Annotated in this window: 51 protein-coding genes (2 of these 51 cut by a window edge); 31 read left to right on the top strand and 20 right to left on the bottom strand. The window is 70.2% G+C overall.

Going from position 1 to position 57,671, the window contains the following annotated elements:
* The 7 genes from ACYVF3_RS15175 to ACYVF3_RS15145 form a co-directional block, all read right to left on the bottom strand.
* Positions 1-386: the beginning of an ESX secretion-associated protein EspG gene (locus tag ACYVF3_RS15175; protein WP_461154864.1), read on the bottom strand. It extends 439 nt beyond the left edge of the window; the window shows 386 of its 825 coding nt (coding positions 1-386); it begins with the start codon at positions 384-386; its stop codon lies beyond the left edge, outside the window.
* 3 nt (positions 387-389) lie between these two features.
* A complete protein-coding gene (locus ACYVF3_RS15170; protein ID WP_461154863.1) occupies positions 390-1,601 on the bottom strand; it encodes a hypothetical protein in 1,212 nt (403 codons plus the stop codon).
* Positions 1,602-1,620: 19 nt separating this feature from the next.
* A complete protein-coding gene (locus tag ACYVF3_RS15165; protein ID WP_461154862.1) occupies positions 1,621-2,193 on the bottom strand; it encodes a DUF3558 domain-containing protein in 573 nt (190 codons plus the stop codon).
* 40 nt (positions 2,194-2,233) lie between these two features.
* The gene (locus tag ACYVF3_RS15160; RefSeq protein ID WP_461154861.1) at positions 2,234-2,554 is read right to left on the bottom strand and encodes a hypothetical protein; all 321 of its coding nucleotides are present in this window, start codon (positions 2,552-2,554) and stop codon (positions 2,234-2,236) included.
* Between the two features lie 447 nt (positions 2,555-3,001).
* On the bottom strand, positions 3,002-4,537 hold the full coding sequence (locus ACYVF3_RS15155; RefSeq protein WP_461154860.1) for an acyl-CoA synthetase: 1,536 nt from the start codon (positions 4,535-4,537) through the stop codon (positions 3,002-3,004).
* Between the two features lie 58 nt (positions 4,538-4,595).
* Positions 4,596-5,723, bottom strand: a complete 1,128-nt coding sequence (locus ACYVF3_RS15150) for a DUF5938 domain-containing protein (protein ID WP_461154859.1) — start codon at positions 5,721-5,723, stop codon at positions 4,596-4,598.
* A gap of 30 nt (positions 5,724-5,753) precedes the next feature.
* On the bottom strand, positions 5,754-6,557 hold the full coding sequence (locus ACYVF3_RS15145) for an SDR family NAD(P)-dependent oxidoreductase (protein WP_461154858.1): 804 nt from the start codon (positions 6,555-6,557) through the stop codon (positions 5,754-5,756).
* 181 nt (positions 6,558-6,738) lie between these two features.
* Here ACYVF3_RS15145 and ACYVF3_RS15140 point away from each other — a divergent pair, with 181 nt between their 5' ends.
* On the top strand, positions 6,739-7,371 hold the full coding sequence (locus ACYVF3_RS15140) for a TetR/AcrR family transcriptional regulator (RefSeq protein ID WP_461154857.1): 633 nt from the start codon (positions 6,739-6,741) through the stop codon (positions 7,369-7,371).
* Between the two features lie 138 nt (positions 7,372-7,509).
* Here ACYVF3_RS15140 and ACYVF3_RS15135 read toward each other — a convergent pair whose 3' ends face one another.
* Both ACYVF3_RS15135 and ACYVF3_RS15130 read right to left on the bottom strand, forming a co-directional pair.
* Positions 7,510-9,087 carry an alpha/beta hydrolase gene (locus ACYVF3_RS15135; protein WP_461154856.1) on the bottom strand — a complete coding sequence of 526 codons (1,578 nt, stop codon included), beginning with the start codon at positions 9,085-9,087 and terminating at the stop codon, positions 7,510-7,512.
* Between the two features lie 125 nt (positions 9,088-9,212).
* On the bottom strand, positions 9,213-9,959 hold the full coding sequence (locus ACYVF3_RS15130) for a lysophospholipid acyltransferase family protein (RefSeq protein ID WP_461155000.1): 747 nt from the start codon (positions 9,957-9,959) through the stop codon (positions 9,213-9,215).
* Positions 9,960-10,142: 183 nt separating this feature from the next.
* Here ACYVF3_RS15130 and ACYVF3_RS15125 point away from each other — a divergent pair, with 183 nt between their 5' ends.
* The gene (locus ACYVF3_RS15125; RefSeq protein WP_461154855.1) at positions 10,143-12,680 is read left to right on the top strand and encodes an FtsK/SpoIIIE family DNA translocase; all 2,538 of its coding nucleotides are present in this window, start codon (positions 10,143-10,145) and stop codon (positions 12,678-12,680) included.
* A 218-nt stretch (positions 12,681-12,898) separates the two neighbouring features.
* On the top strand, positions 12,899-14,188 hold the full coding sequence (locus tag ACYVF3_RS15120) for a sialidase family protein (protein WP_461154854.1): 1,290 nt from the start codon (positions 12,899-12,901) through the stop codon (positions 14,186-14,188).
* A 93-nt stretch (positions 14,189-14,281) separates the two neighbouring features.
* Here ACYVF3_RS15120 and ACYVF3_RS15115 read toward each other — a convergent pair whose 3' ends face one another.
* The 3 genes from ACYVF3_RS15115 to ACYVF3_RS15105 form a co-directional block, all read right to left on the bottom strand.
* Positions 14,282-14,788, bottom strand: a complete 507-nt coding sequence (locus ACYVF3_RS15115) for a phospholipase (protein ID WP_461154853.1) — start codon at positions 14,786-14,788, stop codon at positions 14,282-14,284.
* Positions 14,789-14,954: 166 nt separating this feature from the next.
* Positions 14,955-15,473, bottom strand: a complete 519-nt coding sequence (locus ACYVF3_RS15110) for an amino-acid N-acetyltransferase (protein WP_461154852.1) — start codon at positions 15,471-15,473, stop codon at positions 14,955-14,957.
* 43 nt (positions 15,474-15,516) lie between these two features.
* On the bottom strand, positions 15,517-16,017 hold the full coding sequence (locus ACYVF3_RS15105) for an amino-acid N-acetyltransferase (RefSeq protein ID WP_461154851.1): 501 nt from the start codon (positions 16,015-16,017) through the stop codon (positions 15,517-15,519).
* A 132-nt stretch (positions 16,018-16,149) separates the two neighbouring features.
* Here ACYVF3_RS15105 and rimO point away from each other — a divergent pair, with 132 nt between their 5' ends.
* The 7 genes from rimO (at position 16,150) to ACYVF3_RS15070 (ending at position 22,670) form a co-directional block, all read left to right on the top strand.
* Positions 16,150-17,568, top strand: a complete 1,419-nt coding sequence (gene rimO / locus ACYVF3_RS15100) for a 30S ribosomal protein S12 methylthiotransferase RimO (protein ID WP_461154850.1) — start codon at positions 16,150-16,152, stop codon at positions 17,566-17,568.
* Positions 17,565-18,155, top strand: a complete 591-nt coding sequence (gene pgsA, locus ACYVF3_RS15095; protein WP_461154849.1) for a CDP-diacylglycerol--glycerol-3-phosphate 3-phosphatidyltransferase — start codon at positions 17,565-17,567, stop codon at positions 18,153-18,155. Before rimO ends, pgsA begins: the two co-directional genes overlap by 4 nt.
* Complete coding sequence (locus tag ACYVF3_RS15090) at positions 18,152-18,643, top strand: CinA family protein (RefSeq protein WP_461154848.1); 492 nt, start codon at positions 18,152-18,154, stop codon at positions 18,641-18,643. The genes pgsA and ACYVF3_RS15090 overlap by 4 nt, the downstream gene beginning before the upstream one ends.
* Before the next feature lie 205 nt (positions 18,644-18,848).
* Positions 18,849-19,271, top strand: coding sequence for a helix-turn-helix domain-containing protein (locus ACYVF3_RS15085; protein WP_461154847.1), 423 nt, complete (start codon positions 18,849-18,851; stop codon positions 19,269-19,271).
* 312 nt (positions 19,272-19,583) lie between these two features.
* The gene (locus ACYVF3_RS15080; protein ID WP_461154846.1) at positions 19,584-20,411 is read left to right on the top strand and encodes a PspA/IM30 family protein; all 828 of its coding nucleotides are present in this window, start codon (positions 19,584-19,586) and stop codon (positions 20,409-20,411) included.
* A gap of 17 nt (positions 20,412-20,428) precedes the next feature.
* Positions 20,429-21,241: a phage shock envelope stress response protein PspM gene (pspM, locus tag ACYVF3_RS15075; protein WP_461154845.1), complete on the top strand. Its 813-nt coding sequence runs from the start codon at positions 20,429-20,431 to the stop codon at positions 21,239-21,241.
* A gap of 160 nt (positions 21,242-21,401) precedes the next feature.
* On the top strand, positions 21,402-22,670 hold the full coding sequence (locus ACYVF3_RS15070; protein WP_461154844.1) for a uracil-xanthine permease family protein: 1,269 nt from the start codon (positions 21,402-21,404) through the stop codon (positions 22,668-22,670).
* Between the two features lie 109 nt (positions 22,671-22,779).
* On the opposite strand, the gene ACYVF3_RS15065 is transcribed toward ACYVF3_RS15070, so the two are convergent.
* Entirely contained in the window at positions 22,780-23,559 is a 780-nt protein-coding gene (locus ACYVF3_RS15065) for an Fpg/Nei family DNA glycosylase (protein ID WP_461154843.1), read from the bottom strand.
* A gap of 4 nt (positions 23,560-23,563) precedes the next feature.
* Entirely contained in the window at positions 23,564-24,415 is an 852-nt protein-coding gene (locus tag ACYVF3_RS15060; protein ID WP_461154842.1) for a ParA family protein, read from the bottom strand.
* A 116-nt stretch (positions 24,416-24,531) separates the two neighbouring features.
* Here ACYVF3_RS15060 and ACYVF3_RS15055 point away from each other — a divergent pair, with 116 nt between their 5' ends.
* Both ACYVF3_RS15055 and ACYVF3_RS15050 read left to right on the top strand, forming a co-directional pair.
* A complete protein-coding gene (locus ACYVF3_RS15055) occupies positions 24,532-25,260 on the top strand; it encodes a class I SAM-dependent methyltransferase (RefSeq protein WP_461154841.1) in 729 nt (242 codons plus the stop codon).
* A gap of 292 nt (positions 25,261-25,552) precedes the next feature.
* A complete protein-coding gene (locus ACYVF3_RS15050) occupies positions 25,553-25,966 on the top strand; it encodes a DUF3040 domain-containing protein (protein ID WP_461154840.1) in 414 nt (137 codons plus the stop codon).
* Between the two features lie 241 nt (positions 25,967-26,207).
* Here ACYVF3_RS15050 and ACYVF3_RS15045 read toward each other — a convergent pair whose 3' ends face one another.
* Genes ACYVF3_RS15045 through ACYVF3_RS15035 form a run of 3 tightly spaced genes read right to left on the bottom strand, consistent with a single transcriptional unit; the run spans position 26,208 to position 30,734 of the window.
* Positions 26,208-28,460, bottom strand: coding sequence for a transglutaminase TgpA family protein (locus ACYVF3_RS15045; RefSeq protein ID WP_461154839.1), 2,253 nt, complete (start codon positions 28,458-28,460; stop codon positions 26,208-26,210).
* A complete protein-coding gene (locus tag ACYVF3_RS15040) occupies positions 28,457-29,704 on the bottom strand; it encodes a DUF58 domain-containing protein (protein WP_461154838.1) in 1,248 nt (415 codons plus the stop codon). The genes ACYVF3_RS15045 and ACYVF3_RS15040 overlap by 4 nt, the downstream gene beginning before the upstream one ends.
* 1 nt (position 29,705) lies before the next feature.
* Positions 29,706-30,734 carry an AAA family ATPase gene (locus ACYVF3_RS15035; protein WP_461154837.1) on the bottom strand — a complete coding sequence of 343 codons (1,029 nt, stop codon included), beginning with the start codon at positions 30,732-30,734 and terminating at the stop codon, positions 29,706-29,708.
* Positions 30,735-31,244: 510 nt separating this feature from the next.
* Between ACYVF3_RS15035 and mraZ the strand changes: the two genes are divergently transcribed.
* From mraZ to ACYVF3_RS15015, 4 genes are all read left to right on the top strand, one after another.
* Positions 31,245-31,676, top strand: a complete 432-nt coding sequence (mraZ, locus tag ACYVF3_RS15030) for a division/cell wall cluster transcriptional repressor MraZ (protein ID WP_461154836.1) — start codon at positions 31,245-31,247, stop codon at positions 31,674-31,676.
* A gap of 189 nt (positions 31,677-31,865) precedes the next feature.
* Complete coding sequence (gene rsmH, locus ACYVF3_RS15025; protein WP_461154835.1) at positions 31,866-32,885, top strand: 16S rRNA (cytosine(1402)-N(4))-methyltransferase RsmH; 1,020 nt, start codon at positions 31,866-31,868, stop codon at positions 32,883-32,885.
* Entirely contained in the window at positions 32,882-33,619 is a 738-nt protein-coding gene (locus ACYVF3_RS15020; protein WP_461154834.1) for a hypothetical protein, read from the top strand. The genes rsmH and ACYVF3_RS15020 overlap by 4 nt, the downstream gene beginning before the upstream one ends.
* Entirely contained in the window at positions 33,619-35,460 is a 1,842-nt protein-coding gene (locus ACYVF3_RS15015) for a peptidoglycan D,D-transpeptidase FtsI family protein (RefSeq protein WP_461154833.1), read from the top strand. The genes ACYVF3_RS15020 and ACYVF3_RS15015 overlap by 1 nt, the downstream gene beginning before the upstream one ends.
* A gap of 135 nt (positions 35,461-35,595) precedes the next feature.
* Here the strand turns inward: ACYVF3_RS15015 and ACYVF3_RS15010 are convergent, their stop codons facing one another.
* Complete coding sequence (locus ACYVF3_RS15010) at positions 35,596-36,984, bottom strand: MFS transporter (protein ID WP_461154832.1); 1,389 nt, start codon at positions 36,982-36,984, stop codon at positions 35,596-35,598.
* Between the two features lie 200 nt (positions 36,985-37,184).
* On the opposite strand from ACYVF3_RS15010, the gene ACYVF3_RS15005 reads away from it, so the two are divergent.
* On the top strand, positions 37,185-38,903 hold the full coding sequence (locus ACYVF3_RS15005; RefSeq protein WP_461154831.1) for an IlvD/Edd family dehydratase: 1,719 nt from the start codon (positions 37,185-37,187) through the stop codon (positions 38,901-38,903).
* A 62-nt stretch (positions 38,904-38,965) separates the two neighbouring features.
* On the opposite strand, the gene ACYVF3_RS15000 is transcribed toward ACYVF3_RS15005, so the two are convergent.
* Positions 38,966-39,469 (bottom strand): CHAP domain-containing protein, encoded by a 504-nt coding sequence (locus tag ACYVF3_RS15000; RefSeq protein WP_461154830.1) that lies wholly within the window; start codon positions 39,467-39,469, stop codon positions 38,966-38,968.
* Between the two features lie 477 nt (positions 39,470-39,946).
* On the opposite strand from ACYVF3_RS15000, the gene ACYVF3_RS14995 reads away from it, so the two are divergent.
* The 13 genes from ACYVF3_RS14995 (at position 39,947) to ACYVF3_RS14935 (ending at position 56,107) form a co-directional block, all read left to right on the top strand.
* Positions 39,947-41,506 (top strand): UDP-N-acetylmuramoyl-L-alanyl-D-glutamate--2,6-diaminopimelate ligase, encoded by a 1,560-nt coding sequence (locus ACYVF3_RS14995; protein WP_461154829.1) that lies wholly within the window; start codon positions 39,947-39,949, stop codon positions 41,504-41,506.
* A gap of 93 nt (positions 41,507-41,599) precedes the next feature.
* Positions 41,600-43,072, top strand: a complete 1,473-nt coding sequence (locus tag ACYVF3_RS14990; RefSeq protein WP_461154828.1) for a UDP-N-acetylmuramoyl-tripeptide--D-alanyl-D-alanine ligase — start codon at positions 41,600-41,602, stop codon at positions 43,070-43,072.
* Positions 43,069-44,136, top strand: coding sequence for a phospho-N-acetylmuramoyl-pentapeptide-transferase (gene mraY / locus ACYVF3_RS14985; RefSeq protein ID WP_461154827.1), 1,068 nt, complete (start codon positions 43,069-43,071; stop codon positions 44,134-44,136). The genes ACYVF3_RS14990 and mraY overlap by 4 nt, the downstream gene beginning before the upstream one ends.
* Before the next feature lie 169 nt (positions 44,137-44,305).
* On the top strand, positions 44,306-45,709 hold the full coding sequence (gene murD, locus ACYVF3_RS14980) for a UDP-N-acetylmuramoyl-L-alanine--D-glutamate ligase (protein ID WP_461154826.1): 1,404 nt from the start codon (positions 44,306-44,308) through the stop codon (positions 45,707-45,709).
* 61 nt (positions 45,710-45,770) lie between these two features.
* The gene (ftsW, locus tag ACYVF3_RS14975) at positions 45,771-47,132 is read left to right on the top strand and encodes a putative lipid II flippase FtsW (protein ID WP_461154999.1); all 1,362 of its coding nucleotides are present in this window, start codon (positions 45,771-45,773) and stop codon (positions 47,130-47,132) included.
* A gap of 53 nt (positions 47,133-47,185) precedes the next feature.
* Positions 47,186-48,277: an undecaprenyldiphospho-muramoylpentapeptide beta-N-acetylglucosaminyltransferase gene (gene murG, locus ACYVF3_RS14970; protein ID WP_461154998.1), complete on the top strand. Its 1,092-nt coding sequence runs from the start codon at positions 47,186-47,188 to the stop codon at positions 48,275-48,277.
* Positions 48,274-49,731, top strand: a complete 1,458-nt coding sequence (gene murC / locus ACYVF3_RS14965; protein WP_461154825.1) for a UDP-N-acetylmuramate--L-alanine ligase — start codon at positions 48,274-48,276, stop codon at positions 49,729-49,731. Before murG ends, murC begins: the two co-directional genes overlap by 4 nt.
* On the top strand, positions 49,728-50,453 hold the full coding sequence (locus ACYVF3_RS14960; RefSeq protein WP_461154824.1) for a cell division protein FtsQ/DivIB: 726 nt from the start codon (positions 49,728-49,730) through the stop codon (positions 50,451-50,453). Before murC ends, ACYVF3_RS14960 begins: the two co-directional genes overlap by 4 nt.
* A gap of 58 nt (positions 50,454-50,511) precedes the next feature.
* A complete protein-coding gene (locus tag ACYVF3_RS14955) occupies positions 50,512-51,750 on the top strand; it encodes a nitric oxide synthase oxygenase (protein WP_461154823.1) in 1,239 nt (412 codons plus the stop codon).
* Positions 51,751-52,131: 381 nt separating this feature from the next.
* On the top strand, positions 52,132-53,451 hold the full coding sequence (locus ACYVF3_RS14950) for an ABC transporter substrate-binding protein (protein WP_461154822.1): 1,320 nt from the start codon (positions 52,132-52,134) through the stop codon (positions 53,449-53,451).
* Entirely contained in the window at positions 53,448-54,326 is an 879-nt protein-coding gene (locus ACYVF3_RS14945) for a carbohydrate ABC transporter permease (RefSeq protein ID WP_461154821.1), read from the top strand. Before ACYVF3_RS14950 ends, ACYVF3_RS14945 begins: the two co-directional genes overlap by 4 nt.
* Positions 54,319-55,113: a carbohydrate ABC transporter permease gene (locus tag ACYVF3_RS14940; RefSeq protein WP_461154820.1), complete on the top strand. Its 795-nt coding sequence runs from the start codon at positions 54,319-54,321 to the stop codon at positions 55,111-55,113. The genes ACYVF3_RS14945 and ACYVF3_RS14940 overlap by 8 nt, the downstream gene beginning before the upstream one ends.
* 31 nt (positions 55,114-55,144) lie before the next feature.
* On the top strand, positions 55,145-56,107 hold the full coding sequence (locus ACYVF3_RS14935; protein WP_461154819.1) for a helix-turn-helix transcriptional regulator: 963 nt from the start codon (positions 55,145-55,147) through the stop codon (positions 56,105-56,107).
* Here the strand turns inward: ACYVF3_RS14935 and ACYVF3_RS14930 are convergent.
* Positions 56,098-57,015, bottom strand: a complete 918-nt coding sequence (locus ACYVF3_RS14930; RefSeq protein ID WP_461154818.1) for an SDR family oxidoreductase — start codon at positions 57,013-57,015, stop codon at positions 56,098-56,100. The two genes, ACYVF3_RS14935 and ACYVF3_RS14930, sit on opposite strands and share 10 nt — an antisense overlap.
* Positions 57,016-57,502: 487 nt before the next feature.
* On the opposite strand from ACYVF3_RS14930, the gene ftsZ reads away from it, so the two are divergent.
* Positions 57,503-57,671, top strand: partial view of a cell division protein FtsZ gene (ftsZ, locus tag ACYVF3_RS14925; protein ID WP_461154817.1) — the 5' portion only. Its footprint extends 1,310 nt past the window's final position; the window shows 169 of its 1,479 coding nt (coding positions 1-169); the start codon lies at positions 57,503-57,505; the stop codon falls past the right edge of the window.

Genomic DNA, 57,671 nt, shown 5'->3' with positions numbered 1-57,671 from the left:
TGCTCGTGCCGCTTGACGCGGATGTCCCGCAGGTCGTCGGGGGTGTCGCCGTCGGCCTGGTAGGCCTGGACGGTGCTGCGCCCGTACTCGACGAGCACGGCGTTGAAGTTCTCACCGTCCCGCGCGTTGACCGCGAGCCCGATCGCCAGCGGCGGCCGGGCCAGCAGGTGGACCGCCTCCTCGACGAACGGGTGCAGCTCGTCGCCGTCGAACAGGCTCTGCTGGACGAGCTGGCGCCGACCGAGCTCAGCCGCCTCGCGGCGTTGAGACTCGGTGGCGTCCAGCGGAAGCCAGCCCACCCGCAGCAGCGGGTGGAGTTGCAGGTCGAACCGGGTGCAGAGGTAGTTCGCGGCAGCGGGAGGCAAGCTCAGCTCACGCCTGGCCACGAATCACCGGCCTCGGTCGGCGTCACCGAAGACCGCTGGCGCGGTGCGCTGCATGTCGTTGGTGAACACGTCGTCCTGCTCGACCAACCAGCCGGGACGCTCGTGCTCCTGCTCCTCGGACTCGCCCTGCTTGCCGCGCCCGGCACCGACGCCCGCTCCGGGCGCACCGGCCTGGCCGCCGCGACCAGCGGCACCACCTGCGGCGTTCGCCCCGCCGGCACCACCGAGACCGCCCATTCCGGCCCGGCCACCGGCGCCGCGCCCCACGGGCGCTCCGGCGCCTTCGGCACCGCGACGTCCACCGGGGCCGCCGTTGGGGGAGGGCGCCCAGCGACCGTTGTGGGGGTTCTGCCGTTCCCACGCACCGGTCTGCGGGTTCTGCCGGAACAACGTGCCGTCGGGACCGCGCACGACACCTGGCGGAAGCCCGGGCGCCGTCGGGCTCGGCGAGGCCCAGGACGGGTTCGACGCCGCGGGCGGCGCGGACGGCGCGTGCACCGCGGGCGCGGAGCTCGGAGCCGAAGCCCAGGCCGACGACGTGCTCGACGGAGCGGAGTAGGCGCCAGCCGAGTACGAGGAACCGCTGTCACCAGCGGAATACGTGCCCGAAGTCGGGTACGACGAGGCGGGCGGAGCCGCGGGCGGCGGCTGGTCGACGGGCTGGAACTCCGGCAACCGCGCGATCACGCCCTCGGTCTGCTGGCTGTAGCGCTCCATGACCTGGTTGGCCTGCTGGTTGGTGTCCACGTAGGCCTGCTGCCGCTCTTCGTAGTCCGACATCCACCCGGTCACCGGGTTCGAGTCGAGACTCCAGTCCTCGACCCACCCCTTCTCCGGCGGGTCCAGCAGAGCCCCCTGCCCGCTCGGCAGCGGGTCGTCCTTGACGGGAAGAGCCTGAAAAGCCTCCCGCTGGTAGGTGTTCTGCTCCTCCAGCGCTGTCCTGACCCCGCGCGAGGTCTCGGCCGCCGACCGAGCGAGCGGCTGGATCTCAGCGATCGAAGCGTTGGCGGATTCGGCGGCACGACCCGTGTGCGCGGCCTCCGCATCGCGCAGCGCTGCGGCGATGTCCTCGACCATCTGGTCAAACGCCTTCGCAGCGTTGTCCCAGCGCTTCACGCCCTCGTCAGTGGGCGCGGGCAGGCTGGCAGCGTCCGGGGACCCGCCCATCTGCTTGCGGTATTCCTTAGCGCTACTCGCGTAGCACATGTCGAGCATGTGTCTTATCCCCCAATGACTACTTCGAAGCAGGAAGGGTTGGAACGCCGGCTTCGAGCGCCTTCTGCGCGATGCCGCAGGCGTCTTGGCTCGTGTCCATCACATGGGCTTGTGCGGACAAGATCTGCCCTTCCTTCGTGGCGAGGAAGATGTCGCAGGTGCCGTCCTGCTTCGGGTCGCCCTGGTTGGCCCGCACCGACGGGTGCCCTGCGATCGACAGTTCCTGGAAATCGACGTACTTCGACTTGTTGTCGTAGTACGCCTGGATCGAGCGGCCATCGAGCGGGGTCAGCGACAGGCGGTTCTTGCCGTCCTCGGAGTTCCAGACGCACGGCGCGGGAGCCTCCGGATCCAGCGGATCTGACTGCTCCTTGCCCTGCGGGGCGAGGCCGATCCCGCTCGCGGCGTCGGCGGGCAGGAGGCTGCATCGGTCCGCCGCCATAGCGTCCTTCGGCGCGCTGATCGTGACACCGCTTGGCTGCTGCGTCTCCGGTGCGGGGGAGCCTTCGGTGTCACCGCCACCGCCGCAGGCGGTAAGGGCGCTGCAGACGAAGGCTGCGCCTGCCCAGAGGATCGCGCTGCGCTTGACCACTTCACTCCTCGTCGTCACAGTTCGGAACACGCCGCGAAGATTAGCTTGCGACATGGCGCTGGACGTCACTTCCGTGCTCGTCCGCAGCCTGGTACTCGGCGAGGACCGCGTTGTAGGCGTCGATCTTCTCTTGAAGCTTCTTGGTCAGATCGTGCGCCGTCATCCGCAACGAGCCCGTTTCGCCCGCTGCGCGCTCGGTGATCGCCAGACGCGCCTTGTTCGTGTAGGTGTCCTTGGCCGTCAGCTCGCCGGGCTCGACACGTGCTGCACTGTCGACCATGGCGAGGGCGTCGTCCCGGATCTTCTCCAAGCGTTTGATCGCACTCTGCAGTCCCGCTGGATCGACTACGAACCCGGCCACGGCGGTGTTCCCCCTACTTCGAATGACGCGTCTGGCTTGGGTCCATCTTCGGCGATCACCTGTGATGATCACAGCGTTTTGGACCGGCGCACATTATGAACGCGATCACCCTACCGAGTGATGGGGTTCAGAGACCGCGTCACTCGGATGTCGCAACCCGCGCGGTACTCGCCCCAGCGGCCTCGGCTGCTGCGGGTCTTGGCGAGCTCGAACATCCACTGCATCGCGTCGGGGCCGACCTCGTAGAACAAGACCTCGCCCTGAGCCCCCTCGCCCCGCGCCTGTTCACCCGGGTGGCTCTCAAATTCGCGCGAATTTGAGAGCCACCCGGGTGAGGCGTCGCAAGCCCGTTTCGACGTCGAATGCCCCCGACCGGCGTCGAAACCGAATGGGCCGGCCGGCGCGTCCCCTCCTCGCGTGTCGGCCGGCCCCCTCACCTGAACTCGCTCAGTCGCCCAGGATCTGCTTCCGGATCTCGGGCTTGAGGACCTTGCCGATCTTCGATCTGGGCAGGTCGGGCCAGATTTTCAGCTGCTTGGGCGTTTTCACGCTGCCCAACCGCTCCTTGACGAACGCCGCGAGCTCGTCGGGCTCGGTCGTCCGGCCGGCGCGGAGCTGGACGACCGCGGTGACGCGCTCGCCCCACTTCTCGTCCGGGAGGCCGAGCACAGCGCAGTCCTGCACCGATTCGTGCTCGCGCAGCGCCTGCTCGACTTCGGCGGAGTACACGTTGAAACCACCGGTGATGATCATGTCCTTGGCGCGGTCGACGATGAACAGGAAGCCGTCCTCGTCGAGGTAACCGATGTCGCCGGTGTGGTGCCACCCGTGCCTGCTGACCTCGGCCGTGGCGGAGGGGTTCTCGTGATATCCGTCCATGACGAGCGGTCCGCGCACCACGATCTCGCCGCGCTCACCGCCGGGCAGCAGCGCGCCGGACTCGTCCATGATGCCCACCCGCGTCAGCGGGCTCGGCCGCCCAGCTGACGAGAGTCGTTCCACCGCAATCGATCCGTCCGCCCGGAAGTGGTCGGTGGGGGCCATCGTGGCGATCATGTTCGGCGCCTCGGTCTGGCCGAAGAGCTGGCCGAGGACCGGGCCGATCCGCTCCAGCGCCTCCTGCAACCGGGTCGGCGACATCGGTGCGGCGCCGTACCAGAGGCAGCGCAGCGAGCTCAGGTCCGTGGAGTCGAGATCGGGGTGGTCGAGCAGCCCGTAGATCACGGTCGGCGGCAGGAACGCGTGCGTGATGCGATGCCGTTCGACGAGCCGCAGGAACTCGCCCAGATCTGGCTCGGGCATGATGACGATCTCGCCGCCCAGCGACATGATCGGCCAGGTCAGCACGCCCGCGGAGTGGGTGAGCGGGGCCAGCGCCAGGTATCTCGGCCGGTCGCCGAACGGGTAGCTCATCAGCGTCAGCGCGGTCGCCGTGGCCATGTTGGTCCCGGTCAGCCGCACGCCCTTCGGTTCGCCCGTCGTGCCACCGGTTCCGGCGAGCATGCACAGCTCGTCACCGGCGACCGCCGGGCCGGCGCGGTCGGGGTCGCCGAGCTCGATCCAGTCGGCGAAGGTCAGCGCGCCGTCGACCTCGCCGTCGAGGCAGACGAGCGTGGTCAGCTCCGGCAGTTCCGCCCGGATGCGCTGCACCAGCGGAGCGAAGCGCTCCTGGAACAGCAGGCACCGGCAGCCGAACATCGCCAGCAGCTGCCGGTTCTCCGAGGCCTCGTTGCGCGGGTTCACCGGGCACCACACCGCTCCCGCGCGGGAGATCCCGAAAACGCTGGTCAGCGCGGTGGGATCGTTCGCGGACAGCACTGCTACGCGGTCCCCGGGCCGGATCCCGCAGGCCATCAGGGCCTGGGCCGTCCGCCACGACGCGTCCTGCACCTCGGCGTAGGAGAGGGATTCGCCCCTCGTGGTCAGACAGGGCCGGTCGCCTCCGAGGGAGGCTCCCTTGTCCAGGTATTCGGCCAGCTGCACGGCAACCTCGCTGGGTCGGGCGTGCCGGTCGCCGACGATCGGCGACCGGCACGGCGGATCACTGGTGGACTTGCACGATCGGGTCGATCACGAGCCCGAAAGCGCGCAGCGTGCCGAGGAGTTCGCGGTGCCCGAACGCCTGGCAGCCGGAGGCGAAACCCGCCCTCCTCGGCCTGTCCTGCAGCAGGTGCGCGGCGGCGTGCACGTTGAGCAGCGCGGTCTGCTTGTAGTTGCAGTTGCCGTGGATGACGCAGTGCACCCGGCCGAGCGGTCCGGACGCGTGCACCGAGTCGAGCGAGGTGTTGATCCTCGGGTTCTCCCTCGGCGGCATCTCGCTGCGGACCTGCGCCGAGGTCGCGTCGATGATCTCGTACTTCTCCTGCTCGGACTTGCCCTCCATCTGCTGGAGCGCGCCGGCGACGATCTGCGGAACCGCCTGCATCAGCTCGCGGTTGAACACCCCGCCGAGCGCGCGGGCGTTGGCCACCCGCGGATCGTTCTTGAACCACACGGGGTGGGAGGTGCCGCCCCACGGCAGTGCGAGTCCGAGCTCGTGCTGGCCCGGGACCACCACGTCGTGCAGACCCCCGTCGGCGGGCCAGGTCTGGTACTCGTTCTGCTCCAGGTAGTGGGCGTCGGCGAACGCCGCGTTGGTCAGGATCGTGTTGGTGGAGGCGACCGTCGGGTAGCCCTTCCAGAACACCTGGATGTCGAGGGTGTCGAGCCCGGGCGTCTCCAGGCAGACGTTGGCCGCGATCTCGCCGATCGTGTACATCTGCGCGATCCCGGGCGACAGCAGCAGGTTCCGGGTGTCGAAGTCGGCGCCGTAGCGCTGCTCGACGTCGATCATCCAGTTCTGCTCGCCGTTGGTATCGGTGTAGTGCGCACCGATGTCCAGGCAGGCCTGCACGACCTCGTGCCCGTAGCGGGCGAACGGGCCGACGGTGTTGAGCACGACCTTCGCGCCGCGGAACTGCTCCGCCAGCGCCGACGCGGTGTGCTCCACCTCGACGATCTCGTGCGGCACGGTCTCCACGCCGGGAACCGCGTCGACGGCTTCCTTGACGCGCTGGTGATCGCGCCCGGCGGCCAGGAACGGGATGTTGTACTCGCGCAGGTATTCGCAGATCAGTCGTCCGGTGTAGCCGGAGGCACCGTAGACGACGACAGGCTTGTCAGTGCTCACGAACTCGTCCTTTCGCAGTGGAGAAGCAGGTCAGCTGCCCATGCCGCCGTCGACCGCGAGGCCGGCGCCGGTGATGTACTTGGCGGCCCCGGATGCCAGGAACACGACCGCGTCGGCCATGTCGTCGACCTGTCCGAGGCGGCCCTGGGGCGTCAGGTCCACGACCGCCTTGGCGGCTTCCTCGGGGGAGGGGAACAGCCCGATCTCCGCGCAGTCCGCGGCGAGCTGGTTGCCCATCGTGGTCGGAGTGAGACCGGGGTAGATGCAGTTGACGCGAACGCCGTAGCCGAGCTTCCCGGACTCCGCGGCCGCGACCCTGGTCAGCCGGTCGATCGCGGACTTCGTGGCGGAGTAGATCGAGATCCCGGGGAAGGCGATGGTGGCCGCGACGGACGCGATGTTGACCACCGCGCCGCCGTTGCCGGCCGGACCGTCCGGGCGCATGGCGCGGAAGGCGTGCTTGAGGCCCAGGGCCGTGCCGAGCACGTTGACGTCGAGCATCTTGCGGATGTCGGCGGGGTCGAGATCGGCGACGAGACTCGTGATCTCGACACCGGCGTTGTTGACCAGCAGGTCGAACCCGCCGAGCGAGGAGATGACCTCCGGGACCGCTGAGGCCCAGCTGTCCTCGTCGGTGATGTCGAGGTTGACGTACTCCGCGGTGAAGCCCTTCTCGCGCAGCGATGCGGCGGTCTTCTTCCCGTCGTCTTCGAGCACGTCTCCTACGGCGACCGAGGCGCCCGCGGCGGCCAGCGCCTCGGCCATCCCGGCGCCGAGGCCGCGTGCACCCCCTGTGACCAGGGCTCTTCTGCCGGACAAGTCGTAACTGGTCATGCGAGATCTCCTCCTTGAGACGGCATGTATGCGCGACCCGGGCCCGGGTGTGCGAGGTGGGTCACACCATAAGAGCAAATTTTGACAGTCGTCAAGAATTTCTTTGACGAGTGTCAAGGAAACGCGCTGCCGATAGACTGGAGCGAGACGAAGCACAGGACCCAGCCGACAGGACGAGCCCGTGACCGAGGTCGCCGAAACCAAGCAGCAGCGGATCGCCCGCCGCCAGGTCGACAAGTTCGAGACCCGGCGGAGGGAGCTCGCGGTCGCGACGCTGCAGACGCTCGCGGATCTGGGGTACGCGCGCACGAGCCTGCGGGAGATCGCGCAGAACTCCGAGTTCTCGCACGGCGTCCTGCACTACTACTTCGAGGACAAGCGGGACCTGATCATCCAAGCGGTCCGGCAGTACGAAGAGGTCTGCGTGACCCGCTACGACGACGTCGTGGCGAATGCGGGCACGGCCGACGAACTCCGGAACGGCTTCGTCGACATGTTCTTCGGGACCCTCAAGGCCGACGCCCACCTGCACAGGCTCTGGTACGACCTGCGCAACCAGAGCCTGTTCGACGAGTCCTTCCGCGCCGACGTCCTCGACATCGACGGCCGCAGGCGGGAGATGATCTGGCGCGTTCTCAGCCGCTACGCCGAGCTCTCCGGCACCGAACCGGCCACGTCGCAGGCGGCCGCCTACGCGACCCTCGACGGCGTCTTCCAGGCAGCGCTGCTCCACCAGCTGTCCGGAATGGACGAACAGGTATCAGCCCTGGAAGCCGAACTCGCCCGCCTCATGGACCTGCTGGTCGCGAAATAAGGCCCAGTACGAGATTTCCCGGTCTTTCCAGGGTCACGCAAAACGGTCCGGTCTTCGTGAGTGGGGAAGTTTTCATGAAAACTTCCCCCGAAGACCGGACCGTTGTCGTGCGGTGGCTCAGCGTGTCGTGCGGTCGGCTCAGCGGTGGTTGGACTGCAGGGCTTCCTGCAGGACCGCCGGTTGGCCGTGGGTGGACTGGGCGCCGACCTGCTCGGGAGTCGGCTGCGGCAGGGGCTCGCACGTGGTGTCCGGGCCCTCGCCGGGCTGGCGGGCGGGGAGCTTGCCCGTCAGCAGGTAGTCGGCGATCTGGTCGTCCTCGCAGGCGTTCCCGCTCAGCGAGCTGGAGTGCGTCGTGCCGCCGGGGAGGCTGATGAGGCTGGCGCTCGGGAAGCGCTCGCGGGCTTCCAGGGCTCCCGGGAACGGGGTCGCCGCGTCCAGCTCCTCGCTGATCAGCAGCGCGCTCTCGACCTTGCTGCCGTCGACCTCGACGGGCTTGCCCGCCTTGGCGGGCCAGGTCAGGCACGGCGCGTTGTACCAGGCGTTGCCCCAGGTCTCGAAGGGCGCCTTGGCGTGGGTCTCCCAGTTGTCCTTGCGCCACTGCTCCCAGCTGGTCGGCCACTGGATGTCGGTGCACTGCACACCCGTGTAGACCGCGTAGCCGTTGTCGTCGCCCGGCGTGTTGGTGTCGTCGTAGAGCGCCTTGGCCGGGGCCCAGTCGCCGTTGTTGACCCACGCGGCGAACGCCTGCGCGCGCTCCGGCCACACCGAGGTCGAGTAGCCGGCCTGCAGGAACAGGTCGGTCCACTCCGCCGAACCGATGACATCACCGGCCGGCTTCTGGTCGAGTGCTGCCAGCTGCTCGTAATAGCGCTTCTCGACATCGGCCGCGGTGCTGCCCAGGTGGTAGGTCGCGTCGTGGCGGGCGACCCAGTCGAAGAAGACCTTGATGTTGCGGTCGAAGGCGACGTCCTGGTTCAGGTTCGCCTGGTACCAGATGTCCTCGACGTTGACCACGCCGTCCATCACCAGCCGCCGCATCCGCTCCGGGTGCAGCGTGCTGAAGACCTGGCCGAGGTAGGTGCCGTAGGAGAAGCCGTAGTAGTTGATCTGCTCCTGGCCCAGCGCCTTGCGGATGCTCTCCATGTCCTCGACCGAATCGGTGGTCTTGAGGTGGTCGAGCAGCTTGCCCGCGTTGCCGCAGGCCTTCGCGTAGCCCTCGGAGCGCTCCAGCCAGGTCTTCTCCAGCTGCGCGTCGGGGACGTAGTGCGGCCGGTCGTAGGAGAAGTAGTTCGGGTCGCAGGACAGGGCGGGCTCGCTGCTGCCCACACCGCGGGGGTCGAAGCCGATCCAGTCGTAGGCGGCACCGGCGTTCTTCGGCACGGCCGAACCGAGCACGCTCAAGTTCAGCCCGGAACCGCCCGGTCCGCCCGGGTTGACCAGCATGACGCCCTGGTACTGGTCCTCCGGGACGGTGTGCTTGACGCGCGAGACGGCGAGCTTGATCTGCTCACCGGCCGGGTCGGCGTAGTCCATCGGCACGGAGACGGTGCCGCATTCGGCACCGGCCTTCTGCAGGGACTCGCTCTCGCACGGACCCCACTGGATCGGTGCCGGGTCGAATACGGGCGCGGGCGGCGCGGCTGCTGCCGAGCCGGCCGTCGGCGATAAGCCGATCAGCAGCCCGAGCGCCAGCGCGGTGGTGGCGGCTTTTCTCACGATCGTCCTCGTCTGTCCGGGTTTTCGCCGGTGATGGCGATGCGGTGTGGACAGTTAACGAGATCGAATCGGTTCAGGGGTCGCGATTGGCGAAAAATGGTCGGACCGGCCGCGTTCCCGGTCGGTCAGCGGCTCAGCCAGGGGGAGGGCTTGTCGGTGACCGGGCGCGTCGGGTCCTGGTGCAGCGGCACCTCGGGCTCGTCGACGCGCAGCGGGATCAGGCCCTGGGTGATGGCGCGCATGATGCGGTCGCGGGCGCGCGCGGCGTCGCCGACGCGATCCGCGGCCAGGTCGGAGAGGTCCACGGGCGCGCCGAAGTGGACCCGCATCGTCGGTCGGCGCACGATCGCCCGCAGCCAGGACGAGAAGAGGATCCACAGGTCACGGGCGCTTTCGACGCGGACCATGCCGTAGCACATGGCCTCGTGCGCACCCCACTGGCTGATCGGGATCACCGGGGTTCCCGCCGCCAGCGCCATGCGCGCCACACCGGTCTTGCCCCGCTCGGGCCACATGTTCGGCTCCAGGGTGAGCCGCCCCTCCGGGTAGACCAGAACCGGATTCGCGTCCTCGGTGAGGGCGGTGACCACCTTGCCGAGCGCTTCAGCAGCGCTCGCCTTGCCCCGGTCGGCGCGTACGTGCCGTCCGGCGCGCATGATCGAACCGATCACCGGGGCGTCGAACAGGCCGCCCGTGGCCACGAAGCGCGGCGAGATCCTGCGCTCCCGGCAGGCCGCGATCAGCACCAACGGGTCCAGGTTGCCGATGTGGTTGGCCGCCATCAGCAGCGGCTGCCCGCGCAGCTCGTCCGGTACGTCGCCGGTGATGACCAGCCGCCCGGTCAGCGCGATCACCGCGCGGTCGACGCGCATCAGCGCGCGCCACAGCCTCGGCGTCGCGCGGAACAGCTTCTCGCGGTCGCTTCGGTGTGTCGGCTCGGGGCCGCTCGGCAGGGCAACCATGATGGGCAAGGATCTCATGGCCTGGGCGCCGAGAGGGCGCGAACCCCTGTGGTTGTTGTGACGGGAGAGGCGGGTGCCGATACCGTGTGGGGCATGGCGAGCCGGACAACTAACGGGGGGCGGGGCTCGTCGCGCGGCAAAGCGGCGACGCAGCGTAGCGGCACCGCCGCCAAGCGTGGCAGCTCCAGCACCACGTCCAAGAGCACTGGGTCGAAGGCCGGGTCGAAGAGCACCGGGTCCAAGGCCGGGGCTTCCAAGGGGCAGAGCAAGCCTCGCCCCTCCTCGACGCACGCGCCCCGCAGGGCGCCCGCGAAGCGCAGCCCCGCCAAGAGCAGCAGGAACCAGGGCGGCGGACTCGGCGGTGTGGTCCGCGCGGTCGGCAGGACCCGCGACCTCGACCCCGCTCACCGCCGCGACGGAGTCGCGCTGATCTACCTCGCGCTGGCCGTGGTCGTGGCCGCCGGGGTCTGGTGGAAGGCGGGCGGGCCGGTCGGCCACTGGTTCGACTGGGCGCTGCGCTCGGTCATCGGCATCGGCGCGATCGCGCTGCCACTCGTGCTGCTGGTCACCGCGGTCATCCTGATGCGCACCGAGACGAGCCCCGAAGCGCGGCCGCGCGTGGTCATCGGTTCGGTGCTGCTGATGTTCGCGACGCTGGGAACCATCCACGTCCTGTCGGGTTCCCCGCTGGAGTCCGAAGCATGGCCCACGGCGGGAGGTGCGCTCGGATTCGTCGCCGGTGGCGCGCTCGCCTACGGGCTGACCGGCTACGTGGCCGTCCCGGTGCTCATCCTCGCCGGCCTGTTCGGGCTGCTCGTGCTCACCGGGTCCTCGGTGCGCGACGTGCTCGCCCGGATGCGCGGCGAGCACTACGACGACGAGGACGGTTTCGAGCCAGCGCCCAGCAAGGCCGAGCTCGAAGGCGACCCGTCCTCGGTCAAGCTGCGCCGCCCGTCCCGGCGCAGGCAGGCGACGTCCTCCGCTTCCGCCGAGGACGAGCAGCTCTCGCTCGACGACGTGCCGGAAGAACCGGCCAAGCCGGCCAAGCCCAAGGCCGCCGAGGTCCCCGCGGCCAAGCCGGAGAAGCCCGAGAAGCCGCCGAAGAAGAGCGACAAGCCGCAGATCAGCCGAGACGTCGAAGGCGACTACCAGCTGCCGCCGCTGGACGTGCTCACCGACGGTGAACCGCCGAAGAGCCGCAGCAAGGCCAACGACTCGATGATCGAGGCCATCACCGCGGTCCTGGAGCAGTTCAACATCGACGCGCAGGTCACCGGGTTCACCCGGGGGCCGACCGTCACGCGCTACGAGGTCGAGCTCGGGCCGGGCGTGAAGGTCGAGAAGATCACCGCGCTGACCAAGAACATCGCCTACGCCGCCGCCACCGACAACGTGCGGCTGCTGGCGCCCATCCCGGGCAAGTCCGCGGTCGGCATCGAGGTCCCCAACAGCGACCGCGAGATGGTCCGGCTCGGCGACGTGCTGCGCTCCTCCGAGGCCGCGAAGGACTCGCACCCGCTGGTCATGGGGCTGGGCAAGGACATCGAAGGCCACATGGTCACCGCGAACCTCTCGAAGATGCCGCACCTGCTGTGCGCGGGTTCGACCGGTTCCGGCAAGTCGAGCTTCGTCAACTCGATGCTGGTGTCGTTGCTGGCGCGGGCCACCCCGCAGGAGGTCAGGATGATCCTGATCGACCCGAAGATGGTGGAGCTCACCCCCTACGAGGGCATCCCGCACCTGATCACGCCCATCATCACCCAGCCGAAGAAGGCCGCCGCCGCGCTGGCCTGGCTGGTGGAGGAGATGGAGCAGCGCTACCAGGACATGCAGGCCAACCGGGTCCGGCACATCGACGACTTCAACGCCAAGGTGCGCTCCGGTGAGATCACCGCGCCGCTGGGCAGCGAGCGCGAGTACAAGCCCTATCCGTACATCCTGGCGATCGTCGACGAGCTCGCCGACCTGATGATGACCGCGCCGCGCGACGTCGAGGACGCGATCGTGCGGATCACCCAGAAGGCCCGCGCCGCCGGGATCCACCTGGTGCTGGCCACGCAGCGGCCGTCGGTCGACGTGGTCACCGGTCTGATCAAGACCAACGTGCCGTCGCGGCTGGCGTTCGCCACGTCGTCGCTGACCGACTCGCGGGTCATCCTCGACCAGCCCGGCGCCGAGAAGCTGATCGGCATGGGTGACGCGCTCTACCTGCCGATGGGTGCGTCGCGCCCGGCGCGCGTGCAGGGCTCGTTCGTCGCGGACGACGAGATCCACCGCATCGTCGCCTACACCAAGGACCAGGCGGAACCGGACTACACGGACGGGGTCACCGCGGCCACCAAGTCCGGGGACAAGAAGGAGATCGACTCCGACATCGGGGACGACCTCGACGTCCTGCTGCAGGCCACCGAGCTCGTGGTGACCAGCCAGTTCGGTTCGACCTCGATGCTGCAGCGCAAGCTGCGGGTCGGGTTCGCCAAGGCCGGCCGGCTGATGGACCTGCTCGAATCGCGCGGCGTCGTCGGCCCCTCGGAGGGGTCCAAGGCGCGCGACGTGCTGGTCAAGCCCGAGGAGCTGGAGAACGCGCTCTACTCGATCCGCGGCGGGCCCTCACCGGACGAGGACGAGTGAGCAGGGGCCCGCGGCTGAGGACAAGCCGCGGGCCCCTTTCGTTTTCCTCGCTTTTCACGGTTGTTCATCTCCATTTGTTTCGCATTGTTTCCACTGCTCCGTTTGCGCCCGCTCGATTGCTCTGAACGGCATTTTCACAGGGCTCGATTCAGAACTTTTCTGCGATAGCCTCTCCGCCGCTGACGGTTGGACCGCCTGCGGTGTGAAGGGTATTGAGCATGGTCGTTCGAAAAGTTCGCGCTTTGCTGGTCGTGCTGTTCTCGGTCGCATTGGTGGCCGCCGGATTCCAGCAACTGGCGTTATCCGCCCCCGCCCCTGCTCCCGAACCCGGGGGTGTCGGGACCCAGGACGTGGACGAGGGCGAGCTGCTGCGCGTCGGCGGGTCCAGCTATCCGAGGCTCGTGCGCCTGGAGCACTCGGGCGACGCCAACGGCCGCGTGCTCTCCAGCATGACGACCTACCGGGACAACGCCGGGTTCGCGGCGATCTCCGAGAGCCGGGACGACGGCAAGACGTTCCAGCCGCTCGCCGAGATCCGCGATCCCGCAGGTGAGAACACCAAGGGGATGTGCTGCTCCACGCTCTACGAGCTGCCGCAGCAGGTCGGTGACATGCCGGCCGGGACGCTGCTGTGGGCCGGGACCGCAGGTATCGGCGCCGACGAGGAGGAGCGCCAGGCCAGCATCCGCGTGTGGCGCAGCGATGATCACGGCAAGACCTGGAGCCACCTCTCCGACATGGTGCAGGCCCCGGTCGGGCCCGGCGTGTGGGAGCCGGAGTTCACCGTTTCCGAGGAGGGCGACCTCGTCGGGTTCTATTCCGATGACGGTGACGCGAAGCACGATCAGAAACTGATGCAGGTGCGTTCTTCGGACGGTCGGAATTGGACCGATGCGAAGGAGATGCTGAAGAACGACGAGTTCAGCGTGCGCCCAGGAATGTCGGGAGTTCGAAAACTGCCCGACGGCACTTACGTGATGTCCTACGAGGTCTGCAATTACGACCCGGTGCACACCTGCACGATCTGGATCCGCAAATCCTCCGACGGCTGGGACTGGGGCGACCCCTACGACCTAGGCACGGAGATCGTCTCGGACACCGGTGGCCAGCCCCTCGGAACCCCGACCATCGCGCTGGCACCCGGTCCGAATCCCAACGGGCGGCTGCTGCTGGCCTACCAGATGCTCGGCGGCGACAACGGCGGTTGGGCGCCGGGCAACGGCAAGACCGTCATGGTCAACGACGACCCAGATGACCTCGACGGGCCGTGGAAGGAGGTCCCGTCCCCGGTGCAGATCAGCTACAACCAGGGCAGCGTCTGCCGGAACTTCAGCCCGAGCCTGCTGCCGACCGCCGACGGCAAGTCCATGATCCACGTGACCACGGACTTCGAGCACTACATCGGCGGCCCCTGCGAGGCCTTCTACGCCGTGGGTCCGATCGGTGACGACGCCGCCGCGGCGGCGAAGTCCGCGCCCCGTCCGATGGACGCCCGGCCCGGCCGCTGACGCGGTGGCGAGAGAACGGCCCTCACCCGGCGAGGCGGTCCTCCCGCCGGGTGAGGGCTTCTCGAACGTCGCGCGAAATTCGAATCTCGCTGGTCAGCCCTGGGCCTTGGCCTTCTCGGGGAGCTGGGCCATATCGACGGCCTCGGCGATCGACGACGCCGAACCGCCGAACTTGCGGACGGCCTCGTAGTAGAGGTCGGCGGTCGCCTCGCACGCGCCTTCCCCATCGCACACGGAGTACATGTCGTCGTGGAAGTTGTCGTCGATCTGCAGCCGGTTGTCGTCGGTGAACCGGTCCTGGAGCTTGTAGTTGCGGTAGCCGAAGTCGTGCCGGTCGCAGCTCTCCAGGAACTCGTAGCCGAACGGCGCGTCGGGGGAGTACGAGCAGCCGTCGGAGGACCAGTCGAGCTGGCCGGCGTGGGGCTGCTCGGAGCGGGTCTGGGTGAACTCGTCGAGCGAGTACTCGAAGAGGTAGCTGTCGGTGGTCTTCCGCAGCTCTTCGGGCGTGAGATCGGCGGCGATCGCGGTTCCGCCGGTCAGCAGCAGGGCTCCGGCGGCGGCCACGGTGGTGATCAGGCCACGGCGACTATTGCGTTCCAAGGTGGTCTCCTCTGGGTGGAACGAATGATCACCGGTGTTTATAACCGGTCCCAGAGGGGTTGGTGGGGAAGTTGCGCACTTGCGAACGCCAACGGGGGATGAACGCCTGGTGCCTCGCGCGGCGGCGTGGGTTCGCCGGTGGCGGCGAGATGCTGAAAGGCGCTGGTCAGGAAGGTAGTTCCAGCAGCATCCGGGTGTTGCCCAGGGTGTTGGGCTTGACGTTGGCCAGGTCCAGGAACTCCGCCACGCCCGCGTCGACCGAGCGTCGCATCTCCTCGAAGACCTCGGGGCTGACCGGGGCGCCGTCGATGGTGCGAAAGCCGTGCCGCCCGAAGAACTCCGTCTCGAAGGTCAGCACGAAGACCCGCGTCAGGCCCAGTTCGGTGGCCAGCCCGATGAGCCGCTGCACGATCCGGTGCCCGATGCCGCGGCCCTTGACCACCGGATCGATCGCCACCGTGCGGATCTCGGCGAGGTCCTCCCACAGCACGTGCAGCGCGCCGCAGCCCACGACGCGGCCGCCCTCGTGGGCCACCCAGAACTCCTGGATGTCCTCGTAGAGCGTGACGAGCTCCTTCTCCAGGAGAACTTCGCCCGCGTAGGTGTCGACCAGCGCCTTGATCGTCGGGACGTCGGCGATCCGAGCCCGTCGAATCACTATCTCCGACGGCGCATAACCATTCATGCGCCTCATCGTAACGCCGCGCCCCTCGCGCGGCGCGTGACCATTAGGCCAGCTGCAGCAGCATCCGGGTGTTGCCCAAGGTGTTCGGCTTGACGTGCGCGAGATCCAGGAACTGGGCGACGCCTTCGTCCGGCGAGTGGCGGATCTCGTCGTAGATCTCCGGCGGGACCGGCGTGTCGGCGATCGGGCGGAAGCCGTGGCGGCCGAAGAACTCCGTCTCGAAGGTCAGCACGAAGATCCGGGACAGGCCCAGGTCGGCCGCGTGCTCGATCAGCCGGTCCACCACGAGATGCCCGACGCCGCGCCCCTTCTCCATCGGGTCGACGGCCACGGTGCGGATCTCGGCGAGGTCCTCCCACAGCACGTGCAGCGCGCCGCAGCCGACGATCCGGCCGTCGTCCTCGGCCACCTGGAACTCCTGGATGTCCTCGTAGAGGGCGACGAGCTCCTTGCCGAGGACCACCTTGCCCGCGTAGTGGTCGATCAACGACTTGATCGCTCGCGCGTCGCGGACGCGGGCCGGGCGCACCTCGATGGCATTCACGTTAGGTAAGCCTAACCATCACAACGGGACGATGGTCGTCCGGACGGCCGTAATCTCGGCCACCACTCGGAGTCAATCCGCGGTGCCAGGCTCGTTGCGGAGCGTCGACAGCAGGGACGTTAGGCTCGACCCATGTCAACCGAGCAGCAACACCACCGAGTCGCCATGGTCACGCTCGGTTGCGCCCGCAACGAGGTCGACTCCGAAGAGCTGGCGGGCAACCTCCACGGCAGGGGCTGGGACCTCGTCGACGCCGACGAGGCCGAGGTCGTCGTGGTCAACACCTGCGGCTTCGTCGAGTCCGCCAAGAAGGACTCGGTGGACACGCTGCTGGCCGCCTCCGACACCGGTGCGAAGGTCGTCGCCGTCGGCTGCATGGCCGAGCGCTACGGCTCCGAGCTCGCCGAGCAGATGCCCGAGGCCGACGCCGTCCTGGGATTCGACCACTACGACAACCTCGCCGACCGGCTCGACGACGTGCTCGCCGGTCGCGCGGTCGAGTCCCACCAGCCGCAGGACCGGCGCACGATGCTGCCGATCAGCCCGGTCTCGCGGCCGGCCGCGGCCGCCGACGTGGCCGTGCCCGGTCACGGCTGGGTGCCCGCCGCGCGCGAGATCTCGCGCCGCAGGCTCGACGACTCGCCGGTCGCCGCCCTCAAGCTCGCCTCCGGCTGCGACCGCCGCTGCACGTTCTGCGCGATCCCGTCCTTCCGCGGTTCCTTCCTGTCCCGCCAGCCGGAGGAGGTCCTCGGCGAGGGCGCCTGGCTGGCCAAGAACGGGGCGAAGGAGCTGTTCCTGGTCAGCGAGAACTCCACCTCCTACGGCAAGGACCTCTCCGACCAGCGCGCGCTGGAGGTGCTGCTGCCGCGGCTGGCCGAGCTCGACGGCGTCGAGCGGGTGCGGGTGTCCTACCTGCAGCCTGCCGAGACGCGTCCCGGCCTGGTGCGCACCATCGCCACGACTCCGGGTGTGGCGACCTACTTCGACCTGTCCTTCCAGCACTCCAGCGAGACCGTGCTGCGCCGGATGCGCCGGTTCGGCTCCACGGGGTCGTTCCTGCAGCTCATCGAGCAGATCCGGGCGCTGGCGCCGGAGGCCGGGATCCGCAGCAACTTCATCGTCGGCTTCCCCGGTGAGACCGAGGAGGACTTCGCCGAGCTGCAGGAGTTCCTGACCGCGGCCCGGCTGGACGCCGTCGGCGTGTTCGGCTACTCCGACGAGGACGGCACCGAGGCCGCCGGCTTCGACGACAAGCTCGACCCCGACGTGGTGGCCAAGCGCGTCGAGCAGCTGACCGCCCTCGCCGACGAGCTGATCGCGCAGCGCGCCGAGGACCGCATCGGCACCGAGGTCACCGTCTTGGTGGAGCGCTTCGACGAGGACGACGTCGTGGGCCGCGCCGACCACCAGGGCCCCGAGGTCGACGGCGAGTGCCTGATCGACGGAGCCGGCGAGTTCGCGGTGGGCGACGTGGTGCGCTGCGAGGTCATCGACAGCGACGGCGTGGACCTCGTGGTGCGCCCGCTGGAGAAGCCAGGGGAGCAGCCATGACGGCCGAAGGCCAGGCGTCCCCGCCGCCCGTCCTCAACATCGCCAACGTGCTGACCATGTCCCGGCTGGTCATGGTGCCGGTGTTCCTGGTCGCGCTGTTCTGGGACGGCGGGCACGACACGCTGTGGCGCTGGATCGCGACCGGCGTGTTCGCCCTGGCCTCCATCACCGACCGCATCGACGGCGAGGTGGCTCGCAAGCGCGGTCTGGTCACCGACTTCGGCAAGATCGCCGACCCGATCGCCGACAAGGCGCTCACCGGCGCTGCGCTGGTCGGGCTGAGCCTGCTGGGAGATCTGCCCTGGTGGGCGACCTGGGTGATCATCGCTCGCGAGCTGGGCGTGACCTTGCTGCGGTTCTGGGTGATCCGCCACGGCGTCATCGCGGCCAGCCACGGCGGCAAGATCAAGACGCTTCTGCAGGCCATCGCTATCGGTCTCTACCTGATGCCGCTGGGCTCCTGGGCCGACATCCCGCGCTGGATCGTGCTCGGCGCGGCGCTGATCGCCACGGTCGTGACCGGTCTGGACTACGTGGTCCGCGCGCTCCGGCTCCGGGCCGCGGGCGGTGCGAAGGCCGACGCGTGATCCTCGAACCTCTGGACCTGGCGTACCCGCAGGTAGCGGGGCTGATCGCGACTCTGCGGGAGCGGCGTGAGACGGTCGCCACCGCCGAATCGCTCACCGCGGGCCTGGTCGCGGCCGCGCTCACCGAGGTGCCGGGGTCCAGCGCGGTGGTGCGCGGCGGAGTCGTCGTCTACGCCACCGACCTCAAGGAGCGGCTCGCCGGGGTCGATCCGGAGCTGCTGGCCGAGCACGGCGCGGTGCACCCGGACGTGGCGGCCCAACTCGCCGTCGGCGCGTCGCGCCGCTGCGAGGCCGACTGGGGCATCGGGCTCACCGGCGTGGCGGGGCCGGACCCGCAGGACGGGGTCGCTCCCGGCACCGTTCACCTGGGCTTCTCCGGTCCGCGAGGTGCGCAGGTGCGGACCGAGGTGTTCGGAGGTGATCGTCACGCGATCCGCGCGGCGGCTGTTCGGGTGGCTCTGGAACACTTCGCCGCGCTGCTGCGTTGAAAAATGTGGGAGAGGGCCGTGATGTGTCCGCGTGCTCTGTGCGCTGCGTAAACATGGCCCATCGAGCACTAGTCCGATCGATCATGGACCGTTCGCCCTGGGCGGACTTCCGCTCGATCGTTCTCGTTCCGGCCCATCGATGAGTAACGTAGGGGGCGTTCACGCGTAGTGCACGCGGAAGGCGACGAAGGAAGGGAGGCGCGCGATGACCGTATTGTTGCGGGAGGCGGTCGGTGAACGGCTGCGCCGCGCCCGGACCGCACAGTCTCGGACCTTGCGGGACGTTTCGCGCGCTGCCCGGGTGAGCCTCGGATACCTGTCCGAGGTCGAACGGGGCCGCAAGGAGGCGTCCAGCGAGCTGCTGTCCTCGATCTGTGACGCCTTGGACCTGCCGCTGCCTGAGCTGCTGGTGACCGTTGCCGGTGACCTCGACGGGACGATGGTCGTGCCATCCGTCGTCGAGCAGCCCGCCACGGCCGACATCGACGGTCAGCTGGTGCCGAGCCTTCTCGGTGCCGAGCTCTCCGACGAGCAGTTCGCCGACGACGGCTCGTCCCGCGCGGGGCTGCAGCCGGTGCTGAGCCAGCGCATCAGCGCTCCGGTCCGCAAGCAGGTAGTGGCCGCCTGAACGACTAGACGACACCTCCAACCGCCCCGCGTGCCTCCTGGTGCGCGGGGCGTTGGTGTTCGCGTTGATCACGGTTCGATGTCCGTTATGCCCCCCGGAGGGGCGCCGTGAGGGCGGGACTGGTTCGATCAATGGCCAGTGCTCCGGGAAATACCCGGAGATCTGCCGTGTTTGGTGGAAGCGGACACAACTACCTGACACGATGGAACCAGCCGAGGCTCTTGGTGCGTTGTACCGGCGTAGAGATCGGCTGGGGGCAGACGGCTCGCAGTGCCACGTGGCAGGCAAGCGGAAAGAAGGCAGGCGGAGGAGATGGCCAACCCGTTCGTGAAGGCCTGGAAGTACCTGATGGCGTCCTTCTCGTCGAAGGTCGACGAGCACGCTGACCCGAAGGTGCAGATCCAGCAGGCCATCGAAGAGGCGCAGCGTCAGCACCAGGCCCTCTCCCAGCAGGCCGCTTCGGTGATCGGCAACCAGCGCCAGCTGGAGATGAAGCTGAACCGGCAGCTCGGCGAGGTCGAGAAGCTGCAGTCCTCGGCCAAGCAGGCGCTGGTCATGGCCGACCAGGCCCGCGCCGAAGGAGACGAGACCAAGGCCGCGAAGTACGAGGAGACCGCGACGCAGCTGGCCAGCCAGCTGGTCAGCGCGGAGCAGGGCGTCGAGGACCTCAAGACGCTGCACGACCAGTCGCTGGGCCAGGCCGAGCAGGCCAAGCAGGCCGTCGAGCGCAACGCCCAGGTCCTGCAGCAGAAGATCGCCGAGCGCACCAAGCTGCTCAGCCAGCTGGAGCAGGCCAAGATGCAGGAGCAGGTCTCGGCGTCGATGAAGTCGATGACCGAGGTCGCCGCGCCGGGCAACACGCCTTCGCTGGACGAGGTCCGGGACAAGATCGAGAGCCGCTACACCACCGCCCTGGGCGAGGCCGAGCTGGCGCAGAACAGCGTGCAGGGCCGGATGATGGAGGTCGAGCAGGCGTCCATCGACGCGGCCGGCTCCAACCGCCTCGCGCAGCTCCGCGCCTCCATGGGCGGCAGCGACCAGAAGCAGGTTAGCGGCGGCTCGCAGCAGCAGCTCTCCAGCGGCGAGCAGACCCCTGCGGAGACCCAGAAGCAGGAGAAGCCGCAGGCGGACCAGGCCTGAGTCGAGGCGGAGGCACCATGTCCCGGAAACGCGAGCTCGCGCAGTGGGGCGAAGTGGCCCTGGACACGCTGCGCGGGCCCGTCGCGACCGAGGTGCGCCGCAAGTGGGCCGACTGGCGTGATCCGCGCGCTCGGTTGGTCCGGCGCCGGAAGGCCGCCAAGCGGGTCGCTGGCACCAGCGCCACCACGGCCGGTGTTTTCGGGCTCGGTGCCGTCACCTCGTGGATGACGCCGATCGTGGATTCGGTCTTCTTCTGGCAGTGGGCCGGGGAGACCGCCGCGGTCGGCCTGGGTGGCGTCGCCGTGGCCGGCGGCGTGGGCGCGGTGAGCGCCGGGCTGAAGTACCGGAAGCTCAAGAACACGCCGCTGCCGGAGCCCAGCACCTCCGAGCTGCTTCCCGCACCCGGTTCGGTGGCGCGGCCGCCCATGCAGCGGCTGCGGGAAGCGGAGCAGACGCTCGACGCCGCGCTGGCCGAGCTCACCTCGGCCGGCGCGGGTGCGTCGGCAGCCGAGGCGCGCGCGACGGCGGACGCCGCCGCCGCGGAGCTGCGCCGGGGCGGTCAGCGCCTGGTCGCCGTGGAGTCGGCGATGCGCTACGCGCCCCCGGCCGAGCAGAGCGAGCTCAAGGCCGACGTCGACCGGCTGCGGGCCGAGCTGGACGAGGGCGTGTCGAGCTACGGCGGTGTGGTCGCGGCCGCCGGGCGCGCGGTCGCCGCCAGTGGTGCGGGCGAGCAGCGGCACCTGCTGCAGGACGCCACGGACCGGTTGGCCGGTCTCGCCGTCGGGATGCGCGAGGTCTTCGGCGAAGCGGACGGGTCCGCTCAGCACTGATTTTCACCACACGCTGCAACGAGATCACTAGCGGTAGTCAATATTTTTACTATCGACGGGCCGGGTGACTTGATTGCGCGATGCCGAATAGTAATCTTTCCCCAGTCATCACATGCCGTGACAGTTTTTCCGCCCGAACGGGTGGCTCGGGGAGGCGAATGTGGCGTTGTGGGCCGTGCACGGCAACGGTCGACGCCTGCCGCGCGATTCCGTCGTCACTTCCGAGGAACGGCTGAGCTGGCCGCTCACCATCGGTTTCGGCGTGCAGCACCTGTTCGCGATGTTCGGCACCACCACGCTGGTCCCGCTGCTGACCGGTTTCCCGGTCGCCACCACCCTGCTGCTGTCCGGCGTCGGCACCCTGCTGTTCCTCGTGGTCACCCGCAACCGGGTGCCCAGCTACCTCGGCTCGTCGGTGGCCTTCGTGGTCCCGATGAGCGCCGCGGTCAGCGAGGTCGGCGCGGGCCCGGCCGCGCTGCTGGGCGGGATCATGGTGGTCGGTCTCGTGGTGCTGGCCTTCGGCGTGGCCGTCAAGGCGCTGGGCGTGCGGTTGCTGGAGACCGCGATGCCGCCGGTGGTCACCGGCGCGATCGTGCTCATGATCGGCCTGAGCCTCGCCCCGCAGTCCGTCGCGTCCTTCGACCAGCAGCGGGTCCCCGCCGCCCTGACCCTGGGGACCGTCGTCCTGCTGACGGTGATCAGCAGGGGGATGGCGGGCCGCGCGGCGGTGCTGATCGGTGTCCTGGTCGGCTGGGTGTACGCGGCCCTGATGGGCCAGCTCGTGCCCGAGCGGGTCACCGAGCTGGCCGAGGCGCCGTGGATCGGGTTCCCGCAGCTGATCACGCCGCAGGTGCACGTCTCGGTGGTCCCGTTCGTGCTGCCGCTGGCGATAGTGCTGGTCGCCGAGCACGTCGCGCACCTCAAGGCGGTCGCCGCCGTGTCCGGGCGCGACCTCGACCCCTACGTCGGCGATGCGCTCATCGGCGGCGGGCTCGCCACGATGCTGTCCGGCTCGGCGGGCGGTTCGGCGGTCAGCAGCTACGCCGCCAACATCGGCGTCATGGCGGCGACTCGCGTCTACTCCACGGCATCCTGTCTGGTGGCTGCCGTGGCGGCCGTCGTGCTGTCGTTCTCGCCGAAGCTCTCCGCGCTGATCACCACGGTTCCGATGGGCGTGCTCGGCGGTGCCACGCTGGTGCTGTTCGGGATGCTCGCGCTGGTCGGGGTCCGGATCTGGCTCGACGCCCGCGTCGACTTCGCCGACCCGGTCAACCTCGCCGTGCTCGGCACGGCCGTCATCGCGGGCGTCGGAGACCTGACGCTCAGCGTGGGCGACCTCCGGATCACGGGCTTGGTCTGGGGCTCGATCGGGATCGTCATCGTCTACCCGCTGCTGCGGAACCTGGCGGACGTCCGCGACGTCGCGTGAGGGGCGGCCTCGGGCGGTTTTGGTCCGAACCGTCCATGATCAATGTCCAGTATGTCCGGTCAATTCGGACCAAAACTGTCCGAGGGTGAGGTCCGAGGCCTCCGGGTGCTCAGGGCTGGCAGCGCGGGCAGCGGTAGCTGACCCGGTCGTCCGGCGGTGTTCCCAGCCTGCCGCGCTGGACCGGGGTTCCGCAGCGCAGGCAGGTCCTCCTGCCGTACACCCAGTGCTGGTCGCCGCGGCGGAGGCTCTTGGTGGTGATCTGCTCCGGCCGCCAGGCGTTGCGGAGCAGCAGGTCGTGCGCGAGCCGGACCGCCTCGCCCGCGTCGACCTCTGACACCGGGGTCGAGGGGGAGCGGCCGAGCAGGAAGCAGATCTCCGTCGCGTAGAGGTTGCCGATGCCGGCCACGATCCGCTGGTCCATCAGGGCTTGCCCGAGCTCGCGGTCGGGCTCGGCCGCGAGCCTGCGCAGCGCCTCGGCTTCCTGCTCCGGGCCCCAGTCCGGGGACAGCAGGTCGGGGCCGAGGTGCCCGATCAGCTCCGGTTCCCGCGCGGTGGGCAGCCACCGCAGGTCGTGCAGCGCGAAGCCGACCGCGACCTGATCGGTCGTCGCGAGGATCGCGCGGGCCTGATGCCCGGGTCGCCGCCACCGGCCGCCCGGCGGGTACAGGTGCCACGCCCCGTCCATCCGCAGGTGGTTGTGCAGCGTGCGCTCGTCCTCGAAGCGGATCAGCAGGTGCTTGCCCGCCGGGGCGACCTCGCGCACCACCCGGCCGGCGAGCTCCACAGTGGATAGTCGGGGGTGGCGGATCTCACCGCGGATCAGCTCCCGCCCGGCCAGCGCGTCGTTCAGCCGATGGCAGGCGAGGAAGACCGTGTCGCCCTCGGGCACCGGGTCACTCGACTTCCTCGACGAAGTCCTCGTCCTCGGGCTCGGGCTCGGGCTCGGGCTCGGGGCGGCGGGTCCGGGCGGAGCGCAGGGTGCGGGCGAGGATCAGGTTGAACGCCAGCGACACCTCGCGGGCGCCCGGCGTTCCCCACTGGTGGATCGGCATGCACGCGCCCTGGGCCTGCTGGACCGCGAGCCGGTCCGGCAGGGCGACCGGCATCACCAGCGGGCCGAAGATGTCGCGGAGCTCGTCGATGCGGTACTGGTGCTCGTGCGACCTCGGCCGCACCCGGTTGACCACCACGCCCAGCGGCTGCAGGTCCGGGTTGTTGGTGCGTTCGGCCTGGACGGCTTCGAAGGCGCGCTGCACGCCGGAAACCGCGAAGATCGTCGGCTCGGTCACCAGCAGCGCGCGGTCGGCCGCCACCAGCGCCGATCGCGTCAGCCGGCCCAGCGACGGCGGGCAGTCCAGCAGCACCAGCTGGTAGGGGAGCTCGCCCTCGGCGATCAGATCGTCCAATTCGGACAGCGCGTCCTGCAGCCGCGACAGGTGCCCGTCGTCGGATCGGTGGCCGTTGAGGTCCTCCGCGTCCTCGGAGCCGACCAGCACGTCGACCTCGTCGCCCCAGGAGCTGCTCGTCACAGCGGCGCGCAGCACCTCCGGGCTCGGATCGGCCAGCACGTCGGTGAGGCCCTTCGCGGTCTTCTCCGGTTCGAGAGCGGCAGTGGCGTTGCACTGCGGGTCGAGATCGACCACCAGCGTTCGAACTCCGCGCCGCATGGCCGCTGAGGCGAGCCCGAGCACCACGGTCGTCTTGCCCACGCCACCCTTGAGACTCAGCACCGCAACCGTCTGCACGCTCGTAGCCTACGGAACCGGGACGAGCATGAGCAGTGCTGGCCGTCTTTTGCCCGCGGGCATTTCCGCGGCACGCCGCTGCGAACAGCGCCCAACCCGGCATTACGCTCTTGGCCATGAGATCGGACGCCGTCCACCAGGTGCTGGAAACCGAGATCGCCGATGCGGCGCAGCGGCTCGGCCGCCGACCGCGCGTGCTCGACGTCGGCGGCGGCAGCGGAGTGTGGGCGGTGCCCCTCGCCGAGGCGGGCTGCGCGGTCACCGTCATCGATCCCAGCCCCAACGCGCTGGCCACCCTGCAGCGCCGCGCCGAGGACGCCGGGGTCGCCGACCGCGTCACCCCGTTGCAGGGCGACACCGAGGCGCTGGCCGCGCTGAGCCCGGACGGTGGTGCGGACCTCGTCCTGGCGCACGGCCTGCTGGAGGTCGTCGACGACGTCGACGTCGCCATCGCCGCGCTGGCCGCCTCCACGGCTCCCGGCGGAGCGGTGTCGGTCCTGGTGGCCAATCGCTACGCGGCGGTCCTCGCCCGGGCTCTGGCCGGTCGGGTGGGTGAGGCGCTGCGGCTGCTCGACGACGCCGACGGCGTGCTGGACGCCGGGTCCGAGACCTTGCAGCGCCGGTTCGACACCGGCGGTCTGGAGCGGGTCCTCAACGCCGGCGGGTTCACCGTCGAGCTCATCCAGGGGCAGGGGGCGCTCAGCGACCTCGTGCCGGGCTCGGTGACCGACGACAACCCGCGCACCGCCGACGCCGTCGCGGAGCTGGAGCAGGTGGCCGCAACCCGGTCGCCGCTGCGCGACATCGCCACCCGGTTGCACGCGATCGCCCGCAAGTCCGGCTGAGAGCCGGGCGAACCGAGCTGTTTCGGAAATTTCGGCGATCGGCCGTAGGGGTGACAAAATGATCACCTACTGCGACTACCCTCGGTGCCTCGGCTGATTACCGCTGGTCGTTGACGTCGTCGGCGAAGACGATCACATCCGGGATCCGACGTTGTCCGCAACGTCGCAGTTTCCGGAGGCCGGACCGGGTAGTCGTCGCGTCGCCGGAACCGTATCCTCAAAGGTGACGCCCCCAAGCGTTCGCCGGTCGGCAAGCCCGGCGCCACCGAGAACCTGTGCCGGAGGAGGAGTCATGCCACTCTCCGAGCACGAGCAGCGACAGCTCGAGCAGATCGAGCGCGCGCTCTACGCCGAGGACCCCAAGTTCGCCTCCACCGTGCGCGGAGGACGGCTACAACGCCCATCCCGACGTCGGCGTTTGCAGGGCATCGCCGTGTTCGTGCTGGGCCTTGCACTGCTGGTCGTCGGCGCGGTGATTCCCGCCCTGCGTCCGGCGGAGATCCCGGTGTTGAGCGTGGTCGGCTTCCTCGTGATGTTCGGCGGAGCAATGATCGTTCTGTTCGCGTTGCGCGGTGGCGGCGAAGACGCCGAGGCGGCGGACAACGGCGGCGGCGAGAAACCGAAGCGCGGCTCGGGCAACGCCTCCGCACGAGGCTCGCTCGCCCAACGCATGGAGGAGCGCTTCCGCAAGCGCTTCGAGCAGTAGGACGCTGAAACGCGATCGCCGCCTGGTCTTCCACGACCCGGCGGCGATCGTCTTCTGCTCGCACGAACGAGGGACGGGAACCCCCGCGGGAGCCCCCGTCTTCGCGCTGAGCGAGACCGCGGGCAGTTTTGGTCCGAACCGTCCATGATCGAAGTCTGTTCTGCCCGGACAGTTCGGACCAAAACTGCCCGGTGGTGACCGCGGCACGATGCCGGGACGGGCCTCAGCGGCCCCGGTCAGCTCACGGAGTGCGCCACGGGGGCAGTGCCGAGCGGGGGAACAGCCGGGAGCGCAGGTCCAGCGGCGCGTTCTGCTGGAGGCTCGCGGTGATCGCCTTCATCGTGTCCGAGAGACCGCTGCGCGTCCCGGACGTCGGCGCGTACCACTCCCGTTCGACAGCCGTGACCAGCTGCTTCAGCGCGTCGGCGCCGGCCGGGTCGAGATCGTGGTCCTTGACCAGCCGGTCGGCGAGCTGCCGGGCCGTGTCGGTGTCGCGAGGCTGGTAACCGCGGTCCCGGAACTCGTCCAGCACCTCCTGCCACGCCGTGCTCGCCGAACCCGCCCGGCCTTCGGTGATCGCCTGCAGCCGCTGCCCGCGGCGGATCTCGCGGACCGCCAAGGGCGTCGCCGCGCCCGCGCAGAGGAGCAGCACGAGGAGCACCAGGATCGTCACCGACCAGCCCCGGTCCGCGGGTTCGCGCCGCTGCTCGGGCACGTCGCGCGCGTCGGGCTGGTCGGGCTGCGCACCGGACGCGGGCGGAACCGGTGCCCCCGGCTCGGGCGGCGGCAACGGCTGGCCGGGCAGCGGTGCGGCGGCCTGCGGCGGGTGGAGCGCGGTGTCGAGGAACTGGGGCAGCGCGGTCCGGCCGTCGCTCAGCGGAGTCGGGTCGAACGTCTGCCAGCCCCAGCCGGGGAAGTACGCCTCCACCCACGCGTGCGCGTCCTCGGTGGTGATGACCTGCTCGCTGCCGTCCTGGTATCCGGCGGTGAACCCGACCGCCACCCGCGACGGGATGCCCACCGAGCGCAGCAGCACCGCCATCGACGAGGCGTACTGCTCGCAGAAGCCGCGCTTGCCCCGGAACAGGAAGTCGCTCAGGGCGTCCTGACCGGTGGACGGAGCGGTGGTCAGGTCGTACCGGAACCCGTTGGAGGGGTCGGTGAAGTAGCGGTTGAGCGCCACCGCCTTGTCGAACTCGGTGGGCGCGTTCGCGGTCAGCCGCTTCGCGAGCTCGGTGACCTCGGGAGAGATCCCGGAGGCGTCGACGTAGGCGGGGTCGATCGGCATCGGCCCGCGCGCCGCGCGCAGCTCGTCCGGAGACGGGTCGGGGACGATGACCTGCTGCGAGTACGGGCGGGTCTCCTGGTTCGTCTGCGTGAACACGATCCCGGCGGCCGGGTCGTAGCGCCAGTTCTTGCCCATGCCCGAGACGCCGACCGGGGTGCCGAAGACCGGAAGCCACGGGTCGCGGTAGCCGATCGGCTGGACGTCGATCCGCTCCGGCCTGCCGCGCCCGATGCTGGTGCCCTCCGGCAGCGGCAGCGGGGCCGTCGCGTCGACGCCCTGCGTCAGGCCGTCGAGCTGCCACCCGGAGCGCGGGTCGAACTTGCGCAGCGTCAGCGCGCGCAGGTAGTTGTCCTGCTGCAGGCCCCGCACCCGGAACAGCTCGACCACCTGGTCGCGGTTGAGCTGGCCGCGCAGCGAGGTGAACGGCTGCAGGCCGATGCCGTCGGTACCGCCGAACTCCTCGGGCACCGAGCCCGGCAACCTGCCCTCCGTGCCCACGCCGGTGAACACGGTGCCCGCCAGCACGGCGATGACCCCGGCGGTGCCCGCGACGACCGCGGTGGTCCGGCCGAACAGCGTGCGCGCGACCCGGTCGGGTTCCTCGTAGCGCCGCCACCTGCGGTGATGTCCGCCCGAGGCGAGCAGCAGCGCGTAACCGGCGCCGCCCAGCGCGAAGGACCACCACGGCAGCATCCGTTCCGACAGCGACGCCGGGATCGCGAACACGCACAGCAGCACCAGCCCGGTGACCGCCGGGGTGCCCAGGCCCACCGCGATCAGGTCGACCAGCAGCGCCACGACGCCCAGCCCGAGGGTCACCAGCGCCTGCAGCGGCGGTTCTGCCGCGACCGGGGGCACGCCCGTGCGGATCAGCTCCCGCGTACCGCCCAGCAACCGGCTCAGCTCGGCGAACGCGGCCGGCCCCGGCAGCACCCCGAGGACGGCGCTGGACCCGGCGAACAGCACCGTCAACGTCACCAGCAGCACGGCCAGCTGGGCGGCGACCGTGCCCACGTGGGGCCAGTTCAGCCGTCGGCCCAGCACCCCGGCGCTCACCACGACCACGACCGTGATCAGGGCGGGGAGCAGCCACCGGAGGTCGCCGAGCACGCCGGCGAAGGACGCCGACGCGCACAGGACGGCCAGCGCGCCCGCCCCGGCGGCGACCAGCGAGGTGTCGAGGGAACCGTTGTCGTCGGTGCTCACCGCATCATTCCTGCGTTCTCGGCCGACCTGGTCTGCGCGCACAGGTCCCGCCACACGTCGGAGATCGGCGTCCTGGGGCCGTCGACCACCACGACCGCCCAGCCTGCCGCGCGCAGCCTGCCGGCGGCGTCGTCGACCTCGGTGCCGCCGACCTCGCCGTTCCACGAGCGGACCGCGAGCAGCACCGCGATGCTGCGGGTCTCCTGCGGGCGGAGCTTGGTCAGCTCGGCGACCGTGGCGGTGGTCGTCTCGCCGAGGACCGCGATGAGCTCGTGGCCGTTGCCGGGGTCGCGGCTGCACTGCAAGTCGCGCTGCTGGGAGGGGCGGACGGCGGCCAGCGAGTCCAGCAGCGCCTCGTCCCGGCCGCCGTCGCTGCCGCCGATGTCGCGGGTCAGCGAATGCCCGTCCTCGGTGACCAGCCTGACCTGCTGCCCCTGCCGGGACAGGTGCAGGCAGATGCTGGCGACGGCGGAGATCGCCCACTCGACGCTGTTGCCCGCGCCGTTGCCCCGGTGCGCGGCCAGGCGCCGGTCCAGCAGCACCGTGACGCCGCCGTGCCAGGGTCGTTCCTCCACGCGCACCATCAGCTCGTCGCGCCGCGCGGTGGACTTCCAGTGCACCCGGCGGATGTCGTCGCCCTGCCGGTACTGCCGGACCATCGCGTCGTCCTCGCCGTGCCCCGCGCGCAGCCGCGCGGTGCCGTCCTCGCCGGTGCCGAGGCCTGAGCCGGCCGGGAGACCGGCGAGCTCGACGACCTGCGGCGTGGCCACGAGCCGGGAGCGCCCGCCCAGCTCGCGCTCGAACTGGGCCAGCCCGAACGGGTCTCCGACCCAGGTGCGCAGCGGTCCGATGTGGTGGATCCCGCGCAGGGCCGGGGTCACCGCGTAGATCAGCAGCTGCCCGCGGCGCGGCACGATCGGCAACCGGAAGCGCGGCCTGCCGCCGAGCGCGTGCGGGGTGCCGTCCTCCAGCACCAGCCCGTCGGCGGGCAGCGCGCCGCCGCCGCTGATGTGCAGCTGGACCTCCGCCCGCGAACCGACCGGGGTACGCGGCGGGTCGATCACCCGCCGGGCCGCCACCCCGAACCTGACCTTGCCGGACAGCATCAGCGACAGCAGCGGCAAGGCGATCACGAAGGCCGAGACCCGCAGCAGGTCCCGCTCGTCGAGGACGAGTGCGCAGATCGCTGCCGCCACGCCCGCTGCCAGCAGGCAGCGACCGCGGACGGTCAGCCCGGACAGCACGTCAGCCTCGTTCGTCGTGGGTGTCGCCGCGCGGCACCGGGATGCGTTCCAGCAGGTGCCGCACCAGGTCCGTCGCAAAGCGGCGGGCGGCGCGGGCCTCGCTGGTGAGCACCAGCCGGTGCGCGAGGACCGGGACGGCCACGGCCTGCAGGTCGTCGGGCACCACGAAGTCGCGGCCGGCGAGCGCGGCCTGCGCCCTGGCGGCGCGCAGCAGCTGCAGCGTCGAGCGCGGGGAGGCGCCCAGACGCAGCTCGGCGAGGTCGCGGGTCGCGGTGACCAGCGCGATGGCGTAGCGGCGGATGTCGGTGGAGGTGTGGACCTGCGAGACGACGTGCAGCAGCTCCTGGACCTCGGCTCCGTCGGCGACCGGTCGAAGCTGGCTCAGCGGGTCGTTGCCGGAGTGCTCGTCGACCATCGCCAGCTCGGCCTTGGCGTCCGGGTAGCCGATCGAGACCCGCGCGGTGAAGCGGTCGCGCTGGGCCTCCGGCAGGGCGTAGGTGCCCTCCATCTCGACCGGGTTCTGCGTCGCGATGACCATGAACGGCGAGCTGAGCGCGTAGGTGTCGCCGTCGACGGTGACCTGCTGCTCCTCCATGCACTCCAGCAGCGAGGACTGGGTCTTCGGAGAGGCGCGGTTGATCTCGTCGCCCACCACGATGTTGGCGAACACCGGGCCCGGCCGGAACTCGAAGCTCTCCGTCTGCCGGTTGTAGATGGACACGCCGGTGATGTCGCTGGGCAGCAGGTCCGGGGTGAACTGGATGCGGCTGACCGTGCAGTCGATGGAGCGCGCGAGCGCCTTGGCGAGCGAGGTCTTGCCCACCCCGGGCACGTCCTCCACCAGCAAGTGCCCCTCGGCCAGCATGGTCACCAGGGCGATGCGGACCACCTCTGGTTTGCCGACGAGGACCTGCTCGACGTTGGCGGCGATGCGCTGGATCGTCCCGTGCACGCGGTCGATACCGGCGGACGGAGCGACCCCGTCGGTCGCCGGCCCGGCGGCACCGGTCAGCTGGGTTTTCGGCGTCACGCCACCTCCTGGATCTCGCCCTCCCGGCCATGTCTGGCCCGCAGACCGGGGGTGCCGGGAGGGACACCCGGACCGGGCCGGCGGGGGAGGGAGCCGCGCTGCCCCCACTTCACCCCACCACCGGAGCCCGGATGCTGCCGGACACCGAACGGACTGAGCATAACCGCCCGCCCGCGCAGTTGATCTACACGCGTGCTGACCGGCGGTTTTCGCCACGCGCCCGCTCATCGTGGCTGGTGGACCGGTGGTGGTGCGTGGTGGGGTGGGGGCGACGCGGCGCCCCCGTTTCCCCCCACTTCGCCCCCACAGCCCACTACCTGCGGAAACGTCCGCTTACCCGCTGGGGTGAAGGGGGCGTTTCGTGTTGACGGTGGAGCGAAGTGGGGTAGTGTGGGGCGCGGTGGGGCAAAAGGGGGTCCTGCTGCCGTCGTCGGCAGTTGACTCCGCGTCGGTTCGGCGCGGTGAGCAGTCGTCGGCCAAGGCCATCCGGGCCGGGGGAGGTGGACCGGGATGTTTCTCGGCACCCATCACCCCAAGCTCGACGACAAGGGGCGCTTGACGCTGCCGGCGAAGTTCCGGGACGCACTGGCGGGGGGTTTGATGGTCACCAAAGGTCAGGACCACTGCCTCTACGTCTTCCCGCGCGACGAGTTCGAGCAGATGGCGCGCAAGGTCGCCGAGGCTCCGTTCACCAACGAGGCGGTTCGCGCCTACCAGCGATACCTGTTCGCCGGAACCGACGAGCAGCGCCCCGACGGTCAGGGACGGATCTCCATCGCTCCGGAGCTGCGGCGCTACGCCGACCTGAACAAGGAATGCGTGGTCATCGGCGCGATCACCCGCCTGGAGATCTGGCAGGCGGACCGGTGGCAGAGCTACCTCGACGATCACGAGGAGGGCTACGCGCAGGCGCGCGAGGAGGTGCTGCCCGGCGTGTTCTAGGCGCGACGGTCGGGTTTCGTGAGGCCTCGGTCCGCTCGGCTTTCGCCTCCTGGTGCATCTTCCCCGGTACCAGGAAGCGACGGGCGGGCGGGGACCTGACGGGATCCGGCCCACGAGGGGGAACACGCTGCGACGGTCGGTGCGCACTGCCAGGTGCGCGCCGACCGGTGGTTATGAGGCAACAACGGCATGCGGGAGGGAGGGACCGCAGTGGCCGACGAGGCGCATGAGACGGGCGGTTCCGCCCGCGACAGGCACGTGCCGGTTCTGCTGGAACGAACGTTGGAACTGCTCGAACCCGCGCTGTCGAAGGACGGCGCGGTCGTCGTAGACGCGACGCTGGGCATGGGCGGGCACTCCGAGGCGATGCTGGCCGCGCACCCGGGGCTGACGCTGGTCGGGCTCGACCGCGACCCGGACGCGCTGCGGTTGGCGGGCGAGCGCTTGGCGCCCCACGCCGACCGGATCCACCTGGTGCACGCGGTCTACGACGAGTGGGACCGGGTGCTCGACGAGCTCGGTCTGTCCGAAGTGGATGCCGCGCTGTTCGACCTGGGCGTGTCCTCGCTGCAGCTGGACGAGGCCGACCGCGGTTTCGCCTACTCGCAGGACGCTCCGCTGGACATGCGGATGGACCCGGGCGCGCCGCGCACCGCGGCCGACGTCCTCAACACCTACGCGCACGAGGACCTGGCGAGGGTGCTGCGGGTCTACGGCGAGGAGAAGTTCGCGGGCAAGATCGCCTCGGCGGTCCTGCGCGAGCGAGCCAAGGAGCCCTTCAGCAACAGCGCCCGGCTGGTGGAACTGCTCTACAACGCGGTCCCGGCCGCCAGCAGGCGCACCGGCGGCCACCCGGCCAAGCGCACCTTCCAGGCGCTGCGCATCGAGGTCAACGCGGAGCTCGACGTGCTCGAGCGCGCGCTGCCCGCCGCCCTGGAGTCGCTGGCCGTGGGCGGCCGGATCGCGGTCATGTCCTACCACTCGCTGGAGGACAAGATCACCAAGCGGGAGCTCGCCGACCGCGTGAAGTCCCGCACCCCGGTCGACCTGCCGGTCGAACTCCCCGGGCACGGGCCGGAGTTCCGGCTCCTCACACGGGGTTCCGAGCAGGCCGATGAGGACGAGAGAGAAACGAACCCCAGGGCGGCTTCGGTGCGGCTGCGCGCCGCCGAGCGGATCCGCGGGGGCAACGGCGAGGAGGCGACATGACTGCACCTGCACGTGCCAACGCGGCTTCGCGGACCGACAACGCCCAGGCCGAGACCGTCGAGAAGACCCGCACGGCACCTCAGCCGTCCGGGCTGAAGCCGCCACCCAAGAAGTCCGACAAGCGCCGCACCCGCTCGGCCGCCGCCGAGCGGGCCTACGCGCGTCGTGAGGAGCGCCGCGAGCAGACCGCCCGGCGCCCGCGCCAGGTCCGGCAGGGCGTCGACGACCGGCGTTCGGTCGAGGCCATGCCGCGCGCCAAGCAGCTGGTGCACGAGCGCGTGTCGACGCTCGCCCGGCTGCCGCTGGTCGTGGTGGTGATGGTCGTGCTGGCCACCGGTCTGGCCGCCACGCTGTGGCTGTCGATCTCGGCGGTCAGCGGCAGCTACCGGCTGCAGCAGGGTGAAGCCGGGGTCAACGCGCTCAACGAGCGCAAGGAGCAGCTGCAGCGCGACGTCAGCACGATGGGTTCGACGCCCGAGATCCAGCGTCGCGCCGAGCAGGACCTGGGCATGGTCAGGGCTCCGGCCCCGGCGCACCTGGTGCCGCAGCCCGACGGATCGGTCGTGGTCGTGGGTGAGCCCGAGAAGGCCACCGCGCCGCCGCCTCCGCCCGCGCCGCTTGCACCGCCCGTCGTTCCGGGTCAGGCGGTCGCGCCCGGACAGCCGGTGCCGCCGACGGCCCCGCAGACCCCGCCGCAGCACGACCAGGCACAAGCGCAGGCGTTGGGGCGCTGATGCCGCGCAGGCCCCAAGCTCGAGGTCGCACCGCCCGCACCAACGTCGCCGGAAGCAATCGGCGGCTGTTGGTCGGGCGGTTGCTCTTGGTGATCGCGTTGCTGGTCACCGGCGCCAAGCTGGTCCAGGTGCAGGGCGTCGACGCCGGTGCGCTGGCCAGCCAGGCCGAGAAGCAGCGGATCACCAAGGACGCGATCCCCGCCGAACGCGGGTCCATCGTGGACCGCAACTCCAACGTGCTCGCGTTCTCCAGCGAGGCGCGTCAGCTCTACGCCAACCCGCGCCAGCTCACCCAGGCCTTCGACGAGCAGCACGCGAAGGACCCGAGCAAGCCGACCGCGGTCCAGCACAAGCAGGAGATCGCGCGGTTCATCGCCAAGGCGCTGCCGGGTCAGATCACCGAGAAGGAAGTGCTGGACGCGCTGTTCAAGGACGCCGCGTTCACCTACTTCGGCCCGGAGATCGACCCCAGCCAGGCCAACCTGATCACCGAGACCTACCCGCACATCGGTGCCGAGTACCGCGCCACTCGCGAGTACCCGGCGGGCAACCTGGCGGCCAACGTCATAGGAGCCGCGAACTGGCGGATGGACGAGCGCAAGGTCCGCGGCCAGATCGGCCTGGAACTGGCGATGAACAAGGTCCTCGGCGGTCGCAACGGCACCAAGGTCTCCGACACCGCGATGGGCTCGAACCTGGTCATCCCGGGCACCGAGCGGGAGCTCGAACCGGCCACACCGGGTTCGGACGTGCAGCTGACGCTGGACTCCGACCTGCAGTACATGGTGCAGCGGGAGGTCTCCGACTACGCGGTGCGCGCGGGAGCCAAGTCGGCGAGCGCGGTGGTGCTCGACGCCAAGACCGGTGAGGTCTACGCGCTGGCCAACGACAAGACCTTCGACCCGCGCGGCCCGTGGACCGGCAACCTCGGCAACCCGGCCGTCACCACGCCCTTCGAGCCGGGCTCGGTGAACAAGGTGATCACCGCGGCCGGGGCCATCGAGCAGAACGTGGTCAAACCCGAGACGGTGCTGCAGGTTCCGGGCAGCATCGAGGTCGCCGACCGCACGGTCGGGGACGCGTGGGAGCACGGCACCATCGGGCTGAGCTTCACCGGTGTGCTCGGCAAGTCCTCCAACGTGGGCACGTTGATGGTGGCCCAGCAGCTCGGCGAGCAGCGCTGGTACGACATGGCCAGGCTGTTCGGCCTCGGCAAGCTGACCGGCATCGGCCTTCCCGGGGAGAGCGCGGGCAGCCTCCCGGCGCGCGAGAACTGGTCCGGTTCGACGTTCGCGAACCTGCCTATCGGGCAAGGCCTTTCGATGACGGTGCTGCAGATGGCGGGCATGTACCAGGCGATCGCCAACGACGGTCTGCGCGTTCCACCGCGGATCATCGAGTCGGAGGTGCGCCCGGACGGCACGCGGGCCGAGCGTCCGCGGCCGGAGCCGGTGCGCGTGGTGAGTCCGCAGACCGCGCGCACCGTGAAGGACATGCTCCGCTCGGTGGTGCAGAACGGTCCTGGTAGCTCGAACGACGGCACTGGTTCGGCGGCGTCGCTGCCGGGGTATCAGGTGTCGGGCAAGACCGGTACGGCGCAGCAGATCGATCCGGACTGCCGCTGCTACAGCCAGTCCAAGTACTGGATCACGTTCGCCGGCATGGTCCCGGCCGACAACCCGCGCTTCGTGGTCGGGCTGATGCTCGACGCCCCGTCCGGTGCTCGCGAATCCAGTTCCGCAGCACCGCTGTTCCACTCGATCGCGGGATTCCTGACCCAGCGCTACCAGATCCCCCTCTCCAAGGAGCAATCCCCGCTCCAGATGCTCCAGACCGAGTAACCGCGAGCGTTCGCGGAGGCCGCCTTGCCAAGTCCCAGTTTTAGTCCAAACCGAGCCATGATCATGTCCGTTTTGCCCGCTCAGTTTGGACTAAAACTGGGACCTGGTGACGTTCGTCCCGAAACCCGCACCGGGTCAGGTCCGGGATTCGGGGTCAGTTCGGGTTGAGGTCTCGCGGGGCCCGGGGTTCGGGTCTTCCGCCGGGGTCCTGTCCCTCGTGGGATCTTGGTTGTTCGACGGGGTGGGGTCCTCGGTTTGGGTGAGGGTGAGGAAGAGGGTTGCTGCTGCGAAGCCGCAGAGGGCTAGGAGGTAGAGGCCTGCGGTGTCGGAGTCGAGGGTGGATTCGATCCAGGTCTTGGCGACCGGGGCGACGAAACCGCCCAGGTTGCCCAGCGAGTTGATGAGGCCGATGCCCGCCGCCGCGGCGGTTCCCGTCAGGTAGGCGGCCGGGAAGGTCCAGAAGACCGGCTGGACGGCGATGTAGCCCGCGGCTGCCACCGACAGGCCCGCGATCGCCAGGAGCGGGTCGCTGAAGGCCGCGGAGGCCGCGATCCCCACCGAGCCGGCCGCGACGCAGGCCGCCGCGACGAAGCGCTTCTTCGGCTGTGCCAGCCGATCCGCGGCCGTGTTGACCACGATGTTGACGACCAGCGCCACCGTCCACGGGATCGCGGTGACCAGGCCGACGAGCAGTCCGACCTCGCTGCCCACGGCTTCGGACACCTGCGTCGGCAGGTAGAACGTCATGCCGTAGACGCTGCACTGGATCAGGAAGTAGATCAGGCAGAAGTACAGCACCCGCCGGTCCACCAGGGACGAGAGCAGCCGGTGCGGGCCCTGCTTCGACTCAGCTTCGGCGTCCAGCGCGGCTTGCAGGGTGGTGCGCTGGTGCTGGGTGAGCCACTTCGCGTCGGCCGGGGAATCGTCGAGGTAGAAGAACGCCCACACGCCCACGACGCAGGCGATGAGCCCTTCGACGGCGAACATCCACTGCCAGCCCAGGAGTCCCGCCGCGCCGTCCAGCTCCAGCAGGGCGCCCGACAGCGGTGCGCCCAGCACAGATGCGAGCGGGATGCCGAAGTAGAACAGCGCGTTGCAGCGCGCCCGGTAGGCGTGCGGGACCCAGTAGGTGATGTAGAGGATGACGCCGGGGAAGAACCCGGCTTCGGCGACGCCGAGCAGGAAGCGCAGGAGGTAGAACAGGGATTCGCTGTTGACCAGCGACATCGCCGCGGAGATGAGTCCCCAGGTGACCATGATCCGGCACATCCACCAGCGGGCGCCGACCCGCGTCATGATCAGGTTGCTGGGCACTTCGAACAGCGCGTAGCCGATGAAGAACAGGCCCGCGCCCAACGCGTAGGCGGCCTCGGAGATCCCGGCGTGCGCCTGGAACTCCTCCTTCGCGAAGCCGATGTTGACGCGGTCCAGGAACGCGATGACGTACATCAGGAACAGGAACGGGATCAGCCGCACCATCACTCGCCGTACCGCTGCGCGCAGCGCCGGGGTGTCGGATCGCACCGTTGCCTCCTCGTTGAGGTTCGGCATGTCGGACGTCGTCCGTGATTTGGGTCACGAGAGTAGGAGCGGCGATCAGCAGGCGTCAACGGCCGCGTTCGAAATAGCAACCACTGTTCGGTATTGCGGATGGGCTATTGCGCGGCGTCGCACGAGCTGGTTACGTCGGGAATCCGTCGGAGATCACAGCTCGGGAGGACGCGATGAGCACGCCGCGGCGCAGCGCCAGCTGGTTCGGGGCCCACGGGCGCGCGGGCATGACCGCCCGGTCCTGGGTGAAGAACCAGGGCTACAGCGACGAGGTGTTCGACGGGCGGCCCGTCATCGGGATCGGGACCACCTGGTCGGAGCTGGCGCCCTGCAACGCCCACCAGCAGCGCATCGCCGAATCCGTCAAGCGCGGTGTGTGGCAGGCGGGCGGGTTCCCGCTGGAGTTCCCCAACATGGCGCTCGGCGAGACGCTGATGCGCCCGACCACCATGCTCTACCGCAACCTGCTGGCCATGCAGGCGGAGGAGACCATCCGCGCCAATCCGCTCGACGGCCTGGTGCTGCTCTCCGGCTGCGATAAGACGACTCCCGGGCTGCTGATGGCGGCCTCCAGCGTCGACCTGCCCGCCGTGATGCTCACCGGCGGTCCGATGCTCAACGGCAAGTACCGGGGAACCGACATCGGCTCCGGGACCGCCGTGTGGCAGGCCGAGGCCGACCTGGTCGCAGGCAAGATCGACCAGGAGGAGTGCTACTTCATCGAGGGCTGCATGTCCCGCTCCAACGGGCACTGCATGACGATGGGGACCGCCTCGACCATGGCCTGCGTGGTGGAGGCGCTGGGCATGCAGCTGCCCTACGCGGCGTCCTGGCCCGCTGTGGACGCCCGCCGATACGCCACCGCGCAGCAGACCGGGCAGCGGATCGTGGAGATGGTCGGTGAGGACCTCAAGCCCTCCGACGTCCTGACCCGCGAGGCATTCCGCAACGCCATCCGCGCCAACGCCGCCATCGGCGGGTCCACCAACGCCGTGGTGCACCTGATCGCGATCGCCAAGCGGGTCGGCGTGGAGCTCACCGTCGACGACTTCGACATCGACACCCGCGAGGTCCCGACGCTGGTGAACCTGCAGCCCAGCGGCAAGTTCCTGATGGAGGACTTCTGCTACGCGGGCGGGCTGCCTGCGGTCCTCAAGGAACTCGGCGGGCTGGTCGAGCGGGAAGCGATCACCGTCAACGGCAGGACGATGGGCGAGAACATCGCCGACGCCGAGGTGCACAACCGCGAGGTCATCACCTCCTTCGACGAGCCGTTCCAGGCCGTGGGCACCGGGACGGCGGTGCTGCGCGGCTCGCTGGCGCCCGGGGGTGCCGTGATCAAGCAGTCCGCCGCGTCGCCCCGGCTGCTGGTGCACCGGGGCACGGCGATGGTGTTCGAGGACGTCGACGAGTACTACGCGGTCTGCGCCGACGACGATCTCGGCGTCGACGAGAACACCGTGCTCGTCGTCCGCAACGCCGGGCCGAAGGGGTATCCGGGGATGCCCGAGGTCGCCAACGTGCCGGTCCCGAAGAAGGTGCAGGACGCGGGTTTCGACGACATCGTGCGCATCTCCGACGGCCGGATGAGCGGCACGGCCTACGGAACGGTGGTCCTGCACGTCACACCGGAGGCGGCCGCGGGCGGTCCGCTGGCCTTCGTCCGCACCGGTGACACCGTCAGCATCGACGTGCCCAACAGGCGGCTGGACCTGGAGATCCCGAACGAGGAGCTCCAGCGCCGCAAGGCCGAGTGGAAGGACCCGGACAACCCCTACGAGCGCGGTTGGCAGCGGCTCTACTACGACCACGTCCTGCAGGCGTCCGATGGCGCCGACCTGGACTTCCTCGTCGGCAAGTCCGGCCGCTACGTCCCCCGGGACGGCCACTGACCACCGGACCGCGCTGGGCGTTGCTGTCAGGCCGCCCAGCGCGCGTTCCGACGGGGTAGGGGTCAGGCCGGGACCTGGGGGTCGCTCCAGCCGAGGTAGTTGACGAAGTAGGACGGGTCGTCGGCGTGACCGATGGCACCGTCGATGCTGCTGCTGTAGAAGCCGCCGTTGCCGTCGGCGATGCCGACGTGCCCGTACTGGTTGGTGTTCCAGTACACGAACGCGCCTGCCGGGGGCGTGGAGCCGTCGGTGTGGGCCTTGCCCGCGTTGACGGCGCCGTTCCAGTGGTCGATGGCCGAGGGCCAGATGCCGGTGACGCCGTAGGCGTTCTCGACGGCCTTCTCGCAGTAGTTCTCGTAGGAGCTGTCGCCCTGCTTGGCCTTGAACCACTCGACGGCACCCGCGGCGGTGCCGTCCCCGGCGTCGTAGGGGGCGATGGCCGCTGCGGCGGCGGGTTCCGCGGACGGAGCGTGTGTCGCCAGGGCGGAGTGAGCGGTCAGCGGGGCGAGGACCAGTGCGGTGGCGAGGCCTGCGGCGGCCAGCAGACCGGGGCGATGGTTTCTCACGAATTCCTCCAGAGACCAGAAAATCTCCAACGTGCATCGGAACGTTATAGGTCCGGAATGTCCTGGGCCAGAGGCGCGTCCATTTCCCGCCACGCCCCCTTCCCGCCGGCGAAACGGACAACCCGCCCCGCCCGTCACGCTCCGACCGGGCAGACCCCCAATTTCTTAAGTATTTGCATGTCACCCGGGTGAGGCTCAAATACTTAAGAAATTGGGGCCACCGGCGCTGCGGAGGTGAGGCCCGGGAACTGGAGAGGGGCCCGTGGCTGCGGGCCGCGGGTCCTCTCGGTGTGGGGTGTGGGGTGGGTGGTGCGAATCGAGCGATGGCCAGTGGGTACTACGCGGTTCGGGGCAACGGCGACGCGGCCGAACGGGTGGGCGACCATGAAGATGCGACCGCCAGTGGTACCGGTAGCCTGTCGCGACGTGCCTTCCGCGGTCGCGACTGCCCCGCCTCGACCTACTCGCGTCGAGCCGGTGGAGATCAACAAACTCGCCGATGAGATCGGCGCGCGCCTCGTGCTCGTACCCGGTCATGCCGCTGCCGATGCAGCGGTCACCGGTGCCACGCTGCGCGCTCAACACGTTCGCCCCGGCGATCTGTTCGCCGCCCTTCCCGGTGTCCGCGTGCACGGTGCGGACTTCGCCGAGCAGGCGCTGGAAGCCGGTGCGCGCGCGGTGCTCACCGACGCCGACGGAATCCTGCGCGCGAACCTCACCGAGCACCCGGCGGTGCGCGAGGGACGCGTGGTGCTGCTGGAGCACGACGACCCGCGCGGCGTCCTCGGCAGGGCCTCCGCGCTGATCTACGGCGACCCGTCCAGCAAGCTGAAGATCCTCGGGGTCACCGGCACCTCCGGCAAGACCACCACCAGCTACCTGCTGGAATCCGCGCTCGACGCGGCCGGGTTCACCACCGGCCAGATCGGCACCGTGGAGACCCGGATCGCCGGCGAGCGCCTGGACAGCGCGTTCACCACCCCGGAGGCACCCGACCTGCAGGCGCTGCTGGCCGTGATGGTCGAGCACGACGTCACCACGGTGGCCATGGAGGTCTCCAGCCACGCGCTGGCGATGGGTCGCGTGTCGGGCACCCGGTTCGCCGTGGGCGCCTTCACCAACCTCTCCCAGGACCACCTGGACTTCCACCGCGACATGGAGGACTACTTCCAGGCCAAGGCGCTGCTGTTCGACGGCCGCGCCGAGCGCGAGGTGGTCTGCGTGGACGGCGACTGGGGCCGCAGGCTCGTCACCCCCGACACGGTGACCGTCTCGACGGAGAGCTCCGACGCCGGGTGGACCGCCACGGGCGTGACGACCTACCCGACCGGTGAGCAGACCTTCACCGCGCACGGTCCCGAGGGCGTCGAGCTGCCCATCCGGCTGCGCCTGCCCGGCCCGTTCAACGTCGCGAACGCGCTGCTGGCCATCGGCGCGCTGCACGCGGCGGGCGTGCCGCTGAGCGCGATCGAGAAGGGCTTGGCCGAGGTCGACGTGCCCGGTCGGATGGAGCGTGTCGCGCTCGGGCAGGACTTCACCGCTGTGGTGGACTACTCGCACAAACCCGGTGCGGTTTCGGCCGTGCTGGACGCTGCGCGAGCGCAGGTCGACGGTGACGTCGTCGTCGTGCTCGGCTGCGGAGGCGACCGGGACACCGCCAAGCGCCCGCTGATGGGCGAGGCCGCCGCGCGGCGGTCCGAACTGCTGATCGTCACCGATGACAATCCGCGGAGCGAGGAACCGGCCGACATCCGTGCCGAGATGCTGGCGGGGGCGCAGGAGGTGCCCACCGGCGAGCGTGGTGAGGTGATCGAGATCGGCGACCGGCGAGACGCCATCGTCGCCGCGGTCGAACGCGCCAAGCCGGGCGACATCGTCGTCGTCGCGGGCAAGGGCCACGAGACAGGACAGGAGGTGGCGGGCGTGGTGCATCCCTTCTCGGACCGGGAGGAGCTGGCCGCCGCGCTGCGCCATAGGCTTGGCCGCAACGAAGAAACCCAAGATCGTCGGGGGCGGGACGCGACAGCGGGCGCGTGAGCGTCGAGAGTCTGTCGGAGAGCGGACCTGTGGGCGGGGTGCGAACCCGGCCCACCGGAAGCGGATGTCCCGCAAGAACACCGAGGAGGCAGGTTGATCCGGCTCAGCCTCGCTGACATCGCTGCGGCGGTGGGCGGCAGGCTTCACCGTGCGGAAGGCTCGGAGATCGTCAGCGCAGGGGTCGAGTTCGACTCGCGCAAGATCACCGATGGCGGACTGTTCGTGGCCGTTCCGGGTGAACGCGTCGACGGGCACGACTTCGCCGCGCAGGCGATCACCGACGGCGCCACGGGCGTGCTCGCCGCACGCGAGGTGGACGCCCCCGCAGTGCTGGTGCCGACGGTGCCGGTCGAGGAGCGCTCCAGCGCCATGGCGCTCGCAGGAGACACCGACGGCACCGGAGCGGCCGTGCTGGGCGGGCTGGCGAAGCTGGCCCGCCACGTCGTGGACCGGCTGCCGAACCTGGCGGTCGTGGGCGTCACCGGCTCGTCCGGCAAGACGTCCACCAAGGACCTGATCGCGCAGCTGCTCGACCCGATGGGCCCGACGGTGGCGCCGCCCGGCTCGTTCAACAACGAGCTCGGGCACCCGTGGACGGTGCTGCGCGCCGACGAGCGGACCCGGCACCTGGTGCTGGAGCTGTCGGCTCGCGGCGTGGGGCACATCGCGAGCCTCTGCGAGGTCGCGCCGCCGAGCATCGGCGTGGTCCTCAACGTCGGCCACGCGCACCTCGGCGAGTTCGGCTCGCAGGAGGCGGTCGCGCAGGCCAAGGGCGAGCTGGTGGAGTCGCTGCCCGAGGACGGCGTGGCGGTGCTCAACGCCGACGACCCGCTGGTCGCGGCGATGGCCGAGCGCACCCGGGCGCGCGTGGTGCTGGTCGGCGAGTCCCCGAACGCGCACGTGCGGGCCGAGGACCTCGAGGTCGACGAGTTCGCCAGGCCGACGTTCACGCTGGTCACCGAGTCCGGCAAGGAGACGGTGACGCTACCGCTGGTCGGTGAGCACCACGTCGGCAACGCGCTGTCGGCCGCGGCCGTGGCTCTGGAGCTGGGCGCGACGCTGCGCGAGGTCGCCGAGCGGCTGGGCGCCGTCCAGCGGGTCTCCGCGCGACGCATGGAGGTCGCCGAGACCCCTGGCGGCGTGACCGTGGTCAACGACGCCTACAACGCCAACCCCGAGTCGGTGCGCGCCGCGCTCAAGACGCTGGCCTCGATGACCCGGGGCCGCCCGGCGCGCGCGTGGGCGGTGCTCGGGCCGATGGCCGAGCTCGGCGACGCCGATGTCGAGGCGCATGACGAGATCGGGCGGCTGGCCGTCCGGCTGAACATCGACCGGCTCGTGGTGGTCGGCGAACAGGCCCGGGCGATGCACCAAGCGGCGTCTCTGGAAGGGTCGTGGGGAGAGGAATCGGTGCTGGTTCCGGACATCGACGCGGCCGTCGCGCTGCTGCGCGCCGAGTTGCGTCCCGGAGATGTGGTGTTGACCAAGGCGTCCAACTCGGCCGGGTTGTGGCGGGTCGCGGAAGCCTTGTTCGCCGATGGCGGTAATGGAGAGCAGCAGCAGTGAAGCCGATTCTGATTTCCGCCGCGGTGGCGCTGGTCATCTCGATCCTGTTCACGCCTTACCTGATCCGGGTGTTCTCCCGGCAGGGTTTCGGTCAGGAGATCCGCGAAGAGGTGCAGGGCACCCACGCGGCCAAGCGCGGCACGCCGACCATGGGCGGCATGGCCATCCTGGTGGCGATGTGGTGCGGCTACCTCGTCACCCACGTGGTGATGGGTGATCAGCCCACCGCCACCGGCCTCCTGGTGCTGGGGCTGACCACGGCGCTGGGCATCGTCGGGTTCCTCGACGACTTCATCAAGATCCGCAAGCAGCGCAACCTCGGTCTGAACAAGACCGCGAAGCTGGTCGGCCAGCTGGTCGCCTCGGTGCTGTTCGCGATCCTCGCGATCCAGTTCCCGAACCAGAACGACGTCACGCCGGCCTCGGTGGACCTGTCGTTCCTGCGGGACATCACGGTGATCTCGTTCGGCGCGGTCGGCTTCGTGATCTTCGCCTACATCGCGATCAGCGGCTGGTCCAACGCGGTCAACTTCACCGACGGCATGGACGGCCTGGCCGGTGGTACCGCGGCGATGGTCCTGGCCACCTACGTGCTGATCTCGTTCTGGCAGCTGCGCAACGACTGCTTCAACTCCGGTCCGGCGCCGGGCTGCTACACGGTGCGCGACCCGCTGGACATCGCGGTGGTCGCGGCGGCGGCGATGGCGGCCTGCGTCGGGTTCCTGTGGTGGAACGCCGCGCCCGCGAAGATCTTCATGGGCGACACCGGGTCGCTGGCGCTCGGCGGTCTGCTGGCGGGCCTGTCGATGGTGACCCGCACCGAACTGCTGATGATCATCATCGGTGGCGTGTTCGTCGTCGAGGCGCTGTCGGTGGTGCTGCAGATCGTGGTGTTCCGGACGACCCGGCGCCGGCTGTTCCGGATGGCCCCGTTCCACCACCACTTCGAGCTGGCGGGCTGGGCCGAGACCACGGTCATCATCCGGTTCTGGGTGCTGGCCGGGATCAGCTGCATGTTCGGCGTCGGTCTCTTCTACGCGGACTGGCTGGCGCTGGCGCGGTAGAAATGTGTCGAGCGTCTTGCGCAGCGGTGCCCGTGGCGGAACCTGACTGCGGGCGCCGCTCCTGACGTGTGCGGCGTCCTCGCCGGACGACGTGTCAGAACCCGCGGCGCTGCGGGTTGCTCAGGTGGGCCAACGGCTTCGCCGTTGAAGACCGATTGAAGGAGGCGCAGTGGCTGCGAGCCGGTACCGAGGGTTGCGGGTGCTGGTCGCCGGTGCCGGGGTGTCCGGGCGGTCGGCGGCGGAGGCGCTGCTGGCCGCGGGCGCGGAGGTGACGGTGACCGACGGCTCCGCGGACCGGTTGGCCGCGCTCGCCTCGCTGGAGGCGCAGGGCGCTCGGCTGGTCGCCGGTCTTGAGACCCCGCCGGAGGACACCGATCTGGTGGTCACCAGCCCCGGCTGGCGTCCCGACGCGCCGCTGCCCGCGGCCGCTGCCGCCGCCGGTGTCGAGGTGATCGGTGAGGTCGAGCTCGCGTGGTGGCTGGACCAGGAGCGGCCGGAAGGCCCCGCGAGCTGGCTCGCGGTGACCGGGACCAACGGCAAGACGACCACCGTGAGCATGCTGGAGTCGATCCTGCGCGCGGCCGGTGCCGACGTGGTGGCCTGCGGGAACGTGGGCCTGCCGGTGGTGGACGCGGTGCGCGCGGGACACCGGGTGCTGGCGGTGGAGCTCTCCAGCTTCCAGCTGCACTGGCAGCAGGCGCTGCGCCCGGAGGCCGCCGTGGTGCTCAACCTCGCCGACGACCACCTCGACTGGCACGGTTCGCTGGAGTCCTACGGCGAGGCGAAGGCGAAGGTGTTCGCGGGCAACGACGTCGCGGTGTTCAACGCCGACGACGAGTGGTCCGCACGCCTCGTCGACGCCGCCGGGTCCCGGCGCGTGTCGTTCACCCTCGCAGCGCCCGGGGACGGGCAGCTGGGGGTCGCCGAAGACCGGCTGGTGGACCGCGCTTTCGGTGACGGCGTCGCGCTCGCGGCGCTGTCGGAGATCCGCCCCGCGGGTCCGCACAACGTCGCGAACGCGCTGGCCGCGGCCGCGCTCGCCCGCGCGCACGGCGTGGAACCGGCCGCCGTGGCCGAAGGGCTGCGCAGCTTCGAGCCGGGCGCGCACCGCTCCGTCGTCGTCGCCGAGGCCGGCGGTGTGTCCTACGTCGACGACTCGAAGGCCACCAACCCGCACGCCGCCGACGCCGCGCTGCGGGCGCACGACTCCGTCGTCTGGATCGCGGGCGGGCTGCTCAAGGGCGCCGACGTCGAGGACCTTGTCCGCGCCAACGCCGGGCGACTGGCGACCGCGGTGCTGATCGGCCGCGACCGGGCCGCGTTCACCGCCGCGCTCGGTCGACACGCCCCGGATGTGCCCGTGCACGAGGTCGCCGCAGGGGACGATGCGGGCATGCTCGAAGCAGTTCGCCTGGCGCATGCCTGCGCGCGGCCCGGCTCGGTGGTGCTGCTCGCCCCGGCCGCCGCGTCGATGGACATGTTCACCGACTACGCCCACCGCGGCCGGGCTTTCACCGACGCGGTGCGCGACGTGCTGTCCGAAACCCCGGCGGCGACGACCCGCGGCGGGTGATCCGGTGACCACCGCTGCGCCGAAGACCGCTCCCCGGCGAGAACCCCGCAAGGGCGCCGGGATGACCGTGATGTCCACGCTGACCGCCTGGCTGACCCGTCCGCTGGCCTCGTTCCACCTGCTGCTGGCCGTGTTCGGCCTGCTCACGGTGTTCGGGCTGGTGATGGTCCTCTCGGCCTCCAGCGTCGACTCGTTCAACAAGGACGGCACCTCCTACGGCGTGTTCGTCAAGCAGGTCCTGTACTGCGTGGGCGGGCTCGGGCTGTTCTACATCGCGCTGCGCGTCCCGGTCCGGCTGATGCGCCGCTACAGCCTCCCTCTGCTGGCCTTCTGCCTCGGCCTGCTCGTGCTGGTGCTGACGCCGCTGGGAACCGAGCTCAACGGCGCGCGCAGCTGGTTCGTGGTCGCGGGCGTGTCGTTCCAGCCCGTCGAGTTCGCCAAGGTCGCCTTCGCCCTGTGGGGCGCGCACGTGCTGGTCACCAAGCGCGGCCTGATGACCCAGTACCGCCACCTGCTCGTCCCGGTCGTGCCGGGTGCGCTGCTGATGTTCGCGCTCGTGATGCTGCAGCCCGACCTGGGTTCCACCATCACGCTGTTCATCGTGCTGCTGGCACTGCTGTGGTTCGCCGGTGCGCCGCTGCGGTTGTTCCTGATGATGGCGCTGGGCGCGGTCACCGGTGGCGTGGTGCTCGCGATGGTCGCCGAGTACCGGATGGCGCGGCTGACCACCTTCCTCGACCCGCTGTCGGACCCGTCGGGCAACGGGTACCAGGCCATGCAGGGGTTGTTCGCGCTCGCCGACGGTGGCCTGCTCGGGCGCGGGCTCGGCCAGGGCTGGTCGAAGTGGCAGTACCTGCCCAACGTGCACAACGACTTCATCTTCGCGGTCATCGGCGAGGAACTGGGCTTCATCGGCTGCGCGGTCGTGCTGATGCTCTACGCGACCACGGCCTACGTGGGCATGCGCATCGCCTTCCGCAACACCGACCCCTTCATCCGGCTGGTCGCGGCGACCCTCACGACCTGGCTGGTCGGCCAGGCGGTGATCAACATCGGGTACGTCGTGGGCCTGCTGCCGACCACGGGTCTGCCGCTGCCGCTGATCTCCTCCGGCGGGTCCTCAGTGGTCACCAGCATGCTCGTGTTCGGCCTCCTCGCGAACTTCGCCCGGCACGAGCCCGAAGCCATCGCCGCGCTACGGTCTCTGGGACCGGGGCGGGTCGGCAGGTTGCTCCGACTGCCCACCCCGGCGCCGTACCGCCCGCCGGCGAGGCGGAAGACTTCCCGGCCCGTTCCCCGGACCAGGCCCGGAGCCAAGAGCTCCGGTGCGCCGGGCACGCGCCGGAGCGGAGCAGAACCCCGCGCACGAGGTGCGCGCAGCGGGCCCGGCTCACGGGCTCAGACACGAGGAGGACACCGTTGAGCGGTGACCAGACGGTCCGCATCCAGCGCCTGGGCGAACCGCAGGGCGCCGGGATGGGCATGCGTCGTCTTTCGGTGGTGGTCGCAGGAGGCGGCACCGCGGGGCACATCGAACCGGCGCTGGCGCTGGCCGACGCGGTGCGCCGCGTCCGCCCGGACGCGCAGATCACCGCGCTGGGCACCGAACGAGGACTGGAGAACCGGCTGGTCCCGGCTCGCGGATACCCGCTGGAGCTGATCCCGCCGGTCCCCATGCCCCGCAAGCCCAACACCGACCTGCTCAAGCTGCCGCTGAAGGTGCGCGAGTCCGTTCACCAGACCCGCGACGTGCTCGACAAGGTCGGCGCCCACGTCGTCGTCGGCTTCGGCGGCTACGTCTCGCTGCCCGCCTACCTCGCCGCCCGCGGTCGGGTGCCGATCGTGGTGCACGAGGCCAACGCCCGCGCCGGGCTGGCCAACAAGGTCGGCGCCAAGCTCGCCGCCCGCGTCCTGTCGGCGACCCCCGACAGCGGACTGCCCGGGGCGCAGACCATCGGCATCCCGCTGCGGGAGTCGATCACCAGGCTGGACCGCTGGAAGCTGCGGATGCAGGCCCGTCAGCACTTCGGACTGCACCCGCACGCGCCGACGGTCCTGGTCTTCGGCGGTTCCCAGGGCGCGCAGACGCTCAACACCGCCTTCTCCGGCGCCGCGCAGGCCATCGGCCGCGCGGGCATCGGCGTGCTGCACGCCCACGGCCCCAAGAACAGCGTCGCGATCCAGCAGGTCATGGGTGCGCCGATCTACCGGACCGTGCCGTACCTGGAGCAGATGGACCTCGCCTACGCCGCCGCCGACCTGGTCGTGTGCCGGTCGGGCGCGATGACCGTCGCCGAGGTCTCCGCCATCGGTCTGCCCGCCGTGTTCGTGCCGCTGCCGCACGGCAACGGCGAGCAGGCGCTCAACGCCCAGCCGGTCGTCAGCGCCGGAGGAGCCCGGCTCATCGCCGACGAGGAGCTGACGCCGCAGCGGGTCATCGACGAGATCGTCCCGATGGCCCTGGACGCGCAGCGGCTGCAGATGATGAGCCAGGCGACCATGGGCAGCGGCCACCGCGAGGCCGACCAGGTGCTCGCCCGCATCGTGATGGAGGTGGCGGGTCAATGACCGCCGACATGGAGCGACTGCTCGAGCGGGTCCACCTGGTGGGCATCGGCGGGGCCGGGATGAGCGGCATCGCCCGCATCCTCCTCGCCCGAGGCCACCAGGTCTCCGGTTCCGACGCGCGCGACTCGCGCACCGTCATGGCGCTGCGCGCGCAGGGCGCGAGCATCGGGATCGGGCACCACGCCGAGAACCTCGACCTGCTCGACCAGGAGCCGACGGCCGTCGTGGTCTCCACCGCGATCCGCCCGGACAACGCCGAGCTGGTCGCCGCGCAGGAACGCGGCATCGCCGTGCTGCGACGGGCCGAGGCGCTGGCCGGGCTGATGGCCGATCACCGCGTGGCCTGCGTCGCAGGCACGCACGGCAAGACCTCGACGACCTCGATGCTCACGGTCGCGCTGCAGCACTGCCGCGTCGACCCGTCGTTCGCCATCGGCGGCGACCTCAACGAGTCCGGCGCCAACGCGCACCACGGCGACGGCGGGGTCTTCGTCGCCGAGGCCGATGAGAGCGACGGATCGTTCCTGGCGTACGCGCCGTCGGTGGCGGTCGTGACCAACGTCGAACCTGACCACCTGGACCACCACGGGACCGAGGAGGCCTACACCAAGGTCTTCGAGGACTTCGTCGGTCGCATCGAGCCCGGTGGTGTGCTCATCGTCTGCTCCGACGACCCGGGCGCGGAAGTCCTCGCGGCGCAAGCGGAATCGGCCGGGCTGCGGGTGCGCCGCTACGGCGCGAACGCGACTGCCGAGGGCGACGCCCGGCTCGCCGGCTACCGCGCCGAGCAGGGCGTGGGCGTGGTGTCGGTGGAACTCGTGGGCGTCGCACCCGAACTCGTCGACGTGCAGGTCGCCGTCCCCGGCGAGCACATGGCCGCCAACGCCGTCGCCGCGCTGCTCGCCGGTCTGGAGCTCGGTGCTCCGCTGGAGGGGATGCTGGAAGGCCTCGCGGCCTTCGGCGGTGTGCGGCGCCGATTCGAGTTCAAGGGGCGCGTCAACGGCATTCGCGTCTACGACGACTACGCCCACCACCCGACCGAGGTCTCCGCGCAGCTGCGCGCGGCCCGCCCGGTCGCCGGTGCGGGCAGGGTCGTCGTGGTGTTCCAGCCGCACCTGTTCTCGCGGACCGCGACGTTCGCCGCGGAGTTCGCCGAGTCGCTGGGCCTGGCCGACGAGGTCGTCGTGCTCGACGTGTACGGCGCGCGCGAGGACCCGCAGCCCGGTGTGACCGGCAAGCTGATCTCCGACGCCATCCCGCTGCCCGCCGAGAACGTGCACTTCGAGCCGTCCTTCACCGATGCCGGACCGCGCGTCGCCGGGCTCGTCCGGCCCGGCGACCTGGTGCTCACGATGGGCGCCGGTGACGTGACCATGCTCGGCCCGGAGATCCTCGGCGAGCTCGACCGCGCCGCGGGTTCGCCCGGCAACGGCGAGGGGGAGGACCTGGGGTGACCGATCGGAGCGCGGCGGAGCGAGCGCGGCGCCGGCAGGTGCGCCGGAGTGCGCCGCCCGTTCCGGCTTGGCGGCGCTTCCTGCTGCCGGGCGTGCTGGCGGTGGTGACGATCGGTTTCCTGGTCGTCTACTTCTCCCCGCTGGTGGGCGTGCGGACCGTGCGGGTGGAGGGCAACGCGAGCCTGCGGCCGGACGCGGTGATCCAGACCGCGGAGGTGGCCGAGGGGACGCCGATGCTGCGCGTCGACCCCCAGCAGATCCGGGAGAACCTGCACGCGCTGCCCAAGGTCGCCGACGCGCAGGCGGTGCTGGACTGGCCGTCCACCGTGATCATCCAGGTCACCGAACGGGCCCCGGCGGCGTACTTCCGCGCCACCGACGGGGTTCGCCTGCTCGACGTGGACGGCGTGCCGTTCGAGACGGTCCCCGCCCCGCCCGCCGGAGTGCCGGAACTGCGCGCGCCCCAGGCTTCCGCCGAGGATCCGATGACCCGCGCCGGGCTGTCGGTGCTGGTGGCCCTGCCGGTCCCGGTGCGGACCGAGGTGACCGCCGTGCTCGCGCGCAGCCCGAGCGACATCCGGCTGGAGCTGACCGGCGGCCGGATCGTCGACTGGGGGACGATCGAGGACACGCCGCGCAAGGCGCTGATCCTGCCGTCGTTGCTGACCCGTCCCGGCAAGGTCTACGACGTTACGACACCTGCGCTGCCGACCGTCGCCTGATCGGCCGCCGGTGAGCGGCACCGGTTCGAGATCATCATCCGCGCGCTAACGTGGTGCCGTGTTCAGGGTGAGTGGTGACGCGCCGGAAGCGGTCTTCTCCGGAGGAGCCGGTGCGGCGGAGCGGACCCGCCGCTTACGTCCCGTCCCCCCACCTGCGGCGCCGGTGTTCCGGGCGCCCGCGGTCGACATCGCCGAAGCGGAGGAGTTCCTGCGGCTCTTCCACGCCGAGAACCGCGTCGACACCCCGATCCAGCACCGGCTGGCGCGGATGCGCTACGAGGTCGAGACGATCGGCACCTATCGGCACACCGCCGAGGAGCTCGCCTACGGCGCGAAGGTCGCCTGGCGCAACAGCGCTCGCTGCATCGGCCGGTTGTACTGGCGCAGCCTGAAAGTGCGCGACCTGCGCGACGTGCACACGGTGTCCGGCGTGGCCGCGCACTGCGTCGAGCACCTGCGGATGGCCACCAACGGCGGCAAGGTGCGCCCGGTGATCAGCGTCTTCCCGCCCGAAACCCCGCAGCGCCCCGCCCCGCGGATCTGGAACGAGCAGCTCATCCGCTACGCCGGGTACCGCAACGCGGACGGTTCGGTGCTCGGCGACCCGCGCTACGTCCGCTTCACCGAGGCCGTCACCGGTTTCGGCTGGCGAGCTCCCGCCCGCCGCACGGGTTTCGACCCGCTGCCGCTGGTGGTCGAGACCCGCGAGGAGGGGGCGCACATGTTCGCGCTGCCCCCGGACGCGGTGCGGGAAGTCCCGATGACCCACCCCGACCTGCCGTGGTTCGCCGAGCTCGGGCTGCGCTGGCACGCGGTTCCGGTCATCAGCGGCATGCGCCTGTCGATCGGCGGTGTTTCCTACCCCGCAGCGCCTTTCAACGGCTGGTACATGGGGACCGAGATCGGTGCCCGCAACTTCGCCGACAACGATCGCTACGACCTCGTCCCGGTGATCGCCGAGCGGCTGGGCCTGGACACCTCGCGCGAGGACACCCTCTGGCGGGACCGCGCGATGGTCGAGCTCAACCGGGCGGTGCTGCACTCCTACCAGCAGGCCGGGGTGACGATTACCGATCACCACACCGAATCGCACCGGTTCCTCACGCATCTGGAGAAGGAGGAGGCCTCGGGCCGCAAGTGCCCGGTCGACTGGTCCTGGATCGTCCCTCCGATGTCGGGCTCGCAAACCCCGGTGTTCCACCGCTACTACGACACCGAAGCCCCGGGTCCCAACTACTACGCCGACGAAGAAGCCACCCATCGAGCCCTCACCGGATCCCCACCCCACTTCGCGTGACCTCGCCAAGTCCCAGTTTTAGTCCAAACCGAGGACCCTTCGCGCCCGAAATGTCCGCTCAGTTCGGACTAAGGAGTCGTTTCAGAATGCGGCGGAGCCGCTGTTTCAGGTGTGGGACTCAGCTGGCACCGCCGCGGGTTCTCACACGTCGTCTGGCGAGTACGCCGCGACGCCGTGTATTGGCATACATCAGGAGTGGCGCACGGAGTCCAGGCGGCGTGTGAGGTTCCGCTACCCGCACCGCCAAGCAAGGTGATTCTGCAACGACCCCTAAAACTGGGACTTGCCCGGAAGGGGTGATCCGGGCGGGTCCATTGACTGGGTGATCGGGGTCACTTAGCGTGCTTGGTAATCGTTTGCTGGGCCTCTGGGGGTGGTCGGGTGACCGGATCGGTGGGGCGGCGAGCCTTCCTCGGCGGAATGGGGGCGCTGGCCGCCGGACCCGCGCTGGTGGGCTGCGCGCCGAAGCCTCGGGAGCTGAGCCTCTGGAACTTCTACGGTCCCGGCGGGCAGCAGAAGTCGCAGAGCGACTGGTTCGTCCAGCTGGCCGAGGAGTGGAACGACACCCACGACATCAAGGTCCGGCTCCGCTACGTCCCCAACAAGGACTACAAGTCCGGCCCCACCCTGCAGACGTCCTTCAGCGCCGGAGCCGGCCCGGACGTCTTCCTGCTGAGCCCCGGCGACTTCCTGCGCTACTACAACGGTGGAGCGCTCGCCGACCTCACCCCGCACCTGGATCCGGCCGTGCGAGCGGACTTCCTGCCGCAGGTGCTGGAGACCAGGCTGGTCGACGACCGCGTCTTCGGGCTGCCGATGGAGATCGAGCCGCTGGCCCTGTACTACAGCGAGGAGATCTTCGAGCAGCAGCACCTCGCGGAGGGGGACCTGCCGCGCACCTGGGACCAGCTCCTGTCCCTGGCGCAACGCCTCACGACCCGGGACCGCTTCGGCCTCCTGCTGGAGACCAATCCCGGCTACTACGAGAACTTCACCTTCTACCAGTCCATGTGGATGGCGGGTGGCGAGGTCTTCAGCCCGGATCACCGCAGCGCGGCCTTCGACAGCCCGCAGGTCCACCAGGCGCTGCGCTTCTGGCAGGAGACGGTGAACCTCGGCGCCGCACCGCGCCGGGTCCGGGGCACCGGCGGCAACGACACGATCTCCAACATCGCCGACGGCTACTGCGCCATGCAGCACGCCGGGATCTGGGCGATCGCCGAGATCGCCGAGCAGGCACCGGATTTCCGCTACGGGGTCATGCCCCTGCCGACCCCGTCCGGTGGCGCGTACACCACGGCTCTGGGCAGCTGGGCGATGGTCGCCAACGGACAGAGCGAGAACGCCGACGCGGCGGCGGAATTCGTCGTCTGGGCGCTGGGATCCACCGATCCCGCGTGCCTGGAGCGGATGCGCCGCTGGAACACGGTCGCCAAGACCAACTTGCCGCCGCGCTACTCCGTGCAGCGGTTGGCCGAGCAGCGTGGGGCGTTCGCCGACGGCCCGATGCGGGTCTTCGCCGAGGAGGTGATGGCCGAGGCCCGGCCGGAACCCCGCTACCCGCCGGAGATCTACCGCGCGGTCTCCGACGCGCTGCAGTCCTGCCACCTCGGCGGTGGCGATCCGGCCGAGGCCGCCAGGGCCGCTGCCGAGCAGATCAACACGTTCCTGTCCACCTACGACGGAGCGCAGATCAATTGAGCCGATCGAAGAGATCCGACGCCTCCGCCGCTGCCGCGTTCCTCGCGCCCGACGCGCTCGGCCTCCTGCTGTTCATCGCCCTGCCCGCATTGCTGGCGCTGCTGGTGGGCTTCTTCGAGGTCGACGGCTTCGGCAACGTCGAGTGGGCCGGGCTGGAGAACTTCCGGCTGATGGCCGGGGACGGGCTGCTGTGGAAGAGCTTCGGCATCACCCTCGGCTACGCCGCGCTGTTCGTGCCGCTGGCGTTCTTCGCCGGACTCGGCCTGGCGCTGCTGGTGTCGGAGCACTTCCCGGGCGTGGCGGTGGTGCGCGCCGCGCTGTTCCTGCCGAACGCCGTGAGCCTGGTGGTGGTCGGCCTGCTGTGGCAGTTCCTGCTCACCGACAAGACGGGCGCGGTGGCGAAGCTGACCGGGCTGGACGACGTTTCCTGGCTGGGTGATCCGACGCTGGCGCTGCTCACGCTCGTGCTGATCAGCGTGTGGTTCCTGATGGGCTACCAGATGCTGATCTTCCTGGGCGGCTTGCAGGACATCCCGCGCGAGTACTACGACGCGGCCACTGTGGACGGTGGCGGTCCGTGGCAGCGGTTCCGCCACGTCACGTGGCCGATGCTGCGCCCGACGAGCTTCTTCGTGCTGGTGACCTCGCTGATCAACGCGGTGACCGGGTTGCAGGCGTTCGACCTGGTCTACGTGCTGACCTCCGGCGGACCGGCGAACTCCACCACCACGGTCGTCTACTACGCCTACCAGCAGGCGTTCCTGTTCGGGCGCTTCGGCTACGCGTCGGCGATCTGCGCGCTGCTGGTCGTGGCGCTGGGCGCGATCACCGGTGCCCTGTTCGCGTTGACGAGAGGAGGCCGGTTCGATGCCTAGGTCCCGAGCCGTCGCCGCGTACCTGATCGCCTTCGGCACGGTCGCGCCGCTGCTGTGGTTCCTGCTCAGCGCGTTCCGACCGGAGTCGGAGCTCTACAGCCTCGGCTGGCCGGGCGAGCTGACGCTGGCGAACGTGATCTACGTGCTCACCGAGGTGCCCTTCCTGCGCTACCTGGGCAACAGCGCGTTCGTGGCGATCACCGTCACCGTCATCGCCCTGCTCCTGCACTCGATGGCCGCCTACGCGCTGGCCCGGTTGTCCTTCCGCGGGCGCGGTGTCGCGTTCGCCTCGGTGGTGGCGACGCTGCTGATCTCGTTGCCGGTGATCCTGGTGCCGCTGTTCATGGTGGTCCGGGCGCTGGGCCTGGTGGACACCTACGCGGGACTGATCGTGCCTGGCCTGTTCAACGCCTTCGGCGTGTTCCTGCTGCGGCAGTTCTACCTCGGCATCCCGCGCGAGCTGGAGGACGCCGCGCAGCTGGACGGCTGCGGCCACTGGCGCATCTACTGGCACGTCGTGCTGCCGCTGAGCAGGCCGATGCTCGCCGCGCTGGCGGTGCTGTTCTTCCTGGCCAACTGGAACTCCTTCCTGTGGCCGCTGGCCGTGGCCCAGGACGAGTCGCTGCGCGTCGTCCAGGTCGGCATCGCCTCGCTGCAGGGCCAGTTCTCGTCGAAGATGCATTACGTCATCGCGGCCGGGATGCTCGCCGCCCTGCCCACGGTCCTGGTCTTCCTCTTCGGCCAGCGCTGGCTCGTCCAGTCCCTCAAGACCACCGGCTTGCGCTGAGGTCGTCGGTGGTCGGTCGTAGGTTGGGTGGGTGCGGGCTGCTCGGTTGGTGTCGTTGTTGTGCTTGTTGCAGGTCCGGGGGTCGATGACCGGACCTGAGCTCTCGCGCGAGCTGGAGGTCTCCGAGCGGACCGTGGCGCGCGACGTGCTGGCGCTCGCCGAGGCGGGGGTCCCGGTGTACGCCGAGCGCGGGCGGGGTGGCGGGTACCGGCTGCTCGGCGGCTACCGGTCCAAGCTCAACGGCCTGCACCGGCAGGAGGCCGAGGCGCTGTTCCTGTCCGGGGTCCCGGGGGCGGCCATCGACATGGGGCTGGGCGAGGCGGTCGAAGCCGCCCGCCGCAAGACGACCGCCGCGCTGGCACCGCCGTTCCAGGACGCGCCCCAGCGGGTGGGGCAGCGCTTCCATCTCGACGCTCCCCGCTGGTTCCGCGAGGCCGGAACACCGGCCCTGCTACCGGAAATCGGCCGCGCCGTGTGGGCGGACCTGCGGATCAGCGTCGAGTACCAGCGCGGCGAACGACTCGTCCACCGCGAGCTCGAACCGCACGGGCTCGTGCTCAAGGCCGGCGTCTGGTACCTCGCTGCGCGCTGCGACGGGCGGTTCCGCACCTACCGGGTCGACCGGTTCCGCGAGGTCGTGGCGGGGGAGGAGTTCGAGCGGGACGGGGACTTCGACCTCGCCGCCTTCTGGGACCGCACCGCCGAGGAGTTCTCCCGGTCGCTGCTCACCCTCGACGTCGACCTCCGCATCAGCCCCACCGGGCTCCTTCGCCTGCGCGCCACCACCGAAGGGCTCGCCGCCGCCGAAGCAGAGGCGGCCGCCGGTGAACCGGACGCGCGCGGCTGGGTCCGCACCACTTTCCGGAGCGAATCGCTGCGGGTCGCGTTCTCGCAGATCCTCGCGCTCGGCCCGGAAGCCGAGGTCCTGGCGCCGGAAGAGCTGCGCCAGGACCTCGCGAGCGCCGCGGAGCGCTTCGCCGCGCTCTACCGGTAGTCCTCGACGTCGCCCTCACCGTCGACCCACTCGACCTCCAGCGCGAACCGCCAGCAGTCGGGCTGCGACCCGTCGGTGTCGGTGAACCCGTACTCCCCGGCCAGGAAACCGCTGGACAACGACTGGGTGTTCCACCGGGCCACGTCCGGATCGGACGCCAGCGCCACCACCGCGCGGCCCACGTAGGCCGGTGATTCGGCGATCGCGAAAGCCGCTGGGGCGATCGTGGACTCGCGCCAGTTGTCCTCGGTGACCTCGTAGATCTCCAGCATCATCTCCGAGCGCAACCACCCCGGCGTCAGCGACACCGCGGTGCCGCCCAGCGGTGCCAGCTCCTCTCCCTGGGCGCGGGCCAGCCGGTGCATCGCCGTCTTGGCGACGTCGAAGAACGCGCCGCACTCGTTGCGGTAGAACTTCTCGTGCACCTCGGCGGTGCCGTCGGTGAGCTCCACGACCAGCCCGCCCGGACGCCTGCTCAGCAGCGCCAGCGCGAAGTGGCTGGTGATCATGTGCGCCTCGATGCCGGTGCGCAGCCGCTGCAGGCCCTTGGTCAGGTCCTGCTCCCAGATCGGCTTGTTCCAGTCCATCAGGTGCTCGCCGCCGAGATCGTTGACCAGCACGTCCAGCCGCCCCTGCTCGGATTCGACGCGCCGCACCAGGTCTCGCACCTCGTCCGGGACCGTGTGATCGACCCGGACCGCGATCCCCTCGCCGCCGGCCCGGGTGACCAGCTCGGCGGTGTCCTCAATGGTCTCCGGCCGGTCGTAGTCCGAGCGCTGCGCGCGGGTCGTGCGACCGGTGCAGTACACCGTCGCGCCCGCCGCCCCGAGCTCCACGGCGATACCCCGCCCCGCGCCCCTCGTCGCGCCCGCGACTACCGCGACCTCGCCTCGCAAATCCGCTGCCATCGCGCACTTCCTCCGTCTCGACGTCTGCGAGCGGAAACGCTGTCAGCCAAACCAGACACCCGCCGTCCGGATTTCCGGCGCTGTCCGCTGCGATGACGCCGTTGCGCCAATCACGACTACCTCAACCAGGTGATCGGGTCGCCAGGTACGGTGTTCGATGTGGTGATCACGTCTTAGACGGGGTCATCGCGCAGGGGAGGAACGAAGAACTGGGCTAGCTGCGGCGACGAGCGGACCCGCTGAGCAACACGGACGACGTCGGGGTGCGAACCCCGAGGTGCACAGCACAAAACTGCTGCTACCGAAACCGGCGTGGCTGCTGGACGCAAGAGTGCGATCGCGCTTACGGTCCGGAACCGGGCACGGGATCGGGTGTACTTCGATTCCGCGCCGACGACCAGGGGGAGCCGCATCGCGGCACCGGCTCAGCGGCCGTCCCGGCGGTCGATGCAGAGAGCAGACAGCCACGATCAGGAAGGCGGATCCGATGACGCCCCCGCACAACTATCTCGCGGTGATCAAAGTCGTCGGCATCGGTGGCGGCGGCGTCAACGCCGTGAACCGCATGATCGAGGTCGGGCTCAAAGGTGTTGAGTTCATCGCGGTGAACACCGACGCGCAGGCCCTGCTGATGTCCGATGCCGACGTCAAGCTCG

Source organism: Saccharopolyspora tripterygii (assembly GCF_054778355.1).
This window is presented reverse-complemented; position numbering and strand designations above follow the sequence as displayed.

What these genes read in the sequence shown, in the direction of transcription:
- ACYVF3_RS15125 (WP_461154855.1), top strand. Translation starts at nt 10,143, where the DNA reads ATGGCGAGCCGGACAACTAACGGGGGGCGGGGCTCGTCGCGCGGCAAA.
- ACYVF3_RS15015 (WP_461154833.1), top strand. Translation starts at nt 33,619, where the DNA reads ATGCCGCGCAGGCCCCAAGCTCGAGGTCGCACCGCCCGCACCAACGTC.
- ACYVF3_RS15050 (WP_461154840.1), top strand. Translation starts at nt 25,553, where the DNA reads ATGCCACTCTCCGAGCACGAGCAGCGACAGCTCGAGCAGATCGAGCGC.
- ACYVF3_RS15110 (WP_461154852.1), bottom strand. Translation starts at nt 15,473, where the DNA reads ATGAATGGTTATGCGCCGTCGGAGATAGTGATTCGACGGGCTCGGATC.
- murC (WP_461154825.1), top strand. Translation starts at nt 48,274, where the DNA reads ATGACCGCCGACATGGAGCGACTGCTCGAGCGGGTCCACCTGGTGGGC.
- murG (WP_461154998.1), top strand. Translation starts at nt 47,186, where the DNA reads ATGGGCATGCGTCGTCTTTCGGTGGTGGTCGCAGGAGGCGGCACCGCG.
- ACYVF3_RS14930 (WP_461154818.1), bottom strand. Translation starts at nt 57,015, where the DNA reads ATGGCAGCGGATTTGCGAGGCGAGGTCGCGGTAGTCGCGGGCGCGACG.
- pgsA (WP_461154849.1), top strand. Translation starts at nt 17,565, where the DNA reads ATGACGGCCGAAGGCCAGGCGTCCCCGCCGCCCGTCCTCAACATCGCC.
- ACYVF3_RS15130 (WP_461155000.1), bottom strand. Translation starts at nt 9,959, where the DNA reads ATGCGCGTCGACCGCGCGGTGATCGCGCTGACCGGGCGGCTGGTCATC.
- ACYVF3_RS15085 (WP_461154847.1), top strand. Translation starts at nt 18,849, where the DNA reads ATGACCGTATTGTTGCGGGAGGCGGTCGGTGAACGGCTGCGCCGCGCC.
- ACYVF3_RS15170 (WP_461154863.1), bottom strand. Translation starts at nt 1,601, where the DNA reads ATGCTCGACATGTGCTACGCGAGTAGCGCTAAGGAATACCGCAAGCAG.
- pspM (WP_461154845.1), top strand. Translation starts at nt 20,429, where the DNA reads ATGTCCCGGAAACGCGAGCTCGCGCAGTGGGGCGAAGTGGCCCTGGAC.
- ACYVF3_RS15080 (WP_461154846.1), top strand. Translation starts at nt 19,584, where the DNA reads ATGGCCAACCCGTTCGTGAAGGCCTGGAAGTACCTGATGGCGTCCTTC.
- ACYVF3_RS15020 (WP_461154834.1), top strand. Translation starts at nt 32,882, where the DNA reads ATGACTGCACCTGCACGTGCCAACGCGGCTTCGCGGACCGACAACGCC.
- ACYVF3_RS15145 (WP_461154858.1), bottom strand. Translation starts at nt 6,557, where the DNA reads ATGACCAGTTACGACTTGTCCGGCAGAAGAGCCCTGGTCACAGGGGGT.
- ACYVF3_RS14940 (WP_461154820.1), top strand. Translation starts at nt 54,319, where the DNA reads ATGCCTAGGTCCCGAGCCGTCGCCGCGTACCTGATCGCCTTCGGCACG.
- ACYVF3_RS15005 (WP_461154831.1), top strand. Translation starts at nt 37,185, where the DNA reads ATGAGCACGCCGCGGCGCAGCGCCAGCTGGTTCGGGGCCCACGGGCGC.
- rsmH (WP_461154835.1), top strand. Translation starts at nt 31,866, where the DNA reads ATGCGGGAGGGAGGGACCGCAGTGGCCGACGAGGCGCATGAGACGGGC.
- mraZ (WP_461154836.1), top strand. Translation starts at nt 31,245, where the DNA reads ATGTTTCTCGGCACCCATCACCCCAAGCTCGACGACAAGGGGCGCTTG.
- ACYVF3_RS15120 (WP_461154854.1), top strand. Translation starts at nt 12,899, where the DNA reads ATGGTCGTTCGAAAAGTTCGCGCTTTGCTGGTCGTGCTGTTCTCGGTC.
- ACYVF3_RS15055 (WP_461154841.1), top strand. Translation starts at nt 24,532, where the DNA reads ATGAGATCGGACGCCGTCCACCAGGTGCTGGAAACCGAGATCGCCGAT.
- ftsW (WP_461154999.1), top strand. Translation starts at nt 45,771, where the DNA reads ATGACCGTGATGTCCACGCTGACCGCCTGGCTGACCCGTCCGCTGGCC.
- rimO (WP_461154850.1), top strand. Translation starts at nt 16,150, where the DNA reads ATGTCAACCGAGCAGCAACACCACCGAGTCGCCATGGTCACGCTCGGT.